We start from the raw sequence: 57,671 nt of genomic DNA on the forward strand, positions 1-57,671 counted from the left end.
GCAGCATCACCGTGAACACCGTCTCGGCCGACGTGACGCTGCGGCTCGACGCCGACCAGGGCGTCCGGGCCACCACCCGCACCGTCTCGGGCCGCGGCCGCATCGTCGGCCGGGCCGTGCCGAAGCGCGGCGGCACCGAGGTGGTCGAGGGCGCGAACGCCTTCCGCTTCGCCGCGAACACCGTCTCGGGCGCCGTCACGGTCGTGCGGAGGGACGCATGAGCCCCGTCTTCGGCCACGGCGCGCTGCGCCTCTACCTCCTGAGCCTGCTCGCCGAGGCGCCGCGCCACGGCTACGAGCTCATGCAGGCGCTGAGCGACCGCTTCGGCGGCACCTACTCGCCGAGCGCCGGCACCATCTACCCGCGGCTGTCGAAGCTCGAGGAGGAGGGGCTGCTGACGAAGTCGACCGACGGCCGCAAGACCACCTACGAGATCACCGACGCGGGACGCGCGGAGCTCGCGGCGCGCGAGGGCGAGCTGCGCGAGCTCGAGGGCGAGATCACCGACTCGGTGCGGCGGATGGCGTCCGACGTGCGCGCGGGCGTGAAGAGCGCGATGCAGGCGCTGCGGGCCGACCTCGCGGCCGCCGAGCGCGATGCGCGCGGCACGCCGCCCACCCCGAGCACGCCCACGCCTCCGGAGCGCGAGGAGCGCGGCTGGTTCGAGGCGCACACACGGCCCGCGTCTCCGCCCGACCCGTCCGTGCCTGAGCGACCGGTGCCCGCGTCGAGCCCCACGTCGAGCTCCGTGCCGAACCCCGTCTCCGCGCCCTGGCCGGAGCCGGAGCCGTCGTGGACCGAGCCGTCGTGGGCCGGGCCGTCGTGGACGGAAGCAGGGCCATCGGCGGATGCGCCCCACCCCGCCGAGCGCGCGGCCGCGCGCATGGCGATCCACGACATCGACCTCGCCCTCACGGAGTTCCGCCAGCAGGTGCGCGACGCGGCGCGCGCCGATCGCGGCGAGCGCGTGAGCACCGCGAAGGCCGCGTCGGTGCGGGTCGAGCTCGAGGCGGCGCTGCTGCGCATCAAGAGCGTGCTCGGGTCCTGAGCGTCCCTCGCTCCCTGCGGGATAGGCTGGGCGGGTGACGGAGATCGAGATCGGCCGCAGCAAGCGCGCCCGCACCGGGTACGGCTTCGACGACATCAGCATCGTGCCGTCACGGCGCACGCGCGACAGCGACCTCGTCTCGCTGCAGTGGCAGATCGACGCCTTCAAGTTCGAGATCCCGGTGATGAGCGCCCCGACCGACTCGGTCACGAGCCCGGCCACCGCGATCGCGCTCGGCAGGGCCGGCGGCGTCGGCGTGCTCAACCTCGAGGGCGTCTGGACCCGGTACGACGACCCCGAGCCGCTGCTCGCCGAGATCGCGCGCCTGCCCGCCGACCTCGCGACGAGCCGCATGCGCGAGATCTACGCCGAGCCGATCAAGCCGGAGCTCATCCGCGACCGCCTCGCGCAGATCCGCGACGCCGGCGTGCCCGTCTCCGGCAGCCTCAGCCCGCAGGCCGTGCAGCAGCACTACGAGACGGTGCTCGCGGCAGGCGTCGAGCTCATGGTCATCCGCGGCGCCACGGTGAGCGCCGAGCACGTCTCCGCCGAGCGCGGCGCGCCCCTCAACCTCAAGCAGTTCATCTACGAGCTCGACGTGCCCGTCGTGGTCGGCGGCGTCGTCACCTACACGGCCGCGCTGCACCTCATGCGCACGGGCGCGGCCGGCGTGCTCGTCGGCTTCGGCGGCGGCGCCGCCTCGACGAGCGAGAAGGTGCTCGGCGTCGCGGCCCCGATGGCGACGGCCGTGAGTGACGTCGCCGCCGCCCGGCGCGACTACCTCGACGAGTCCGGCGGCCGCTACGTGCACGTCATCGCCGACGGCTCGCTCGGCACCTCCGGGCAGGTCGTGAAGGCGCTCGCGTGCGGCGCCGACGGCGTCATGCTCGGCACCGCGCTCGCTCGTGCGACGGATGCCCCCGGCCGCGGCTGGCACTGGGGCCCCGAGGCGCACAACCAGAAGCTGCCTCGCGGCAATCGCGTGCAGGTCGACCAGGTCGGCCCGCTCGACGTCGTGCTGAACGGACCCTCACCGGTCGCGGACGGCACGGCGAACATCATGGGCGCTCTGCGCAAGGCCATGTCGACCACCGGCTACAAGGACCTCAAGGAGTTCCAGCGGATCGACGTGGTCGTGGAGAGCAGCCCGCCACGCTAGACCGCCCATCCGGGCGCGCATCCAAGGAGGATCCATGGCTGAGACCACCAACAGCGTGAGTCGGTCGAGGAAGCTCGGCCCCGAGGAGCGCGCTGCCGCGATCGCCTCGCTCCGCGAGCGCGAGGTCGATGTGCTCGTGATCGGCGGCGGCATCGTCGGCACCGGCGCGGCGCTCGACGCGGTGACGCGCGGCCTGCGCGTCGGGCTCATCGAGGGGCGCGACTTCGCCTCCGGCACGTCGAGCCGCTCGTCGAAGCTCATCCACGGCGGCATCCGCTACCTCGAGCAGGCCAACTTCGGCCTCGTGCGGGAGGCGCTCATCGAGCGCGGCCTGCTGCTCCAGCGCCTCGCCCCGCACCTCGTGAAGCCCGTCAAGTTCCTCTACCCGCTCACGACGCCGCTCATCGAGCGCGCGTACATCGGCGCGGGCATGGCGATGTACGACGCCTTCAGCTACACGGGCTTCATGAAGCCGGGGGTGCCGATGCACCGGCACCTGACCAAGAAGCAGATGCTGAAGCAGATCCCGTCGCTCGACCCGAACGCGCTCGTGGGCGGCCTCACCTACTACGACGGCCAGGTCGACGACGCCCGCTACGTCGCCGAGCTCGCGCGCACCGCGTCGTTCTACGGCGCCCACGTGGCGAGCCGCGTGCGCGCGGAGGGCTTCCTCAAGGTGGGCGAGCGGGTCGTCGGCGTGCAGGCGCACGACTACGAGACCGGCGAGCAGTTCGAGATCCGCGCGAAGCAGGTCGTCAACGCGACCGGCGTCTGGACGGGCGACACCCAGGCGATGGTCGGCTCGCGCGGCGAGTTCAAGGTGCGAGCGTCGAAGGGCGTGCACCTCGTGGTGCCGCGCGACCGCTTCCACTCGTCGATGGGCCTGCTGCTGCGCACGGAGAAGAGCGTGCTCTTCGTCATCCCCTGGGGCCGGCACTGGATCATCGGCACGACCGACACCGACTGGGAGCTCGACAAGGCGCACCCGGCGGCGACGGCGGCCGACATCGACTACATCCTCGACCACGTGAACTCGGTGCTCGCGACGAAGCTGACCCGCAGCGACGTCGAGGGCGTCTACGCGGGCCTGCGGCCGCTGCTCGCGGCGAGCGACGGCTCCTCGACCGCGAACCTCTCGCGCGAGCACTACGTCTCGCACACCGTGCCGGGCCTCGTGCTCATCGCCGGCGGCAAGTGGACCACCTACCGCGTGATGGCGAAGGACGCGATCGACGAGGCGGCGAGCGCGATGGACGGCAAGGTGCCCGACTCGTGCACCGAGCAGATCCCGCTGCTCGGCGCCGTCGGCTACCGGGCGGCGTGGAACAAGCGAGCGAGGATCGCGCGCGCCTTCGGGGTGCACAAGCACCGCATCGAGCACCTGCTCAACCGCTACGGCACGCTCACCGACGAGGTGCTCGACATCATCCGGCAGCAGCCGGAGCTCGCCGAGCCGCTGCCGGGCGCCGACGACTACATCGGCGCGGAGGTGCGCTACGCCTGCACGCACGAGGGCGCCCTGCACCTCGACGACGTGCTCGCCCGCCGCACCCGCATCTCGATCGAGTCGTGGGACCGCGGCGTCGCGGCCGCCCCGGTCGCCGCTCGGATCATGGCGGATGCGCTCGGCTGGGACGAGGCGCGCATCGAGAAGGAGATCAACACCTACAACAAGCGCGTCGCCGCCGAGCTCGCGAGCCAGGAGCTGCCGGACGACGAGTCGGCCGACCGGGCGCGCCTCGAGGCGCCGGAGATCGTGCCGCTCGGCGCGCTCCCGACCGCGAGCGCTGTCGGCACCAGGCAGGAGCCGGTGGCCTGAGCGGCTCGGCTGCCCGCTCGTCGAGCGGGCAGCCGGGTCGCCGCCGCGCCGTGCGGCGCCGGTAGACTCGGGGGTGCATGAGCACCCCCTTCCCCACCTTCCGGCAGGTCGCGACGCGGCCCCGCTGGATCGGCGTGCTCGTCGCGTGCCTGGCGGTCGCCGCCGTCTTCGCGCTGCTCGGCCAGTGGCAGATCGCGCGCGCGGTCGAGCAGGGTCAGGCGGATGAGCGCGACACCGAGACCGCCGTGCCGCTCACGAGCGTCGCCGTGCCGGGCTCGACGCTGACGAGCGAGGCCGGCGGCCGCATGGTCTCCTTCACGGGCGAGTGGGTGCCGGAGGACTTCGACACGCTCGCCGGCCGCTCGCAGGACGGCCGGATCGGCACCTGGGTGGTCGGCCGCATCCTCGTGCCGCAGGACGGTGCCGACCCCGTCTCGCTGCCCGTCGCGCTCGCGTGGTTCGCCGACCCTGCCGCGGCGCAGGCGCTCGTCGAGCAGCGCGGCGCCGCCGGTGCGGGCGAGCTCGTCGGCAGGCTCATGCCGTCCGAGGCGCCGACGCAGGGCGACATCCAGACCGACGAGGTCGAGGCGATGAGCGTCGCCGCGCTCATCAACGAGTGGGAGGCGTACGACGGCCGCGTCTACGGGTCGTACGCGATCCTCGACGCCGCCTCGGCCGACGCATCCGGCGCGCTCGTGGACGGCGGCGAGCCGATCGTGTCGGTCCGCCCCGTCACCGACACGCAGCTCAACGCCCTCAACATCTTCTACGCGATCGAGTGGGTCGCGTTCATGCTCTTCGCCTTCTACCTCTGGTACCGACTCGTGAAGGACGCGCTCGAGCGCGAGGTCGAGGCCATCGAGGATGCAGCGGAGGCCGCCGCAGCGGGCGGCGACACGGCCCGCGGATAGGCTGGAGACGTGCCGAGACCGATCGAACAGCTGCCCCAGATCCGCACGGCGATCACGTTCTACCGCGTGATGTCGTGGGTGACGGGCATCTTCCTGCTGCTGCTCGTGGCGGAGATGGTGCTGAAGTACTCGCCGACGCACGTCGAGGTCTTCGCCTTCGGCGCGAGCGGCCCGCTCGCGCTCGAGGCGGTCGTGCCGGGCGCGGGATGCCAGTGGTACTCGCTCTTCGTGCCCGGTGGCATGGGGTGCGAGATCACCTCGCTCGGCGAGGGCGTCAACGTCTCGCTCGGCATCCTGATCGTGCACGGCTGGATCTACGTCGTCTACCTGTTCGCGTCGTTCCGGCTCTGGAGCCTGCTCCGCTGGCCGTTCAAGCGCCTGTTCGCCATGGCGCTCGGCGGCGTCGTGCCGTTCCTCTCCTTCTTCGTCGAGCGCCCGATGCACCGCATCGCGCTCGCCGACCTCGCTCGCCTGGAGGCCGAGAAGGCCGCCAGGTCGGCGGCCGCCCCCGCTCCCGCATCCACCGCCCCGGAGGCATGATGTCCGACACCGCCCAGCGCCCCGTCCTCGTCGTCGACTTCGGCGCGCAGTACGCGCAGCTGATCGCGCGCCGCGTGCGCGAGGCCGACGTCTACAGTGAGATCGTGCCGTCGACGATCACCGCCGACGAGATCCGCGCGAAGGATCCTGCCGCGATCGTGCTCTCCGGCGGACCCTCGAGCGTCTACGCCGAGGGCGCGCCCCGGCTCGACGAGGGCATCCTCGAGCTCGGGGTGCCGACGTTCGGCATCTGCTACGGCTTCCAGGTGATGGCCGCGCAGCTCGGCGGCACGGTCGCGAAGACCGGCAACCGCGAGTACGGCTCGACCGCCATGCAGGTCGACGGCGGCGGCGCGCTGCTGAACGGCCAGCCCGACGCGCAGACGGTGTGGATGAGCCACGGCGACGCGGTCGCGGAGGCGCCGGCAGGCTTCACGGTGCTCGCATCGACCGCCGACACCCCGGTCGCCGCGTTCGAGGACCGCGAGCGCAGGCTCGCCGGCGTGCAGTGGCACCCGGAGGTGCGGCACTCCGAGCACGGTCAGCGCGTCCTCGAGTCGTTCCTGCACGACATCGCCGGGCTCCCGGGCGACTGGCGCACCGGCAACGTCATCGAGGAGCAGGTCGCGCGCATCCGCGAGCAGGTCGGCACCGACCGGGCGATCTGCGGCCTGTCGGGCGGCGTCGACTCCGCCGTCGCCGCCGCGCTCGTGCACGAGGCGATCGGCGACCAGCTCATCTGCGTCTTCGTCGACCACGGCCTGCTGCGCCAGGACGAGCGGCGGCAGGTCGAGGAGGACTACGTCGCCTCCACCGGCGTGCGCCTCGTGACCGTCGACGCGCGCGAGCGGTTCATGCAGGCGCTCGCAGGCGTGACCGACCCCGAGGAGAAGCGCAAGATCATCGGGCGCGAGTTCATCCGCGCGTTCGAGCAGGCGGAGCGCGACCTCGCCGCCGAGGCGGCCGCCGACGGCGAGCCCATCCGCTGGCTCGTGCAGGGCACGCTCTACCCCGACGTCGTCGAGTCGGGCGGCGGCTCCGGCACCGCGAACATCAAGAGCCACCACAACGTCGGCGGGCTGCCCGACGACCTGCAGTTCAAGCTCGTCGAGCCGCTGCGGGCGCTCTTCAAGGACGAGGTGCGCGCCATCGGCCGCGAGCTGGGCCTGCCGGAGGTCATCGTCTCGCGCCAGCCGTTCCCCGGACCGGGCCTCGGCATCCGCATCATCGGCGAGGTCACCGAGGAGCGGCTCGACACCCTGCGCCGCGCGGATGCGATCGCGCGCGCGGAGCTGACGGCCGCGGGCCTCGACGGCGAGATCTGGCAGTGCCCGGTCGTGCTCCTCGCCGACGTGCGCTCGGTCGGCGTCCAGGGCGACGGCCGCACCTACGGCCACCCGATCGTGCTGCGCCCCGTCTCGAGCGAGGACGCCATGACCGCCGACTGGACGCGCCTGCCGTACGACGTGCTCGCACGCATCTCGAACCGCATCACGAACGAGGTGCCGGAGGTCAACCGCGTCGTGCTCGACGTGACGTCGAAGCCGCCGGGGACGATCGAGTGGGAGTGAGGGCTCGTAGCGCCGCGCGTCGCGCGAGCGTCGCTCCTCAGCTCAGACAATGACGAAGGCCGGATGCCCCACGGGGCGTCCGGCCTTCTTCGGGTCCTCATGGTGGGGCATCCGGCCGTCGTCATAACTCGACACCCCGCGACGCAAGCGCGCCGCGCTCCGCGGGGGCGGGAGGCAGGCCGGTGCGGGCCCCGCTGGAACCGAGCGCTTGGCCACGGGCGGGGCGGGGGCGCGGGGGAGTAGCGTCGCTCACATGGGTCCTGGCCAGTCGCGCGAGCGCTCCGCCCGCGCGGCGGCGCTCTGGCTGCTCGTCATCGGGTTCATCGCGAGCGCGATGGTGAGCCTCGCCCCCGCGAGCTTCCTGCAGGCGCGGCTGCGGTTCGGCTGCCGGCTCTCGGGCGTCGACTGGGTCTGCGACGACCAGGCCGCGCTGCTGTGGCCGGCGATCGGCGGCACCGTGCTCGGCGCGCTCGCGCTCGGCGGCGTCGCGCTGCTGATCCGTGCCACCTGGGATCGCGCGCGGCTGCGCGCCGAGTGGCTCGGCTCCATCGCGCTCATCGGCGTGCTGCCGACGGTGGTGCTGAGCCTGCTGCTGCTCGTCGACGCGATCGCGCACGACGCATCCGGCGTCGCCCTCGACGCGAGCCGCGTCGCCATGTGGGCGGAGCGGGCGATGCTCTCGGCGCTCGCGAGCATCGTCGCCGGGCTGCTGGCCGCGAGCGGCCTGCGGATGCGCGCGCGCGGCAGACCACGCCGCGTCGCCTTCGTGGCGCTCATCACGGCGCTGCTGCTGCTGCTGCTCTCGGCGGCGATGTCATCGCTCGGCACCCTGCCCTCTGGCATCGTCGCGGCGAGCGCGATCGGCGCCGGCTGGTACATCGCGGCAGGCGCCTGGCCGGCGAGCGCGAAGAGATCTGCAGCGGATGTCGATCCGGACCGTTCCCGTTCGACGCCTTGAGTGAGAGGGTCGATCGACGACCCACACACGCAAGGAGTCACACCGTGCAGTACATGCTGATCATGCGCTCGAACGACGAGGCCGTCGAGGCGTACAAGCAGATCCCCTTCGAGCAGGTCATCGAGGCGATGGGGAAGTACAACGAGTCGATGGTCGAGGCGGGCGTGCTGCTCGCCGGTGAGGGCCTGTCCGATGCATCGGAGGGCTTCGTCGTCGACTTCTCGGCCGACCCGCCGCTCGTCACCGACGGCCCGTACGGCGAGACGAAGGAGCTGTTCAACGGCTTCTGGATCCTCGACGTCGCCTCCAAGGAGGAGGCCGCGGAGTGGGCGCAGCGCTGCCCGCTCGGTCCGGGCTCGAAGCTCGAGGTGCGCCGCGTCCAGGGCGTCGACGACTTCCCTGCCGACAACGAGTGGATCCAGAAGGAGGAGGGCTGGCGCGAGCAGGAGGCCGCGAAGCGCGCAGCGACCGCTCCCGGCGGTGCCGCCGGCTGATCCGGTGACGGCGGACGAGGCGGCTCGCCGGGCGGAGGACTCCGCCCGGCGCGCCGTCGTCGCCGTGTGGCGCATCGAGTCGGCCCGCATCGTCGCGACCCTCACGCGCCACACCGGCGACTTCGCGCTCGCCGAGGACCTCGCGCAGGAGGCGCTCGCCGACGCGCTCGCGCAATGGCCGGAGCGCGGCGTGCCCCGCAACGGCGCCGCCTGGCTCACCGCGGTCGCGAAGCGCAAGGCGATCGACCACTGGCGTCGCCGGGAGCGGCTCGACGACCGGGTGGCCGCGATCGCCCACGACCTCGAGCGCGAGCAGGACGAGGCGGCGGATGCGCTGCCGTGGGATCCGGACGAGATCGACGACGACGTGCTGCGGCTCGTCTTCATCGCCTGCCACCCGCTGCTCGCGCCGCAGGCTCGCATCGCGCTCACGCTCCGCGTGGTCGCGGGCCTCGAGACCACCGAGATCGCGCGCGCCTTCCTCGTGCCGGTCGCGACGGTGCAGCAGCGCATCGTGCGCGCCAAGCAGGCGCTCGCCGATGCGCACGTGCCCTTCGAGGCGCCACCGCGCGGCGAGCGCGCGCAGCGCCTCGCCGCGGTGCTCGGCGTGCTCTACGTCATCTTCACCGAGGGGCACGCGGCGACGGCCGGCGACGACTGGATGCGTCCCGACCTCGCGCGCGAGGCGATCCGGCTCGCCCGCACGCTCGCCGCCCTGCAGCCCGACGAGCCCGAGGTGCACGGGCTGCTCGCGCTGCTCGAGCTCACCGCCGCCCGCTTCCCGGCGCGCGTCGACGCGCAGGGTGAGCCGGTGCTGCTCGCCGACCAGGACCGGCGACGCTGGGATCGCGGCGCGATCCGGCGCGGCCGGGCGGCGCTCGCCCGCGCGGAGGGCTTCGGCCGCGGCCTCGGCCCCTACGCGCTGCAGGCGGCCATCGCCGAGTGCCACGCGGTCGCCGCCGACGTCGCCTCGACCGACTGGTCGCGGATCGTCGCGCTCTACGGCGGGCTCGAGCAGGTCGCGCCGTCGCCCATCGTGACGCTCAACAAGGCCGTCGCCGTCTCGATGGCGGACGGCACGGGGGCCGCGCTCGCGATCGTCGACCGGCTCGCGGGGGAGAAGGCGCTCGCGATCGGCCACCTGCTGCCGTCGGTGCGCGGGGAGCTGCTCTCGCGGCTCGGCCGCGACGAGGAGGCGCGCGCAGCCTTCGCCCAGGCAGCCGAGCGCACGCAGAACGAGCGGGAGCGCGCCATCCTCCTCGCCCGGGCCGCCACGCGCTGACCGCGGGTCGTCCGTGACCGCCCGTTGCGGCCGGGAGGCAGCGGCGGGGCGGGGGCGACTACCGTGGAAGGGTGACGAGCATCGCGACGACAGGGCTGACCGAGGACCGCGTGCTGGCGCTGCGCGCCGACTTCCCGATCCTCGCCGAGCAGCCGGCGGGCGTGCCGCTCGTCTACCTCGACTCCGGCGCCACGAGCCAGCAGCCGCGCCAGGTGCTCGATGCCGAGTGGGCCTTCCGCACGCGGCGCAACGCCGCCGTGCACCGCGGTGCGCACACGCTCGCCGCGCTCGCGACCGACGACTACGAGGTCGCCCGCGACCGCATCGCGCGCTTCGTCGGCGCGCGGCCCACCGAGATCTCCTGGGCGATGAACGCGACGGATGCCCTCAACACCGTCGCGCTGTCGCTCGCCGAGGCCAACCGAGCGGGTGCGGTCGACCCCGCCCTCCGCATCCGGGCGGGCGACGAGATCCTCGTCACCGAGGCGGAGCACCACGCCAACCTGCTGCCGTGGCAGCGCCTCGCCGACGAGACCGGCGCGACGCTGCGCTGGATCGAGGTGGACGACGACGGCGTCTGGACGGCGGAGGCGGCGCTCGCGGCGATCACCGAGCGCACGCGCGTCGTCGCGGTCGCCCACGTCTCGAACGTCACCGGGCTCATCGCGCCGGTCGACGAGATCGTGGCCGCGGCGCACGCGGTCGGCGCGCTCGTCGTGCTCGACGCCTGCCAGTCGGTGCCCCACCGGCCGGTCGACCTGCGCGCGCTCGGCGTCGACGCGGCCGCGTTCAGCGCCCACAAGATGCTCGGCCCCGGCGGCATCGGCGTGCTCTACCTCGCCGAGGCGCTCGGCGCCGCGCTGCCGCCCGCGCGCCTGGGTGGCTCGATGATCACGACGGTCACGATGACCGAGCGCGAGTTCCTGCCGGCGCCGCAGCGCTTCGAGGCCGGCACGCAGCCGGTGTCGGCGATCGTCGGCCTCGCGGCGGCGGTCGACTACCTCGAGGGCGTCGGCATGGCGGCGATCGAGGCGCACGAGCTCGCGCTCGGCGAGCGGCTCGCATCGGGCACCGCCTCGATCGAGGGCGTGCGGCTCGTCGGTCCGCGGCCCGGCGCCGAGCGCGCGGGGCTCGCGAGCGTCATCGTCGACGGCGTGCACGCGCATGACGTCGGCCAGGTGCTCGACGCCCAGGGGATCGCGGCGCGCGTCGGCCACCACTGCGCGCAGCCGCTGCACCGGCGCCTCGGCGTCGCCGCCACCACCCGCGCCTCCGCCTACCTCTACACGACCGAGGCGGAGGTCGACCTGTTCCTCGACGCGCTCTCGGGCGTGCGCGCCTACTTCGGGGCCGGGCGATGACGAGCCAGGCGCCGCGCGACCCGCTCGCCGGCCTCTACCAGGAGCTCATCCTCGAGCACGCGAAGCGGCGCGAGGGGGAGGGCGCGATCGAGCCGTTCGACGCCGAGCGCTTCCTGCGCAACCCCACGTGCGGCGACGAGATCCGGCTGCGCGTGCGGCTCGACGGCGACGCGGTCGCCGCGCTCGGCTGGGAGGGGCAGGGCTGCTCGATCTCGCAGGCGTCGGCTTCCGTGCTCGCCGAGCAGGCGCCCGGCGTGACCGTGGCCCAGGCGCGCGAGCGGATCGAGGCGATGCGCGAGCTGCTGCGCTCGCGCGGCGGCGTCGAGCCCGACGAGGCGCTGCTCGGCGACGCGGTGGCGTTCGCGGGCGTCGCGAGGTTCCCGATGCGGGTGAAGTGCGCGATGCTCGCGTGGGTCGCGCTCGAGGAGGCGCTCGACCAGGCCGCGCGCTGAGCTCGGCGCGCATGTCCGAGGCGTCGGCGGCATGCCTCCTGTGATGGGATGAGAGGTCCCCACAGGAGGTCTGACATGTCCAGCAGCACATCCGTCGGCGAGCGCATCGGCCGCGTCGCCGGCACCTGGTTCCCGCTCGTCGTCCTCGCGGCGGCCGCGATCGCCATCGTCGTCCCGCAGGCGTTCCTGCCGATCGGCCCGTGGATCAACACGCTGCTCGGCGTCATCATGCTCGGCATGGGCCTCACCCTGCAGCCGGTCGACTTCGCCGTCATCGCCAAGAAGCCGAAGGCGTTCGCGGTCGGTGTGGTGGCCCAGTACGTCATCATGCCGCTCGCGGCCATCGGCCTCGCACTCGCGTTCCAGCTGCCGCCCGAGCTGCTCGTCGGCGTCGTGCTCGTCGGCTCCGCGCCGGGCGGCACCGCGTCGAACGTCATGGTCTACCTCGCGAAGGGCGACACCGCGCTCTCGGTCGCGATGACCACCGCCTCGACGCTCCTCGCGCCGGTGCTCACGCCGCTGCTCGTGCTGTGGCTCGCCGGCTCCTACCTGCCGGTCGACGCCTGGGCCCTGTTCCAGTCGATCATCTTCATCGTGCTGATCCCCGTGGTCGTCGGCGTGCTCCTGCGGATGCTGCTGCCGAAGGTCGTGCGGGCGATCCTGCCGTGGCTGCCGCTCGTCTCGGTGCTCGGCATCACGCTCGTCGTCCTCGCCGTCGTCGCCGGCTCCGCATCGACGATCCTCTCGGTCGGCCTGCTCGTCGCCGTCGTCGTCATCCTGCACAACGGCGTCGGCTACGGGCTCGGCTTCCTCGCGGCGAAGGCGGTCGGGCTCGACGAGAGCGCCCGTCGCGCGGTCGCGATCGAGGTCGGGATGCAGAACTCGGGCCTCGCGGCAGGACTCGCGCGCACCCACTTCACGCCCGAGTCGGCGCTGCCCGCGGCGATCTTCTCCGTCTGGCACAACGTGTCCGGCTCGCTGCTGGCCTCCTACTGGTCGCGCCGCCCGCCGAAGGCCGTCGGCACCGCCGAGCCCGCGCTCGACGACCAGCCCGTCGCGAGCTGACGAGGGTCGAGCGCCCCGTCGCCCCACGGGGCGACGGGGCGTAGCCTTGCGCGCAACCGACAGGAGGAGCTGCGATGGCGCTGCGCTGGTATTCGAACGTGATCGAGTCGACCGACCCCGGGCGGCTCGCCCGCTGGTGGGGCGACGCGCTCGACTGGCAGATCATCTACGAGGCCGACGACGAGGTCGTCCTCATCCCGAAGTGGGCGCAGGAGCTGGCGCCGAAGCTCTCGTTCGAGCAGGTGCCGCCCGGGCTCACGTTCGTGCTCGTCGACCACGAGAAGGCGACGAAGAACCGCATCCACATGGACCTCGCGCCGCACACGGGTGACGACCGCGACGCCGAGATCGCCCGGCTCGAGGCGCTCGGCGCCAGGCGCATCGACGTCGGGCAGGGCCCGGACGTCTCGTGGACCGTGCTCGCCGACATCGACGGCAACGAGTTCTGCGTGCTGTCGAGCCGCGACCAGTAGGGCGGGGACGACGAAGGCCCCGGCGTCTGCCGGGGCCTTCGTCGTGCGTCAGCGGGGTGCGCTAGTTGTTGCCCCGCAGGATCGCGATGATCCGCAGGATCTCGACGTAGAGCCAGATGATCGTCATCGTGAGGCCGAAGGCGGCCGACCAGCCGTACTTCTTGTGCACGCCGCGCTTGACGCCCATCTCGATGCCCTCGAAGTCCATGACGAGCGAGTAGGCGCCGAGCAGCACGGCGAGGCCGCCGAGGAGCACGCCGAGCGGGATGCCGAAGACCTCGATCGAGCGGGCGCCCCACGGGTCCTGGTTCACGCCGGTGAGCATGAGGACCAGGTTGATCAGCGAGAAGGCGCCGTAGCCGATGATCGCGATGAAGAAGATCTTGTTCATGCGCGGCGACGTGCGGACGATGCGGAACGCGTAGAGCGCGAGCGTCGCGCCGATCACGCACGCGGTGGCGAGCAGCGCCTGGAAGATGATGCCGTCGTAGCCGGTGCCGAACTCGAGGATGCCCGAGAAGCCACCGAGGAAGAGGCCCTGCGCCGCCGCGTAGGCGAGGATGAGCGCCGGGCTCGGCTCCTTCTTGAAGATGTTGACGAGCGCGAGCACGAAGCCGACGAGCGCACCGCCGTAGGTGAGCACGAAGAAGGCCGGCGAGGTGCCCGACACGAACAGCATGCCGAGCGTGACGATGAAGCCGAGCGCGGTCACGCCGAGCGTGACGGCCGTCTTCATGATCACGCCGTCGTAGGTGAGGCGCTCGGTCTCGAGCGGTCCGGCAGCGGGGCGACCGAACTGCTGGTCGAGCTGCTCGGGCGTGGGGATGGCCGGCTGGCCGTACGGCTGCTGGCCGTAGGGTGCCTGGCCATACGGCGCCTGCCCGTACGGGGGCTGGCCGAACTGCTGCGGCTGCTGGCCGTACGGCTGCTGGCCGTAGGGTGCCTGCTGGCCGCCGGGGACAGCCTGCGAGGCGCGCTGCGCGTTCTCGGTGAACGCGGGCGAGTTGCGGAACGCCGGGTTGCCTGCCAAGGGAGATGCTCCTGTCGGGAAGAACGGGTGGCCGCCCCGGTGGGCGGACGCGATCAGCGTATCCGGCGACCCCCAGCATTTGCTGTGTCACGGGGACGATTCGCCCAGGGCGCATCTCGCTAGATTGGCGCGGTGTCACCCACTCGCGTCATCGGCCACCGCGGCGCCTCGGGATGGGCGCCCGAGCACACCGCGACGGCCGTCCGCATCGCCGCCGAGCTCGGCGCCGATGCCGTCGAGCCCGACCTCGTCGCGACCCGCGACGGCGTGCTCGTCGTGCGGCACGACAACGAGCTCGGTGGGACGACCGACATCGCCGATCGGCCGGACCTCGCCGACCGGCGTCGCACGCAGACGATCGACGGCGTCGAGCTCGAGGGCTGGTTCGTCGAGGACCTCACGTGGGCCGAGGTGGCGACGCTCCGCGCTCGCGAGCGGCTGCCCGCGCTGCGACCGCTCAGCGCGCGTCGCGACGGTCGGGACGCCGTCCTCCGGTTCACCGACCTGCTCGCGATCGCTGACGAGACTGGGCTCGACGTCGTCGCCGAGCTCAAGCACGCGACGCATCACGCATCGATCGGGCTCCCGCTCGACGCGCTGCTGGCGGATGCGGTGGCCGGCACGCACTGGTCGTCGAGCGGTCGGCTGACGGTCGAGAGCTTCGAGGAGTCGGTGCTGCACGCGGCGCGCGAGCGCGGCGTCGAGGCCCGGATCGTCTACCTCATGGAGCAGGACGGCACGGCGGCCGACCTGGTCGGCGACGACCGGGCGCCGTCCTACGCGCAGCAGCACACCGACACCGGGCTCGCCGCGCTCGGCCGTCGCGTCGACGCGATCAGCGTCGACAAGGCCTTGCTGTTCGACCGCAGCACGGGGCGGCTCGCGCCGAGCGACCTCGTCGAGCGCGCGAGTGCGGCGGGGCTCGGCACGCTCGCCTGGACCCTGCGGCCCGAGAACCGCTTCCTCGAGCCGGAGCACCGGCTCGGCGCGCACGACGCGGCGTGGGGCGACTGGACGACCGAGTGGGCGACGGTGGCGGCGCTCGGGCTCGAGGCGGTGTTCGTCGATCATCCCGACCTCTGGCGGCGGCTCCCGACCGGGTGACGACCGCGGCCGAGTCGCCATCGCTCGTTCACCTCGCGTTCCCCTGGCGGCACCTGCCGGATGCTTGCGAGGCGTTGGCTGGGAACCCCCACCGACGAAGGATCCCTCATGCGCCGACGCCGTTCCGCGCTGCTCGCCGCCGCCCTCCCGGCGACGCTCGCGGCCACCCTCCTCACCGCCCCGGCCGCGCACGCGGCGGACGCCGACATCGTCATCAACGAGGTGCAGTCGAACAGCGCGACGGGTGCGCCCGACTTCATCGAGCTGCTGAACGTCGGCACGACGCCGGTCGACATCTCGGGGTGGCTGCTCAAGGACAGCGACGACGCCCGCACGCTGCGCGTGCCCACCGGCACCGTGCTCGGCCCTGGCAGCTTCGCGGTGCTCGAGACGGACGTCGCGGGCGGCTTCGGCCTCGGCGCCGACGACGCGGCGCGCGTCTACGCTCCTGACGGCGTCACGCTCGTCGACCAGGTCTCGTGGACGGACCACGCATTCACCGAGGGCCGACTGCCCGACGGCTCCGGCGACGTGGTCGACACCGAGCCGACGCCCGGCGCGCCCAACGTCGCCCGCGAGCCGGTCGTCGTGGAGCACGTCGAGTCGCCCGTCGTGGTGAACGAGGTCCAGAGCGACGACGCGGCGGGTGGTCCGGACTGGGTGGAGCTGCTGAACACCGGCGCTGCGCTCGTCGACGTGAGCGGCTGGATCCTCCGCGACGACGACGACCTGAGCGCGCTGCCCATCGCGTCCGGCACGGTGCTGGCACCGGGCGCCTTCCTGGTCGTCGAGACACGGGACGCGGTCACCGGCGCCGGCTTCGGCCTCGGCAAGGCCGACGAGATCCGCCTCTTCACCGCGGACGGCACTGGCCTGGTCGACGGCTACGCGTGGACCGAGCACGCCACGACCGAGGGGCGCCTGCCCGACGGCAGCGGCGACTTCGTCGACACCGCGCCGACGCGCGGCGCCGCGAACGCCGTCCGCGCGGTCGCCTCGCCGGTCGTGCTCAACGAGGTCGAGTCGAACGGCGACGGCCGCGGCGACTGGATCGAGCTCGCGAACACCGACACGGTGCGCACCGTCGACGTCTCCGGCTGGACGGTCGTCGACGGCGACCCGACGCACGAGCCGATCGTGCTCCCCGAGGGCACGACGATCGAGTCGGGCGGGTACCTCGGCATCATCACCGACGGGGATGCCTACGACTCGAGCTTCGGCCTCGGTGGCGAGGATGCCGTCACGGTCCGCGACGCGAGCGGTGCCGTCGTCGACGCCTACGCCTGGACGGCGCACGCGACGACGACCTACGGCCGCTGCCCCGACATGACGGGCGACTTCTCGCTGACCGCTGCGGGCAGCTTCGAGCTCGTCAACGCCTGCGAGACCACCGAGGAGCCCGAGGTCGAGACGGAGCCGTGGCCCTTCGCGGACGACGTCGTGCCCGCCGTCGCGCCCGGGACGTGGGGCGACGACATGTCGGGCCTCGACTACGCGGCCGACGGCACGCTGTTCGCCGTGAACAACGACAACGCCGAGATCTTCGAGCTCGAGCAGACCGGTGCGACGCAGTTCGCGATCGCGCAGTCGTGGGTGCCGACGTATCCCGACGGCACGGGCACGCCCGACGCCGAAGGGCTCACCGTCGCCGGCGACGGCGCGATCTTCCTCTCGACCGAGCGCGACAACGCCGCCAAGGGCGTCAGCCGACCGTCGGTGCTCCGCGTCGAGCTCGGCGCCGACGGCGCCACCACCACGACCCACGAGTGGAACCTGACGACCGCAGGCGCGCTGCCCGAGCTGGGCGCGAACGTCGGCATCGAGGCGATCGAGTGGATCTCGGACGCCGACGCGACGCGACTGGGCGTGCTCGACCGGTCGACGGGCAGCGCCCACGCGTTCGACCCGGCGGCCTACGGCGACCACTTCGACGGCGTCTTCGCCATCTCGGTCGAGCAGACCGGCCTGCTGTACCTCGTGGTGCTCCAGGCGTCGGGCGAGGTCACGGTGCTGCAGACCGCGTCGCCCGGTCCGGCGGTCGAGGTGACGATGGCGCTCGACTGGCGCGCGGGCGGCAACGCGCTGTGGGCGCTCTGCGACGACCTGTGCAACAGCGCGAGCTCCGAGCTCGCGTTCGTCGACGGCCAGCTCACCGCCCAGCGCGACGTCGCCGCCCCGAGCACGATGCCCGCGGGCTACACGAACGAGGGGCTCGCGATCGACTGGTGCGAGGTCGACCCGACCGCCGTGCCGACGGTCGCGTGGATCTCCGACTCGGCGCACGAGGGCGTCTCGCTGCGCGTCGCCGCGGGCGGCGCCTGCGCGGTCGACGAGACGCCCGGGCCAGGCGACGGCGGCGGCGAGGTGCCGGGTGGCCCCGGTGACGGCTCGGGCGGCGGCGATCCGGTGACGCCGGGCGCCGGCAGCGGCAGCACGGACCCGGGCGCGAGCGGCGGCAGCCTGCCCCGCACCGGCGCCGAGGCCCCGATGGGTGCCCTGCTGGCGGCGGCGCTCCTGCTGCTCGCCGGCCTCGGCCTGCTCGTCGTGCGGCGCCGCGGGGCCTGACGCAGCTCCGCGGGCCCGACGCCGAGACGACGGCCCGGATGCGCGCCATCCGGGCCGTCGTCGCGTCCGCGACCGGCGGGCCGCGTCACCGGTGGCTCGTAGAATCGATCTGATGAGCGACTTGTGGGGGCTGAACGACGAGGGCTTCGGAGACGTGCAGCGGCCGTCGCCGATCGGACCGCGCGGCGACACCATCCCTGAGGAGCTGCTCGAGGGGCTGAATCCGCCGCAGCGCGAGGCGGTCGTGCACCGCGGACCTGCGCTGCTCATCGTGGCCGGCGCCGGCTCGGGCAAGACGCGCGTCCTCACGCACCGCATCGCCGGCCTGCTCGCGACGCGCGAGGCGTGGCCGAGCCAGATCCTCGCGATCACCTTCACGAACAAGGCTGCCGCCGAGATGCGCGAGCGCGTCGACCGCCTCGTCGGCGAGGAGTCGCGCGGCATGTGGATCCGCACGTTCCACTCCGCGTGCGTGCGCATCCTGCGCCGGGAAGCCGAGGAGTTCGGCTTCAAGCAGTCGTTCACGATCTACGACTCGGGCGACGTCCGTGCGCTCATCAAGCGCCTCATCAAGGAGCGCGGCGCCGACATCCAGGGCCTCACGCCCGGCGGCGTCTCCTCGCGGATCTCCATGGCGAAGAACGAGCTGCACGACGTCGACTCCTGGGCGCGCACGGCCAACCTCGATAACCCGCTCGACGCCGCGTTCCTCGAGCTGTGGCGCGACTACGACCGCGAGCTGCGGCGGGCGAACGCGTTCGACTTCGACGACCTCATCTCGCAGACCGTGTTCCTGTTCCGCGCCTTCCCGCACGTGGCGGCGCAGTACCGCAAGCGCTTCCGGCACATCCTCGTCGACGAGTACCAGGACACGAACGCGGCGCAGTACGCGCTCATCCGCGAGCTCACGCAGCCCGTGTCGCGCACCGATCTGCCCGACCTGCGCGCCGACCTGCCGGGCGCCTCGCTCACCGTCGTCGGCGACTCCGACCAGTCGATCTACGCCTTCCGGGGCGCCGACATCCGCAACATCACCGACTTCGAGCGCGACTTCGCCGGCGCGCGCACGATCCTGCTCGAGCAGAACTACCGCTCGACGCAGAACATCCTCTCGGCCGCGAACGCCGTCATCGGCAACAACTTCGACCGCCGCGCGAAGCGGCTCTGGACCGACTCCGGCGACGGCGAGAAGATCGTCGGCTACACGGGCTACTCGGGCTACGACGAGGCGCAGTTCGTCGCCGACGAGATCGTCGAGCTCACCTCCGGCGGCATGTCGTACAGCGACATCGCCGTGTTCTACCGCACGAACGCGCAGACGCGAGCGCTCGAGGAGGTGCTGATCCGCACCGCCATCCCCTACAAGGTGATCGGCGGCACGAAGTTCTACGACCGCGCCGAGATCAAGGACGCGATGGCGTACCTCATCACGGTGGCGAACCCGGCCGATCCGCTCAGCCTGCGCCGCATCATGAACGTGCCCAAGCGCGGCATCGGACCGGCGACCGAGGCTGCCCTCCAGGCGTTCGCCGACGAGCACGAGATCACGCTGCGGGATGCGATGCGGCGCGTCGACGAGATCGCCCTCGGCCCGAAGGTGGCCGCAGCCATCAAGGACCTCGCCGCGCTGCTCGACCACTGGTCGTCGCAGCCGGAGGCCGACCCCGGGGAGCTGCTGCGCGACCTGCTGAGCCGGTCGGGCTACACGGACCAGCTGCGGCGGTCACTCGACCCGCAGGACGCGGCGCGGCTCGAGAACGTCGAGGAGCTCGTCGCGGTGACGCGGGAGTTCCGGCGCCAGAACCCGGGCGGCACCCTCATCGACTTCCTCACCGAGACGGCCCTCGTCGCCGCGGCCGACGAGCTCGACGACTCGGGCGGCCAGGTGTCGCTCATGACGCTGCACACCGCGAAGGGCCTCGAGTTCGAGGCCGTCTTCATCACCGGCGTCGAGGAGGACCTGCTGCCGCACCGCATCTCGGCGCAGGAGCCCGGCGGTCCGGCGGAGGAGCGGCGGCTCTTCTACGTCGGCATCACGCGGGCCAGGCAGCGGCTGCACATCTCGCTCGCGATGACGCGCGCGCAGTTCGGCGAGGTGTCGCCTGCGGTGCCGAGCCGGTTCCTCGAGGAGATCCCCGCGGAGCTCGTCGACTGGCGGACGCCCCCGTCGACCGTGCGGCCGTCGCCGCAGCGCGCCCTCGCCGGCCGCTGGCGAGACGAGCCGCGCGAGTCGTTCGTGACCGGCTTCCGCGAGCCCAAGGCGCTGCCCAAGGCCCCGCCGAAGCAGTTCGCGAACACGATCACGGAGGTGCGCGACAACTCGGGGCTCGAGCTCGCGCCGGGGGACCGGATCCGCCACAAGGACTTCGGCGAGGGGCGCGTGCAGGCCGTCACGGGGGCGGGCGCGAAGCGCATCGCGGAGGTGCTCTTCGGCTCGGCGGGCCGGAAGCGGCTGCTCATCAAGATCGCGCCGATCGAGAAGCTGGGCTGACCGACCCCCGGGGCGGACCGAGCCGCGGCCGCACGTCCACGGGACCCGCGGCCGCGGCGATCAGAGCGCCTGCGTCACCAGCAGCACCATCGCGACGAGCGTCAGCGCGGCCGCGCCGACGATGAGCGGGCGGAACCGGCGCGCCATCGTGCGCGGCGGCCGATCGTCGTCGTATCGCTCGAACCACGGGTCGAGCTCCGGCGGGACCTGCTCCTCGTCGTGCCTCTGCATGCGCCCAGCCTCCCATCCGCGGTCGCCCGCGTCGAGCGCCGGTGCTCCGCGAGCGAGCGACACACAACGTCACGCGATGTGAGCCAGAGGTGCTCCTTCTGCCACCCTGGATGCACACCGGCCCGCGCGCGACACCGAAGGAGGGTGCGATGCCCACCACCCGACGGCTCCCCGCCGCTGCCGCACGCGGGCACGACGGATCCAGGGGCGGGTGCGCGACCACGCGCACCCCGGCACGCGCCGCCACGCCGGCGAGCGGCGCGCTGCGCTGATGCGGCCGCATCGCTGGGACGCGGTCGTCGTCGGCGGCGGGCCCCGCGCGGTCGCGCTCGTCGAGCGCGTCACCGCCCACCTGCGCCGCTCGGGCGGTCGCGCTGTCTCGATCGCCATCGTCGACCGGGTCGAGGTCGGCGCGGGCGCGACCTGGCGCACCGACCAGACGGAGCACTTCCTCAACAACACGACGTCGTCGCAGACGACCATCCATCCCGACGCGTCGACCGGGCTCGACGACGTGCCGGAGGACGGCGAGACGCTCGTCGCCTGGGCGCGGCGTGTCGCCGCGGAGGGCGAGCGCGACGAGCGCCCGGCCTGGGTGGTGCAGGAGGCGCGGCGCACGGACCCTGGCTCCTTCCCGTCCCGTCGACTGCAGGGCGCGTACTACGGCGAGCAGCTCGACCGCATCGAGGCGCGGGGCGGCGTCCTGCTCGGGCGGGTCGTCGGCACGGTCGTCGACGTGGTCGAGTGCCGGGACTCGGCCACCGTCGTGCTCGCCGACGGCGCGCGGCTCGTCAGCGCCTCCGTGGTGCTCGCGCAGGGCATGGTGCAGTCGCTGCCCGACACCGAGGTGCGCGCGCTCTCCGCGGACGCCGACCGGCTCGGGCTCGTCTACGTCGCACCGGGGATGCCGTCGGAGCGCGACTGGTCGGCGCTGCCAGCGGGGGAGGACGTCATCGTCCGCGGCCTCGGCGCGAACTTCTTCGACGTGGTCGCCCAGCTCACCGCGGGCCGCGGCGGCCGCTTCACGCCGGTCCCCGGCGACCCGCACGGGCGGCTGCGCTACCTGCCGAGCGGCCTCGAGCCCCGGCTCCGCGCCGGGTCGCGTCGCGGGATCCCGTATCGCAGCAAGGGCGACCTGAGCGCGCCGCAGCTGCCGGTGCAGCCGCGCTTCGCGACGCCCGCGTGGTTCGCCGAGGTCGGCGCGCGGCCGGCCGGGTCCGTGGACTTCGCCGCGGAGGTCTGGCCGGTGCTCGCTTGCGACCTGGCGCTCGCGGGCGCCGCCGCGACCGAGGCCCGCCACCCCGGCGCCGTCCACGGCGGCATCGCCGCGCTCGAGGCCGAGCTCGGGGCGCTCCCGCTGCCGGCGCGCGGTGCTGGCGCAGCGCGCGCCGCGACGCGCGCGGTCGACGCCGTGCTCGCCGCCCGCTTGGCGCCCGAGCACCTGCTGCAGCTCGAGCATCTGCGCCGGCCCACGCTCGGCGAGCCAGTCGACGCGCAGGCGTGGTCGAGCATGGTCGCCCGCCTCGTCGAGGACGAGCTCGACAGCATCGCGAACCCGGCGACGAGCCCTCGGCAGGCGGTCAACCGCGCGATGGCGGTGCTGCGCGGCCCCGCGGCGGAGCTCGCGGCCACCGGGGTGGTCGAGTGGGGCTCGCGCGTGCGCGATGTGCACGGCTGGTTCGACGCCGACGGGCTGTTCCTGGCGAGCGGCCCGCCGGCCGGGCGCACGCGCCAGGTGCTCGCGCTCATCGAGGCCGGGATCGTGCGGCTCACCGGACCCGAGACGAGCGTCGCGGTGGAGGACGGCGCGTTCGTCGCGCGCTCGGCGATCACCGGCGCGGTCGTCCGCGCCCGCGCGCTCGCCGAGACGCGGATGTCGAAGGGCAGTGTGCCCGACACCGACGACCCGCTGCTGCGGGCGCTGCTCGACTCCGGTCGGGCGCGCGTGCACGAGCTCGAGGCGCGCGACGGCACGCGCGTGCCGAGCGCGAGCCTCGAGGCCGTGCCGCCGTCCGCCGGGATGCGGCTCGGACTCGCGCTCGTGGACGGCGCGGGGGAGCCGTCGGCCCGCCTGCTCGTGCTCGGCATCCCGGCGCTCAGCACGCAGCCCGGCAGCGCGATCGGTGCGTCGCCGGGGGTGCCGTCGCCGCTGCTGCGCGGCGCCGACCTCGCGGCGCGGCGGGTGCTCGCGCTGGCCGCGGTCCACGAGCCGGCGCTGCACGCCTGACGCGACGGCGCCGGGCCTGCAGCGCCGGCCCATCAGCGCCGGCCCGTCAGCGCAGGCTCACCCTCGCGCTGGCAGCTGCTGCAGCGTCCAGCGGTTGCCGTCGGGGTCGGCGAAGGTCACGAACCGGCCCCAGTCCTGCTCGTCGACCTCGCTCGCGTCGACGCCGGCCTCGAGCAGGGCCGCGCGCGTCGCATCCGCGTCGTCGATCACCACCTGCACGTTGCGCATCGTGCCCGGCTCGTCCTCGGCGATGCCCTCGCCGAAGGCGATCGAGCACGCCGACCCCGGCGGCGTAATCTGCACGAAGCGCAGGCCGGGCTGCACCACCTGGTCGAAGTCGGCGTGCCAGCCCAGCTGCTCGGTGTAGAAGGCCTTCGCGCGGTCGGTGTCGCTCACCGGCACGAAGATCAGCTCGATGCGGTACTCCATCGCGGCCATGGTCGCTCCCATCCCGGCGGTCTCCGTCGACCGCTCGATGTGCGGACGCTACGCCCGGCCGCCGACATGCAGAAGGGGGAGGCCGCAGCCTCCCCCTCCGTCGCAACTGCCGTCCGCGTCGGCTAGCCGTCGCCGCCGACGTCCGGCCCCTCCGGGTGGTTCGACGTCGAGCGCTGCCGCGGCAGCGCCTGCGTCGAGAGCCGTCCGCGGTCGAGCTCGGGGTGCGGCTGCTGCGACTCGATCTCCTCGTCGAGGGTCGCGATCGCCACCGTGTCGGCGGGCGGCAGCGACGCCTCGAAGCGCGCGCGGCGGCGCTTGAGCCACAGCGCGAGGGCGATGATGAGCGCCATCGCGATGTACGCGACGATCGCGAACGGGCTGTGCACGAGGTAGGACGGGTCGCCCTGGCCGATCTGCATCGCCTTGCGCAGCTGCTCCTCCGCCATCGGGCCGAGGATCGCCCCGACCACGAGGGGTGCGATCGGGAAGCCGAGCCGGCGCATGAAGAAGCCGAGCACGCCCAGCACGAGCAGCACGCCGATGTCGAAGACGGTGAAGTTGGCCGCGTACGCGCCGAGGCCGGCGAACACCAGGATGCCGGCGTAGAGGTAGGGCCGCGGGATCTGCAACAGCTTGACCCACATGCCCACGAGCGGCAGGTTCAGCACGAGCAGCAGCGTGTTGCCGATGAAGAGGCTCGCGATGAGCGCCCACACGAGCGCCGACTGCGTCTCGAACAGCCGCGGACCGGGCTGGATGCCGTACGTCTGGAAGGCGCTCAGCATGATCGCCGCGGTGGCGGTCGTCGGGATGCCGAGGGTCAGCAGCGGCACGAGCACACCGGCGGCGGCCGCGTTGTTCGCCGCCTCCGGGCCTGCGACGCCCTCGATCGCGCCCTTGCCGAACTGCTTGCGGTACTCCGGCTTCGCGACGCTGCGCTCGGTCGCGTACGACAGGAAGGTCGCGACGTCGGCGCCGCCGGCGGGGATCGAGCCGATCGGGAAGCCGATCGCGGCGCCGCGCAGCCACGACTTCCACGAGCGCGCCCAGTCGGAGCGGCGCATCCAGGTGCGCCAGCCGCGGGTGATCGGGATGATCGGGATGGTGCCGTGACGCAGCCGCGAGCCGACGTACAGGGCCTCGCCGAGCGCGAAGAGGCCGACGGCCACGAGCACGACGTCGATGCCGTCGCCGAGCTGCGGGACGCCGAACGTGAAGCGCGACTGCCCCGTGAGCGTGTCGACGCCGATGAGCCCGATGAAGAGGCCCACGGCGAGCGACACCATGCCGCGCCAGGCGCTGTCGCCCAGCAGCGCGCCGACCGTGAGGAACGCGATCACCATGAGCGCGAAGTAGTCGGCCGGGCCGAGGCTCACGGCGAATCGCGCGACGGTGGGCGCGAGGAGGGTCAGCAGCACGGTCGCGATGGTGCCGGCCACGAACGAGCCGATCGCCGCGGTCGCGAGCGCTGCAGCACCGCGTCCCGCCCGCGCCATCTTGTTGCCCTCGAGGGCGGTGACGATCGACGCCGACTCGCCGGGCGTGTTCAGCAGGATCGACGTCGTCGATCCGCCGTACATGCCGCCGTAGTAGATGCCGGCGAACACGATGAAGGCCGCGGTGGGCTCGAGCGAGTAGGTGATCGGCAGCAGCAGCGCGACCGTCATGGCCGGGCCGATGCCGGGCAGCACGCCCACGGCGGTGCCGAGCAGCACGCCGAGCAGCGCGTACACCAGGTAGATCGGCTGCAGCGCGGTGGCGAATCCCTCCAGCAGCAGGGTCCAGGTGTCCATCAGATGCCGATCCAGGAGGTGAGGGTGCCGGTGGGCGGCAGCGAGAGGCCGAGCAGCGTGCCGAACACGAGCTGGGTGACGACGCCCATGGCGAGGCCGATGAGCACCGCGACCCACCAGCGCTTGGCGCCGAGCGCGAGCGACGCGCCGGCGAACAGGATGGTGACGCCGAGCGGCCACCCGAGGAACGGGATGGTCACCATGAGGGAGAGGAAGCTGAGCGCGAGGATGCCGGTCGGGATCCAGGCGGTGCCGTGCTCGAGGTCGATGTCCTCGCCCGCCTCGGGGTGGCCGAAGCGGCCGCGGAGCTGGCCGACGAGGACGGCGAGCGACGAGACGAGCAGCAGGACGCCGACCGCGTAGGGCACGACGCGAGCGCCGAGCGTGTTCGTCGACCCCGGAGGCTCGCGGATCGTCGTGGTCGAGATGAGCACGCCGACCGCGAGCACGACGAGCAGCCCGACGAAGATCATCGCCTCGATGCGGGCCGACCGCTCGGCGCGCGCCGCGGCCGACGCGCCCTGCTCGGGCGCGCCGGCCGGGGCGGTGCTCATTCGATCAGGCCGATCGTGCGCAGCGTCTCCTGGGTGCGGGTGATGTCCTCGGTGAGGAAGGCGTCGAACTCGTCGCCCGGCATGAACGCATCCGTCCAGCCGTTCGTCTCGAGCACCTCGGCCCAGGCGTCCTGCCCGTGCAGCTCGGTGACGAGGTCGATGAGCGCCGTGCGCTCCGCGTCGGAGATGCCGCCGGGCGCGATCACGCCGCGCCAGTTGGTCACGGTGACGTCGATGCCCTCGTCCTGGATGGTCGGGACGTCGGGCAGCGCCTCGGCAGGCTCCTCGCTCGACACGGCGAGCGCGCGGAGGTCGCCCGAGAGGACGGACTCCGAGAACTCACCGACGCCGGAGATGCCGGCCTGGACGGTGCCGCCGAGCAGCATCGTGAGCGCCTCGCCGCCGCCGGAGTTGGCGACGTAGTTGAGCGTCGCGGGCACCTCGGCCGCGTCGACGCCCGCCTCGGTGAGGAGCAGGCCGGCGAGGATGTGGTCGATGCCGCCGGCCGAGCCGCCGGTGACGGCGACGCCCTGGCCCTCGGCGACGATCGCGTCGATGAGGTCCTCCAGCGACTGGTACTCCGAGTCGGCGGGGACGACGATCACGAGGGGCTCCTCGGTGAGCTTCGCGATGGGCGTCATGTCCTCGATGCGCGTCTCGGACGCGTTCGTCTCGACGCCGCCGACCATGACGGAGCCCATGACCATGAGCGTGTTCGGGTCGGTCTCGGTCGCGAGGCTCGCGAGGCCGACCGTGCCGGCCGCGCCGCCGATGTTCTCGACCGGGGCGGAGCCGACGAGGCCCGTGTCGGTGAGCGTCTGCCCGAGGGCGCGGGCCGTCTGGTCCCAGCCGCCACCGGGGTCGGCGGGGGCGATGACGCTGACGTCCGTGATGGCCGCGGCCTCACCGTCGGCGCCCTGGGAGCCCGAGGGCGCGCCGCCGGTCGAGCAGCCTGCGAGGGCGACGACCGCAGCGCCGGCGATGCCGACGCGGACGAGGGTGGTGATGCGCGTGCTGCGCTGGGTGCTGTGGTGCATGGATCGCACGTCTCCTCCTTGAGCGCCCGGCACCGATGCCGAGTCGCGATCTGCTGTGACCGTAACGGGGGCGGAGGCGTGCGCCGGGGTTGTGGTCGAAAGGTGCGTTTCGGTCGTTCTGGTCAGAGGCTACGCCGCTGGGACGCGGCCTACCATGGGCGACGTGAGACGGGCGATGAGGCTGCGCACCCAGCTGGTGCTGCTGCAGAGCGCCATCATGCTCGTCGTCATCCTCGGGTCCGGCATCGCGGCCGCGTGGCTGCAGGAGCGCTCGCTCCGGGACGCCTACCTCGACCGCATGATCGCGGTGGCCGAGTCGACCGCCGGGCTGCCGACCGTGGTCGACGCCTTCGATTCGCCCGACCCGTCGGCCATCATCCAGCCGATCGCCGAGACGATCCGCGAGGCCTCCGACGTCACCTACGTCGTCGTCACCGATGCCGACGGCATCCGCTTCTCCCATCCCAACCCCGACCTCATCGGCGAGCGCGTCTCGACCGACCCGACGGCGGCCGAGTCGGGCGAGGTCTACGTCGGCACGCAGACCGGCACGCTCGGCACGTCGTGGCGCGCGAAGGTGCCGGTGTTCGACGAGTCGGGTGCCGTGGTGGGCCAGGTCTCCGTCGGCATCCTCGAGTCGGAGCTGCAGCGCGACTGGCTCAGCACCGTCTGGATCCTCGCCCTGTGCCTGGGCATCGCTGCGATCGTCGGCGTCGTGCTCGCCTCCTGGGCCGCGTCGCTCGTGCGGCGTCGCATCTACGGCGTCGAGCCCGACGAGATCAAGTCGATGCTCGAGACGCGCAACGCGACCCTGCACGGCATCGGTGATGGCCTCGTGGTGCTCGACGAGCGCGGCGGCATCGTGCTCTGCAACGACGCGGCGCTGCGGCTGCTGGGACGCGAGGGGGCCGACCTCGCGGGCACGCCCATCGCCGAGGTGCTCGACGCGCCCATCGATCCGCTGCTCGCCGACGCAGGCGAGCAGCAGCTCGTGCTCGCGGGGGAGCGGATGCTGGTAGCCCGCGTCGACCGCGTGGTGGTCGACGACCGCGCGGTCGGCACCGTGCTGATCCTGCGCGACCGCACCGAGCTCGACGCGGCGCTGCGCGACCTCGCCGGCGCGCAGGGGATGACCGAGACGCTGCGCGCGCAGCAGCACGAGTTCGCCAACACTTTGCACACGCTCGGCGGGCTGCTCGAGCTCGGCGAGGCCGAGGCAGCGATGGGCGTCATCGAGCGTGCGGGCGCCGGCGGCGCGCTCGCATCGCTCGAGCCCTCCTCCGGCATCCTCGAGCTCGAGGTGGCGGCGCTGCTGCTCGCGAAGCGGGCGCAGGCCAAGGAGCGCGGCGTCGAGCTGGCCGTGCTGCCGGGATCGACGCTCCGCCCCGCCGACTCCGTCGGCGTCGCGGGCGACTGGGTGACCGTGCTCGGCAACCTCGTCGACAACGCCATGGATGCGTCGGACGGCGGCCGCATCGAGGTCGCGATCGACGACGAGGGCGACGGCGGCGCCCGCGTCGTGACGATCACGGTCGATGACGACGGGCCGGGGGTGCCCGAGGCGCAGCGCGACGCGATCTTCGACATCGAGGTGTCGACGAAGTCGCACGTCGCGGGTCTCGCGCGCGGCTACGGCCTCACCCTCGTGCGCCGGGTCGCCGAGCGGCTCGGCGGCAGCGCGCACGTCGAGCCCTCGCCGCTCGGCGGCGCCCGCTTCGTCGCGCGCCTGCCGGTCGTGCCGAGCGGCGTGCGCGCATGAGGCCGCTGCGCGCGCTCATCGTCGAGGACGACAAGGCGGTCGCGCTCGTCACGCGCAGGTTCGTCGAGCGGCACGGCGCGTTCGTCGTCGCGGGGGAGGCGGCGACGGGTCGCGCGGCGCTCGAGGCGATCGAGGCGCTCCGCCCGGATCTCGTGCTGCTCGACGTGCACCTCCCGGACGCCTCGGGCATCGAGGTGCTGCGGGTCGCGCGCACGCGCGGCTTCGCCGGCGAGGTCGTGGCCGTGACCGCGGCGCGCGACCTCGAGACGGTGCGGGCGGCACGCGCGTTCGGGGTGCGCCACTACCTCGTCAAGCCGTTCGGGCTCGAGGCGATGCGCGAGCGGCTCGAGGCGATCCGGGCAGAGCTCGAGCAGGCGGAGGCGCTCGGCGTGCAGGTGCTCGACCAGCGCGCGGTCGACGCCATGCTGCAGCCGGCCGACCGGCAGCGGCCGGCGCCGGCGGGGTCGCAGCTCACGCTCGACCGCGTGGCTGCCGTGCTCGAGACGCTGGATGAGTCGGCGAGCGCGGCCGAGATCGGCGAGCGGCTGGGGATGTCGCGGGTCAGCGCGCGGCGCTACCTCGAGCGGCTGGTGATCGAGGGCCGCGCCGAGGTGGCGCCGCGGTACGGCGGCACGGGCAGGCCGGAGCTGCGCTACAGCGCGCGGCGCTGACCGCCGACCCGCTGGTAGCCTTCGCCCACCACGAACCGGGGATCGAGGCCATGGAGCGCACGCGCAGCCGACGGATCTGGTGGCTCGGCGCCGCGATCGCGGTCCTGCTCGTCGCGGCTGTCGCCGGAGCCATCTTCCAGCCCTGGCGGCTGCTGTACGACGAGACGGTGGTCGAGGCGGTGCCGACGGCTGGACCGGTGGCGGAGGCCGATCCGGCAGCGCCCTCGTCGTCGCCGACCCCTGCGGCGCCGACGGGGCCGGTGGAGCTCGCCGCCGGCGCCCTGATCTCGCACGAGCACCCGACCACGGGCACGGCTCGCGTGCTGCAGCTCGAGGACGGCGCACGCGTGCTCGTGCTCGACGGCCTCGACACCGTGAACGGGCCCGACCTGCACATGTGGCTCACCGACCAGCCCGTCATCGAGGGCACGGACGGGTGGTTCGTCTTCGATGACGGGGCATGGACCTCGCTCGGGCCGCTGCGCGGGAACGTGGGCACCCAGCAGTACGCGATCCCCGATGGGGTCGACCTCGCGCAGGTGACGAGCGTCTCGATCTGGTGCGAGCGCTTCGCCGTCTCGTTCGGCGCGGCACCGCTCGACCTCGCGTGAGCTGAGGCCGGTGCCTCAGTGCACGGGCGAGCCCAGCAGGGTGCCGATCGACCAGGTCGCGGCGAGCGCGATGATGCCGCCGAGCAGCACGCGCACCGTCCCGAGCCGCTTGCCGGAGCCGCCGATGCGCGCCGAGACGACGCCGGTGATGAGGAGCGCCACGATCGTCGCGACCACGATCGACCACGGCATCCACGTGGCAGGGGAGAGCAGCGCCGCGAGCAGCGGCACGAGCGAACCCAGCGTGAAGGCGACGGCCGAGGAGGCGGCGGCAGCCCACGGGTTGTTGAGGTCCTCGGGGTCGAGCTTGTACTCGACGTCGAGGTGCGCGCGCAGCGGGTCGGACGCCGTCAGCTCGGCGGCGACGAGGTGCGCCGTCTCGGGCGAGAGGCCGCGGAGCTCGTACATGTGCGCGAGCTGGTCGATCTGCCCCTCGGGGTTCTCGTCGAGGTGGCGCAGCTCGCGGCGGATCGCCGCGCGCTCGCTGTCGCGCTGCGACGAGACCGAGACGTACTCGCCGACGGCCATCGAGAAGGCACCGGCGACCAGCGCGGCGATGCCGGCGGTGAGGATGCCGGCGAGCGTCGTGCCTGCACCCGCGACGCCGACCATGAGGGCCGAGGTCGAGACGATGCCGTCGTTCGCGCCGAGCACGCCGGCGCGCAGCCAGTTGAGCCTCGAGGCCATCGACTCGACCGGCGGCGGCAGGTCGGGGCGGCGCTGGAGCGCTGGATCCATGGGTGTCCTCCTGGCATCCATCGTCCGGGCTCCGCGGCGCCGCCGCAACGAAGGCCAGGCTCGTTCGAAAGCCGTACGAATGCCGAATCTTGACGCTTCGGGAAGCCGAAAGCGAGCGGGGGCGCATGCGCGTCGGCGCTAGGCTTGCCCAGGCGAATCCCCCAACATCAACGGATTGGATGACGCGTGGATCTCTATGAGTACCAGGCAAGGGACCTGTTCGAGCAGCACGGGGTACCCGTGCTGCGAGGCATCACCGCCGACACCCCCGAGCAGGCCGAGGCAGCAGCCACGGAGCTCGGCGGCGGTGTCGTGGTCGTGAAGGCACAGGTCAAGACGGGCGGCCGCGGCAAGGCCGGCGGCGTGAAGCTGGCGAAGAGCCCGGCGGAGGCGAAGACGGCCGCGGAGGCCATCCTCGGCCTCGACATCAAGGGGCACACCGTGCACCGCGTGATGATCGCCGAGGGTGCAGCGATCAAGGAGGAGTACTACTTCTCCATCCTGCTCGACCGCTCGAACCGCTCCTACCTCGCCATGTGCTCGTACGAGGGCGGCATGGACATCGAGCAGCTCGCCGAGGAGCGCCCCGAGGCGCTCGCCAAGGTCGAGGTCGACCCGGCGGTCGGCATCGACGCGGCGAAGGCCGAGGAGATCGTCCGCGCCGCGAGCTTCCCCGAGGAGCTCGTCGCGAAGGTCGCACCCGTGCTCGTGACGCTCTACGGCGTCTTCGACAAGGAGGACGCCACCCTCGTCGAGGTCAACCCGCTCGTGCTCACCGAGAGCGGCGACGTCATCGCGCTCGACGGCAAGATCACGCTCGACGAGAACGCTGACTTCCGCCAGACCGGCCACGCCGAGCTCGAGGACAAGGCCGCCGCGAACCCGCTCGAGGCCAAGGCCAAGGAATCGGACCTCAACTACGTGAAGCTCGACGGCCAGGTGGGCATCATCGGCAACGGCGCGGGGCTCGTCATGTCGACGCTCGACGTCGTCGCCTACGCCGGCGAGGCGTTCGGCGGCGTGAAGCCCGCCAACTTCCTCGACATCGGTGGCGGCGCATCCGCCGAGGTCATGGCCGCCGGCCTCGACGTCATCCTGGGCGACGCCGACGTGAAGAGCGTCTTCGTCAACGTCTTCGGCGGCATCACCGCCTGCGACGAGGTCGCGAACGGCATCGTCAAGGCGCTCGAGATCCTCGGCGACGAGGCCTCGAAGCCGCTCGTCGTGCGACTCGACGGCAACAACGTCGAGGAGGGCCGACGCATCCTCGCCGACGCCGACCACCCGCTGGTGACCGTCGTCGACACCATGGACGAGGCAGCGGCCAAGGCCGCCGAGCTGGCTGCGGCCTAGGAGAGCAGAAGATGTCGATCTATCTCAACAAGGACAGCAAGGTCATCGTCCAGGGCATCACCGGCGGCGAGGGCTCCAAGCACACCGCGCGCATGCTCGCCGCGGGCACGCAGGTCGTGGGCGGCGTGAACGCCCGCAAGGCCGGCACGACCGTCTCGCACACCGCCGCCGACGGCTCCGCCGTCGAGCTGCCCGTGTTCGGCACCGTCGCCGAGGCGATCGCCGAGACCGGCGCCGACGTCTCGATCGTCTTCGTGCCGCCGGCGTTCGCCAAGGACGCGGTCATCGAGGCCATCGACGCCGGCATCGGCCTGCTCGTGGTCATCACCGAGGGCATCCCCGTGCAGGACTCGGCCGAGTTCTGGGCGCACGCGAAGTCCGCGGGCACGACGCGCATCATCGGCCCGAACTGCCCCGGCATCATCACGCCGGGCGAGTCACTCGTGGGCATCACGCCCGCGAACATCACCGGCAAGGGCCCGATCGGCCTGGTCTCGAAGTCGGGCACGCTCACGTACCAGATGATGTTCGAGCTGCGCGACCTCGGCTTCTCGACCGCCATCGGCATCGGCGGCGACCCGATCATCGGCACGACGCACATCGACGCCCTCGAGGCGTTCGAGGCCGACCCCGAGACGAAGGCGATCGTCATGATCGGCGAGATCGGCGGCGACGCCGAGGAGCGCGCTGCCGACTACATCAAGGCGCACGTGACGAAGCCGGTCGTCGGCTACGTCGCCGGCTTCACGGCGCCCGAGGGCAAGACGATGGGCCACGCCGGCGCCATCGTCTCGGGCTCGTCGGGCACGGCGCAGGCGAAGCAGGAGGCCCTCGAGGCCGCCGGCGTCAAGGTCGGCAAGACGCCGTCCGAGGCTGCCCGCCTCATGCGCGAGATCATCGAGTCGCTCTGAGCTGACTCGCCAATGCAGGGCCCCGGCTTCGGCCGGGGCCCTGTTCGCGTTCCCGGCCGGTGCGCGCTCCCTGTCTGCGCCCAAGCCCGCGCACTAGGGTTGCCGCACCGATCGACACGACGGAGGGGACGGCGATGAGCCACGACGAGGGACACGACAGCGAGGGCACGAAGAAGCCAGGAGGCCTCGGCGAGGACGGCACGATCCCGGCCGACCCGGACGGGCTGGGCGCGACGACGACCGATGAGTCGTCGACCTTCGAGCCCGAGGAGGACGAGGCCGCGCACCCCGAGGCCGACTAGCGCGGAGCTTCGTCGGGCGCCGCTCCGCCGATGCGCTCGATGACGAAGACCGGATGCCGGGCGGCGATCGCGGCGAACGCCGCGAGGTCGTCGTCCGGCCCGGCCTCGACGTGCGCGCGCACGATCGGGGTGCGGCGCACGTACGCGCGCAGCACCGACGCCGCCTCGTCGGGCGGGAGCTCGGTCGCGCGCACCTCGTGCGTCGCGCCGCGCTCGATCGTCGCGACGCCCGCGGCGCGCAGGTTCCGCACCCAGTCGACGACGCCGTAGGGCGCGACGAGGTGCACGCGGCCGTCGAGCGCGAGCGGCGTGACCGGCGTGGTGCGCGGCTCGCCGCTCGAGCGGCCGACGACCGTCAGCGCGACCGCGCCGCCAGGGCCGAACCCCGCTCGGGCGAGCGCCACGATCGCGCGATCGGCGAGCCTGCGGACGATCGAGCGGCGGAAGCGGGCCATGGCGTCAGCGTACGGCCGGGTCGGGCGCACACGGGCGCATCCGGGCGTCGCGCTCGCGCTCGGCGCCGCAGGGCGGCAGAGTGGGCGCATGACGATCCTGTGCGCGACGTGCGGCGTCGAGGCCGCCGAGCCGCTGCCCGAGACCTGCCCGATCTGCGCCGACGAGCGCCAGTGGGTGCCGATGCATGGCCAGATCTGGACGAGCACCGGCGAGCACGCCGACGACGGCATGCACATCGACGTCGTCGAGCTCGAGCCGGGCGCCTGGGCGCTCACCTCCGACCCGGCCGTCGGCATCGGGCAGCGCTCGATCCTCGTGCAGACCACCGAGGGCAACCTGCTGTGGGACCCGCTCGGCGCCATCACCGACGCGGCCGTCGAGCAGGTGCGGGAGCTCGGCGGGCTCGCGGTCGTGGCGGCGTCGCATCCGCACATGTTCGGCGTGCAGTGCGCGTGGGCGGATGCGCTCGATGCGCGCGTGCTCGTGAACCGGCACGACGCGTCGTGGGTGCAGCGCCAGCACGAGCGCATCGAGCTCTGGGACGACGAGGTCGACCTGCTGCCCGGCGTGCGGCTGCTGCGCCTCGGCGGGCACTTCCCGGGCGCGGCCGTCGTCGTGTGGGAGGCCGGGAGCGAGGGGGAGGGGTCCCTGCTCGCGGGCGACACGATGCAGCCGAAGCCCGACCGCGCGAGCGTCGGCTTCATGCGCTCGTACCCGAACAACATCCCGCTCTCGGCGAGCGTCGTGCGCCGGCTCGCGGACCGTGCGGCCGAGCTGCGGTTCCGCCGCGTCTACGGCAACATCCCCGGCCAGGTCGTCGAGGACGGCCCGACGGCGATCGCCCGCAGCGCCGAGCGCCACATCGGCTGGGTGACGGGCGCGTTCGACCACCTGACGTAGTCCACAGGGCCGCGAACCGAGCCGCGGGGGTCGCGCATCGCGTGGCAGGGTTCGCGGCATGGTGGATCCGCTCCTGGTCCAGCTCGGCGTGCTGAGCGCTGCGCAGCTGCTGCAGCTCGGATGGTCGCGGGGGGAGATCGAGCGAGCCGTGCAGCTCGGCACGCTGCTCCGGCTGCGCTCGGGATGGTTCGCCCAGCCAGGAGCGAGCGCGAGCGTCGTGTCGGCGGTGCGGCAGGGCGGGTGCCTCGCGTGCGCGAGCGCCTTGCGCGCCCGCGGCGTCTGGGTGCCGGAGGGGCTCGGCCGGGGGCATGTGCGGTTCCCGCGGCGGGCCGGGAAGTCCGGTTGCTCGCCGTTCGGTGGGAGCCATGCGGTGGCGAGCGCCGTCGACGACGTGGAGACCGCGTTCCGCTGCCTGCTGCGGTGCGGATCGGCGGAGGACGTCGTGGTCGTGGCTGACTCGCTGCTGCACCTGCGGAGGGCGACGCGGGCGGAGCTGACCCGCTGGGCGGAGGGCGCTCCGGCACGCGTGCGCCGCCTGCTCGACAAGGTCGATGTCGCGGAGTCCGGGACCGAGACGATGGTGCGGCTCCGGCTGCGTGCGCTCGGGATCGCGGTGCGCACGCAGGTGTCGATCTGGGAGGGTATGCGGGTCGACCTGCTCATCGGCGATCGGCTCGTCATCGAGTGCGACAGCAGGGAGCACCACGCCGGCTGGGATCGGCAGCAGCAGGACCGCGCGCGGGATCGCGAGCTGGCGGCGCTCGGCTACCTGCCGCTGCGCCTCACGTACCGCCAGATCCACGACGACTGGCCGCGGATCGAGGCGGACGTGCTCGCCATCGTGCGCCGTGGCGATCACCGCCGGCCGCGCGTCCGGAAGATGAGCGGCTGAGCGGACCGCCGGATGGACTATCCACTCGGCAGCCCGCTCAGCTGCACATGTTTGGGGGAACGGCGAAGGGCCCGGCCGGAGCCGGGCCCTTCGTCGGTGCGGATCAGCGCAGCGGCGCGAGGATCGCGTTCAGCGACGTGCTCGGACGCATCGCGGCGTCGGCCAGCTCGGTGTCGACGCGGTAGTAGCCGCCCAGGTCGACCGGGCTGCCCTGCACCGCGACGAGCTCGCGCTCGATCGCCTCGGTCTGCGAGACCATCGCCTCGGCGACCGGCGCGAACGTCTGCGCGAGGTCGGCGTCGTCGGTCTGCGCCGCGAGCTCCTCCGCCCAGTAGCGCGCGAGCCAGAAGTGGCTGCCGCGGTTGTCGAGCTCGCCGGTCTTCCGCGACGGCGACTTGTTCTCGTTGAGGAACGAGCCGGTCGCGGCGTCGAGCGTCTCGGCCAGCACGCCCGCGCGGGCGTTGCCGGTCGACTCCGACAGGTGCCGGAACGACTCGGCGAGCGCCATGAACTCGCCGAGCGAGTCCCAGCGCAGGTGGTTCTCCTCGACGAGCTGCTGCACGTGCTTCGGGGCGGAGCCGCCGGCGCCGGTCTCGAAGAGCCCGCCGCCGTTCAGCAGCGGCACGACCGACAGCATCTTCGCGCTCGTGCCGAGCTCGAGGATCGGGAACAGGTCGGTGTTGTAGTCGCGCAGCACGTTGCCGGTCACCGAGATGGTGTCCAAGCCAGAGCGGATGCGCTCGATCGCGTGCTTCGTCGCGTCGACGGGGCTCATGATCGCGATCTCGAGGCCCTCGGTGTCGTGCTTCGCGAGCTCTTCCTCGACCTTCGCGATCAGCTGCGCGTCGTGCGCGCGGCCCTTGTCGAGCCAGAACACCGCGGGGGTGGCGGATGCGCGGGCGCGCGTGACCGCGAGCTTCACCCAGTCGCGCACCGCGACATCCTTCGTCTGGCACGCGCGCCAGATGTCGCCGGCCTCAACGTCATGCCCGAGCAGCACCTCGCCCGCGGCGTTCACGACCTCGATGCGGCCGGCCTGCTCGACGCGGAACGTCTTGTCGTGCGAGCCGTACTCCTCGGCCTTCTGCGCCATGAGGCCGACGTTGGGCACGGAGCCCATCGTGGTCGGGTCGAAGGCGCCGTTGGCGCGGCAGTCGTCGATGACGACCTGGTAGATGCCGGCGTACGACGAGTCGGGGATCACGGCGAGCGTGTCGGCCTCCTCGCCGTCCGGGCCCCACATGTGGCCGGACTGGCGGATCATCGCGGGCATCGACGCGTCGACGATCACGTCGGAAGGCACGTGCAGGTTGGTGATGCCGCGGTCGGAGTTGACCATCGCAAGGCGCGGGCCGTCGGCGAGGCCGTCCTCGATCGCCTGGCGGACACCGGCTGCGGTCGACTCGTCGAGCTCGCCGAGCCCGGAGAGGATCGCGGCGAGGCCGTTCTCGGGCGAGAGGCCTGCCTCGTCGAGGGCGGCGCCGTAGCGCTCGAACACCGTCGGCAGGAATGCGCGCACGACGTGACCGAAGATGATCGGGTCGGAGACCTTCATCATGGTCGCCTTGAGGTGGGCGGAGAACAGCACGTGCTCGTCGCGAGCGCGCTGCACCTGCTCGACGAGGAACGCGTCGAGCGCCTTCGCGCTCATGAAGGTCGCGTCGACGATCTCGCCCTCGAGCACGCGGAGGCCGTCCTTGAGCACGATCGTGCCGCCCTCGGTGACGAGGCGGATCTGCAGCGTGTCGTCGGCCGGCATCGTCACCGACTGCTCGTTGGCGCGGAAGTCGCCGGCGCCCATCGTCGCGACAGCCGTCTTCGAGTCGGGCAGCCAGGCGCCCATGGAGTGCGGGTGCTTGCGCGCGTACTCCTTCACCGAGCGCGGGGCTCGCCGGTCGGAGTTGCCCTCGCGGAGCACCGGGTTGACCGCCGAGCCCTTGATCGCGTCGTAGCGGGCGCGGATGTCGCGGTCCTCGTCGGTCGAGACCTCGTCGGGGTAGTCGGGCAGGGCGATGCCCTTGCCCTGCAGCTCGGCGATGGCGGCCTTCAGCTGCGGCACCGATGCCGAGATGTTGGGCAGCTTGATGATGTTCGCCTCGGGCGACTTCGCCAGCTCGCCGAGCTCGGCGAGCGCGTCCGACTCCTGCTGGTCGGCCGGCAGGCGGTCGGCGAACGCCGCGACGATGCGGCCGGCGAGCGAGATGTCGCGGCTCTCGACCTCGACGTCGGCCGCGGCGGCGAACGCGCGCACGATCGGGAGCAGCGAGTGCGTCGCGAGCATGGGCGCCTCGTCGGTGTACGTGTAGATGATCTTGGCCATGCGGCTCGAACCCCTCGCGGTCGTGTAGAACGGCGGCCGCGAGCGCTTCGCGCCGGCCGCGCCATGCGCCTCCAACCTACCGCGACCGGGCTCTGGCGGCGCGCGGCGGGGGAGACGGCCGGCGAGCGGATCGTCGGTAGGGTTGCCAGCCGTGCGTCGCGTGTGGGCCGGGATCGGCCAGGCTGTCGAGTCCGCCGCCATCGCGGCGGTGGGCCTCGTCCTGTGCGCGCTCGTGCTGCTCGCCGTCTGGGGCATCGACCAGGGCTTCGGCGGCGACCCGCTGCTGCAGTGGCGCATCGCGGTCGACGCGTGGATGCTCGGCCACGGCGTCGACGTCGGCATCACGCTCGCGCCCGATGCGGTGCTCGCGATCGGCCTCGAGGAGGCGGGGCGCTCGTTCGTCCTCTCGCTGGGCGCCTGGGGCATCGGCCTCGTGACCCTCTGGCTGCACTGGCGCAGCGGCCGCCGGCTCGCCGGGCTGCCGCTCGTCGAGACCGGCATCGCGGTCGTCGCGGGCGCGCTCGCGACCGGTGCCGTCGGCCTGCTCGCGGGCGTGAGCGCGCAGCATCCGAGCGCCGCGCCCAACCTCGGCCAGGCGTTCGCGCTCCCGGCGCTCGTCGCGCTCGTCGGCATGGTCGGCGCCGTGCTCGCGGCGCGCGGCCACGACTGGCTGCACGCGCTGGCGCGCGCGCTCACCATCGAGGACGGCTGGCTGCGACCGGTGCGCGCGGCGCTGCGCGCGGGGATCGGCGGCGCGATCGGCGTGCTCGGCGTCGGCGCGCTGCTCGTGGGGGTGGGCCTGCTGCTGCGCTTCACCGACGGCCTGCTGCTCATGGAGTCGCTCGAGGTGACGCACCTCGGCGCCGGCGTGCTCCTCCTCCTGCAGCTCGCGCTCGCACCGGTCGCGATCGTGTGGGGCGCCGCGTGGGCGATCGGCCCGGGCTTCATGCTGGGGCGAGGCTCGAGTGTCTCACCGCTCGGCACCGACCTCGGCCCGGTGCCGTCGCTGCCGATGCTGACGGCGATCGACCCGGACACGCAGTCGTGGATGCTCGTCGTCGTCGCGCTCCCGGTGCTCGCTGCCGTCGTGGTCGGCGCGTTCGCGCGCCAGACCACGCTCGCCGGCAGCGCCGACCGGCCGGTGCACTGGTGGGAGCTCGCGGCGGCCGCAGTGGGCGGCGGCGTGCTCGCCGGCGCGCTGCTCGGCGTCGCCGCGATGCTCGCGACGGGCGCGGCGGGTCCCGGCCGGCTGTCGCTCACCGGACCGGATGCCGTGCAGGTGGCCGCATGGGGCGCGCTCGAGGTGGGCGCCGGGCTGCTCATCGGCATGCTCGCCGGCGGCCGCGGTGCGAGCGCCCTCGCGAAGGAGAGCGCGGGCACCTCGATGCGCGACGTGCTCGGCTTCGGCCGCAGCCGCGACGAGCCGGTGGATGATGCGGATGGCGCGGATGACGTGGATGGCACGGATGACGTGGCCGACCGCGATGCGGATGCGCCGGCGACCGACAGCTCCGCCGTCGACCCCGACGAGCAGGAGACGGCCGCGGTCGAGCCCGTGCCGACGCCGACGCGGATGCCGACGCGCGACGCCCCGTCCGACGCGGCAGAGCGGGATCGGGCGGCCGACGACGCGAGCGAGCCGACGCATCCGACGCACGAGCGCACGCACGACCACGAGCGCGACCCGGAGGGCGACCGCCCGATCGGGTGAAGCAGCGGGGCCGTAGGATGGAGCACGTGCTGCGCCTCGTCGTCCTCGTCTCCGGCAGCGGCACCAACTTCGCGGACCTGCTCGAGCGCACCCGCGCCGGCCGCGTCCCGGCCGAGATCATCGCCGTCGGCGCCGACCGCGAGTGCGGCGGCCTCGACATCGCCCGCGCCGCCCGGATCCCGACGTTCGTCGAGCCGTTCTCGGCGCCGCGCGAGGCGTGGTCCGATCGCATCGCCGACCGCATCGCGGCGTTCGAGCCCGACGTCGTCGTGCTCTCCGGCTTCATGCGGCTGCTGTCGGCGCGCGCGGTCGCGCGCTTCGAGCCGGCGATCCTCAACACGCATCCGGCCTACCTGCCCGAGTTCCCGGGTGCGCACGGGGTGCGCGACGCGATCGCGGCCGGCGTGGCGCAGACCGGGGCATCCGTGATCATCGTCGACAGCGGCGTCGACACCGGTCCCGTCCTGGCGCAGCAGCGCGTGCCCGTGCTGCCCGACGACACGCAGGACACCCTGCACGACCGCATCAAGCTCGTGGAGCGCGACCTGCTCGCGAGCGTGATCATCGACATCGCCGACGGCACGTGCGACCTGGCCGACCACGGCCTCGAGCGACGCCGAGCGGCGAGCGACACGGAGGAGAGACAGTGAGCGGACCCCAGCACGACCCGAGCCTCTACCGTGAGCGCGACCTGGTGCCCTTCCGGCGCGCGCTGCTCTCGGTGAGCGACAAGAGCGGCGTCGTCGAGCTCGGCCGCGCGCTCGCCGAGGCGGGCGTGGAGCTCGTCTCGACCGGCTCGACCGCGAAGATGCTGGCGGATGCCGGCCTCCCGGTCACCGAGGTGGCGCAGGTCACGGGGTTCCAGGAGGCGCTCGACGGCCGCGTGAAGACGCTGCACCCCGCGATCCACGCTGGCCTGCTCGCCGACCTGCGGCTCGAGCACCACGAGGCGCAGCTCGCCGAGCTCGGCATCGCGCCGTTCGAGCTCGTGGTCGTCAACCTCTACCCGTTCGTCGAGACGGTCCGCTCCGGCGCCGCCGACGCCGACGTGGTCGAGCAGATCGACATCGGCGGCCCGGCGATGGTCCGCGCGTCGGCGAAGAACCACGCCAACGTCGCGATCGTCACCGACCCGCGCATCTACCCGCTCATCGCGAAGGCCGCGAGCACGGGCCTCACGCTGCTGCAGCGCCGCGCCCTCGCGCGCGACGCGTTCGCGCACACCGCCGCCTACGACGGCGCCGTGGCGCGCTGGTTCGCGGGCGAGCCGGTCGAGGCGCCCGCAGCGCCGGCGGCGCCGAAGCCCGAGCCGGTCGAGCCGGTCGCCGCGGAGGCTGCCGCGGCACCCGCAGCGCAGGCCGCGCCGGCACCGGCGGGGGCCGAGGCATCCGTGGCGCCCGACACGTCGAGCGCCACGGGCCTCCTCAAGGCGGTCGGCGCCGCGACGCTCGTCTCGGGCCTCCGCTACGGCGAGAACAGCCACCAGCAGGCGGGCATCTTCGCGCTGCCCGGCGGCGCGGGCATCACGCAGGCCGAGCTGCTGCACGGCAAGCCGATGTCGTTCAACAACTACGTCGACGCGGACGCGGCGCTGCGCGCCGCCTTCGACTTCTCGGAGCCCGCGGTCGCGATCATCAAGCACGCGAACCCGTGCGGCATCGCGGTCGCCGCGGCAGGCGCCGCCGACCCGATCGCGTCGGCGCACGAGCGCGCGCACGCGTGCGACCCGGTCTCGGCGTTCGGCGGCGTGATCGCGGCGAACCGCACCGTCACCCGCGCGATGGCCGAGACGGTGAAGGACATCTTCACCGAGGTGGTCGTCGCCCCCGACTTCGAGCCCGAGGCGCTCGAGCTGCTGACGGCCAAGAAGAACATCCGCCTGCTGCGCCTGCCCGAGGGCTACGCGCGCGAGGGCTCCGAGCTGCGGCAGGTCTCGGGCGGCGTGCTCGTGCAGCAGCCCGACACGTTCGAGGGCTTCTCGTCGCACACGTGGCGCCGCGTCAGCGGGTCGCACGTGTCGGACGCGGTGCTCGCCGACCTCGAGTTCGCCTGGCGCGCCTGCCGGTCGGTGAAGTCGAACGCGATCCTGCTCGCGTCGGGCCTCGCATCCGTCGGCGTCGGCATGGGACAGGTGAACCGGGTCGACTCGTGCAAGCTCGCCGTCGAGCGCGCGGGCGACCGCGCGGCCGGATCGGTCGCGGCGTCGGATGCGTTCTTCCCGTTCGCCGACGGCCTGCAGATCCTGCTCGACGCGGGCGTCACCGCGGTCGTCCAGCCGGGCGGCTCGGTGCGCGACGAGGAGGTCATCGCCGCGGCGAACGCGGCCGGCATCACGATGTACTTCACGGGCGAGCGCCACTTCGCGCACTGACCGCCGCTGGCTCGCCGACGGGTGGGCGCGCCCGCGACAGGTGGGCCCGCCCGCGGCCGGTGGCCGAGCAGGCCCACCCGTCCCGGGCAGCCCCACCCGTCGCCGGCGGCGCCACCCGTCGCGGGACGCCGCCACCGCGCGACGGCCCGCGTCGCTAGCCTGGCTGCCGTGAGCGCAGGCACCGTCGACGACGTCCGCCGCGCGCGCCGCATCCTCTGCTTCGGCGTGACCGGCTCGGGCAAGTCGACGATGGCGGTCGCGCTCGGGGAGCGGCTCGGGCTGCCCGTCACGCTCGTCGACGACCTGTGCTGGTCGCCCGGCTGGGTGCAGCGCTCGCGCGACGAGATCGACGCGAGCGTGCTGCCGATCCTCGCAGGGGACGCGTTCGTGCTCGACACCGTCTACGGCTTCCACAACGAGCACGCGCTCGCGAGCGTCGACGTCATCGTCGGCCTCGACTACGCGCGCCTGGTCTCGCTCGTGCGACTCGTCCGCCGCACCGCCCGCCGCATCCGCACCCGCGAGCGCGTCTGCAACGGCAACGTCGAGACGCTCCGGCTCGCGCTCGCGCGCGACTCGATCATCGGCTGGCACTTCCGCTCGTGGCGGTCGAAGCGCGAGCGGATGCGCCGGTGGCAGTCGGACGCGTCCGCGCCGCCAGTGCTGCTGCTGGCCCGCCCGCGCGACGCCGACCGCCTGCTCGCGTCGCTGTGACGGGCGACTCGCGGCTGAGGGGCTAGACGCGTCGCGCAGGGACTGCTTAGGATGGAAGGCTGTCCGCGCCATCCCGTCGCGGCCGACCGAGGAGGATGCCATGAGCACGACGACGAACGCTCCGATCGCTGCCGCCCGCGCCCTCCTCGCCCGCACCGACGTCGGCGGACGCCGGTAGCAGGAGGGCCTCGCAGCCCGTCGCGAGCCTCGCTCGCACGCGTCGACCGCCCGAGGTCGGACGCAGCACCACCATCGCGACCCACCGGTCGCATCAGCACCGCGGGCCCACGACGCCCGCGACCGCGAAGGATCGCCCTCATGTCCTCGACGCCCCCGCCCGAGCAGTCTCCGCCCGCGCAGCCTCCGACCGAGCAGCCAGCTGCCCAGCCCGAGACCGCGAGCCACCTCTCCGCGCTCGCCCGGCTGCTGCCGTTCCTGCGCCCGGTGCTGCCCCGCCTCGTGCTCGGCACGGTCGCCGCGCTCGTCTCGGCGCTCCTGAGCCTCGCGACGCCGATCGCCATGCGCGCGCTCGTCGACGGGCCGCTCGCGCAGTCCGACGCATCCGCCGTGTGGCCGGTCGCGCTCGCGATCCTGCTGCTCGCGCTCGGTGAGGCGTTCTTCGTCTACATGCGCCGCATCCTCGTGACGCTGCCCTCGACGCAGATCGAGGCGGCCATGCGCCGCTCGCTCTACGGCCAGCTGCAGGCGCTCCCGGTCGCCTTCCACGACCGCTGGCAGTCGGGCCAGCTGCTGAGCCGAGCCGTGCAGGACCTCGGCATGATCCGCCGCTTCATCGCGTTCGGCATGCCGCTGCTCGTCGTGAACGCGATCACGCTCGTCGTCGGCATCGTCATCCTCTTCTTCTGGAGCCCGGTGCTCGCGGGCGCCTTCGTCGTGCTCTCCGCGCCGATCGTCTTCGTCGCGCTGCGCTTCGAGCGCCGCTACTTCACGATCTCGCGCTCGGCGCAGGACCAGGCGGGCGACCTCGCGACCACCGTCGAGCAGTCGATCCACGGCATCCGCGTGCTCAAGGCGTTCGGCCGCGGCCGCCACGCGCTCGAGGGCTTCACCGACCAGGCGTCGAACCTGCGCGAGACCGAGATCGACAAGGCCCGCATGGACGGGCACCTGTGGATGTGGCTGACGATCGTGCCGTACGTCTCGTACGCCGTCTGCCTCTTCCTGGGCGTCTGGCTCGCCGCGACCGGTCAGCTCTCGGTGGGCACGCTCTTCGCGTTCTTCGCCGTGGCGATGGTGCTCAACTGGCCCATCGAGTCGATCGGCTTCCTCTTCGCATTCCTCATCGACGCGTCGAACGCCTCGCGCCGCTTCCACGAGATCGTCGACAGCGAGAACACGATCGTCGACCCGGAGGAGCCGACGACCATCGCGCAGCCGCGCGGCCGGCTCGTGTTCGACGACGTGCACTTCCGCTACCAGGACGCGCAGCCGCACGAGCGCGACCTCGTCGACGGCGCGACGCTCACGCTCGAGCCGGGCGAGACGATGGCGCTCATCGGCATCACCGGCTCCGGCAAGACGACGCTCACCGCGCTGCCCGCGCGGCTCTACGACGTCACCGGCGGCCGCGTGCTGCTCGACGGCGTCGACGTGCGCGACCTGTCGCTCTCGGAGCTGCGCACGCACGTGGCGATGGCGTTCGAGGACGCGACGCTCTTCTCGGCGACCGTGCGCGAGAACGTGCTGATGGGCGTGCCGGATGCGTCGGACGACGTGCTCGACCGCGCGCTCGACATCGCGCAGGCCGGGTTCGTCCGCGACCTGCCCGACGGCCTCGACACGCAGATCGGCGAGGAGGGCCTGTCGCTCTCGGGCGGCCAGCGCCAGCGCCTCGCGCTCGCGCGCGCCGTCGCCGCCGACCCGGCGGTGCTCGTGCTCGACGACCCGCTCTCGGCGCTCGACGTCGAGACCGAGGCGCAGGTCGAGGAGGCGCTGCGCAGCGTGCTCGACCGCACCACGGCGCTCATCGTCGCCCACCGCCCGAGCACCGTGCAGCTCGCCGACCGCGTCGCGCTCATGCGCGACGGCCGCATCGACGACGTCGGCACGCACTCGGAGCTGCTCGCGCGCAACGAGCACTACCGCTACGTGATCTCGAGCCTCGAGGAGGCCGAGCTCGACCGCAGGAGCATCGACGCCGTCACCGGCTCGATGCAGGTGATCGACGTGGATGCGCTCGAGCGCGAGCTCGAGCAGGAGCAGGACGAGGAGGTGTCGCGATGAGCGTCTACGGCGTGCAGGGCGAGGACCGCACCGACTACACGAAGGCGGAGTCGAAGGCCATCCGCGCGCGCTCGCGGAAGCTGCTCGGCACGCTGCTGCGCCCGCACCTGTGGCGCGTCGTCGTCACGATGGTGCTCGTGATCGTCGCGGTCGCGGCGAACATCGCCGGCCCGATGCTCATCGCCTACGGCATCGACACCGGCCTGCCGTCGATCATGGAGCGCGCGGACTGGATGCCGCTGTGGGTGGCCACGGTCGCCTACATCGTCGCCGCGGTGCTCGCCGGCGTGCTCATGTACTTCTACACCGTGGGCATCGCGCGCATCAGCCAGACGGTGCTGTTCGACCTGCGCCGACGGCTCTTCGCGCACGCGCAGCGGCTGAGCCTCGAGTTCCACGAGTCCTACACGTCGGGCCGCATCATCGCGCGTCAGACGAGCGACCTGGAGGCGATCCGCGACCTGCTCGACGAGGGGCTCAACGAGCTCGTGCGCGGTGTGCTCTTCATGGCGTTCACGGGCGTCGCGATGACGGTGCTCGACCCGCTGTCGGGCCTCATCATCGGCATCGCGCTCATCCCGGCGATCATCCTCACCCGCTGGTTCCAGGTGCGCTCGACGCTGCTGTTCCGCGAGACGCGCACGACGAGCGCGCGCATGATCGTGCACTTCGTCGAGACCATGACGGGCATCCGCGCCGTCAAGGCCTTCCGCAAGGAGCCCGCGAACCAGCGCGAGTTCGACGAGCGGGTCGACGACTACCGCGACGCCAACTACCGCACGATCAACATCTTCGGCATCTACGAGCCCGGCATCATGGCGATCGGCGCGGTCACGATCGCGACGCTCGTGCTCGTCGGCGGCCTGCGGGTCGCGGAGGGGTCGCTGCAGGTCGGCGTGCTGCTCGCGATCGCGCTGTACGCGCGCAACTTCTTCCAGCCCATCCAGGGCATCGGCATGTTCTTCAACGGCTACCAGTCGGCATCGGCGGCGCTCGAGAAGATCTCCGGCATGCTCGAGGAGGAGCCGACCGTGCGGGAGCCCGGTGCGCCCAAGGCGCTGCCGGAGTCGCGCGGCCAGATCGACTTCGACGCGGTCGAGTTCTCGTACAGCAGCGGCAAGGTCGTGCTCCCCGACTTCGACCTGCACATCCCCTCGGGGCAGACGATCGCGCTCGTCGGCACCACGGGCGCCGGCAAGTCGACGCTCGCGAAGCTCGTCTCGCGCTTCTACGACCCGACCGAGGGCTCGGTGAAGCTCGACGGCGTCGACCTGCGCGAGCTCTCGAACGACGACCTGCGGCGCGCGGTCGTGATGGTGACGCAGGAGGCGTACCTGTTCTCGGGCACTGTCGCCGACAACATCGCGCTCGGCAAGCCGGGCGCGAGCGACGAGGAGATCGAGGCGGCCGCGCGCGCGGTCGGCGCGCACGAGTTCATCATGGCGCTGCCCGACGGCTACGGCACCGACGTGAACAAGCGCGGCGGACGCGTGAGCGCCGGCCAGCGGCAGCTGCTGTCGTTCGCCCGCGCCTTCCTCGCCGACCCGCGCGTGCTGATCCTCGACGAGGCGACGGCGTCGCTCGACATCCCGTCGGAGCGGCTCGTGCAGGAGGGCCTCACGACCCTGCTCGACGACCGGACGGCGATCATCATCGCCCACCGGCTCTCGACCGTCGCGATCGCCGACCGGGTGCTCGTGATGGAGCACGGGCGCATCATCGAGGACGGCAGCCCCGCGGAGCTCATCGCCGCGGGCGGCAAGTTCGCGTCGCTGCACCGCGCCTGGCGCGAGTCGCTGGTCTGATCCGGCCAACGAGCCGCGCGTCGTCGGCGGATGCGTCGGCTACGGCCGCGTGAAGCGGTCGATCGCGACCGCCTGCCAGGGCTCGAGCGCGATGCCGGCCTCGCCGTCCTCGACGCCGATGCGCACGCATCCGGGCCGGGCGGCATCGCAGTACATGCCGTCGGGCAGCGCGGTCGGCACGGCGAGCGCCAGGCGATGCTCGGAGACGTTCACCACGGCGAGACCGGTGCTGCCGCGCGCGTAGGAGACCGCGGCGCCGAGCATGCCGTCGCGCGTGTGCGCCTCGACCGCGGTCAGCGGCGCGTCCACGACGCGCGAGCGCCACGCGACGAGCCCGAGCGTGCCGGGCCAGCGATGCTGGCACACCCATGTCCCGTCGGCCCAGCCGTCGCCGGCGACGACGTCGGGGTGCTCCTCACCCGTGCACGACGCAACCGACACCGACCCGTCGGGCTCGAGCTGCGGCCCCTGGTCGCGGTCGCTGAAGGCGTAGCCGGAGTAGAGCGTCGGCATCCCGTCGTCCGAGGCGAGCATGACGGCGGTCGCCGCCGAGAGCTCTGCGCCGTCGCGGTACGAGAGCGTCGCGTCGTTGCGCTCGGTGTCGTGGTTGACGACGAAGGTGCGCGCCTGCTCCTCGAGCAGTCCGTACGACGCGGGGGAGAGGTCGGCGAGCGCCCGCGCTGACCCGTCGTGCACGAAGGCGCCGACGCGCTCCGCCCAGCCGAACTCCCACACGGTCGAGAAGGCCGTGTACTGCTCGGGCTGCACCGGCTCGCCGGCGCCGCGGATGACCTCGCTGATGACCGGCGTGCCCTCGGGGAGCGCGGCCACGATCGCCGCGACGTCGTCCGGGTCGATGTGCTTCGCCGCGTCGATGCGGAAGCCGTCGACGCCGAGCGAGAGCAGGTCGTCGAGGTAGGCGCCGATCGTCGCCCGCACGTGCTCCGACTCGGTCGCGAGGTCGGCGAGGTCCTCGAGCTCGCAGTGCTGGATGACGAAGGGCTCGCGGTAGGCGTCGATGTCGTCGTCCGGGGTGCGGTCGCAGTCGTGGAAGTCGGCGCGGTCGTAGACGGCCGCGCCGCCCGCCGATGGGTACCGGTAGTGCTCGAACGGGGTGCCGGCCCAGCCGGTGCCCGACTCGACGCCCGCCATGTGGTTGATGACCGCATCCGCGTAGACGTCGACGCCCGCCTCGTCGCACGCCGCGGTCATCGCCGCGAGCTCGTCGCGCGTGCCGAGCCGAGACTCCACCCGGTACGACACCGGCTGGTACGACCACCACCACTCCGAGCCGTCGGATCCGGTGCCGGCGGTCGCGCCGTCGACGTGCTCCTGCGGCGGGGAGGTCAGCACCCAGGCGACGCCCGCCTCGCCGAGTGTCGGGCACTCGGCCGCGATCGCGTCCCAGGTCCACTGGAACATGGCGATCCCGGTGTCGCGGCGCTCGGGCGCGGCGGATGCGCATCCCGTCAGCGCGAGCACTGCGGCGAGGCCGATCGCGGCGATCGTGCGACGCAGCACGCCAGCGCGCATCGCCGGGCCTCGCGTCAGAGCGTCTTGCGCCCGATGACCTCGCCGTACTCGTTCTCGCCGATCGGCTCGAAGCCGACCGCCTGGAAGAACTTGCCGGGACCCTGGTCGCCTTCCTCCCAGACGGCGTAGAGGCTGTCGAAGCCCTGGCGACGGGCCTCGTCGGCGACCTGCTCGACGGTGTAGCTGCCCACGCCCTTGCGCTGCGAGGTACCGGCCACGTACATCCGCAGCACGCTCGAGCGGTACTCCTCGCGGTCGACCTCGGGGTCGAAGTTCGCCATCACGAAGGCGACCGGCTCGTCGCCGTCGAAGACGACCCGCTGCCACGCGCTCTGGGTGTTCACGAACTCCTCGAGCCGCGCGTTCGGCGCCAGGAACGCCTCTTGGCCCCGCTTGAGGGTCATGCCGTTGGCCGCGACGATGTTGGCCGCTGACAGCTCTTCGAGGCGCAGAGTCTCCATGGCGACACCGTACCAGCGGCATGCCGACGCCGATGTGGCGGTTGGATGAACGGCGGTCAGCCGATCGGGGTGATGCGGATGCGCCCGCCGAGGTCGTCGGGGTCGGCGATCGATCCCGCCTGCGCGGCGAGCACCGCGGCCGCCGACCAGGCGGTCGCCCGCGCGAGCTGCTCCTCGAGCGTCGCGCCCTCGGTGATCGCCTGCGCGATCGCGGCGACGGCGGCGTCGCCGGCGCCGGTGGGGTTGCCCTCGAGCACGAGGTCGAGCGCGGCGTGCCAGGCGCGGCCGTCGGGCAGCACCGCGAGCATCCCCTCGACGTCGAGCGACGCGAAGACGGTGCCGGTGCCGAGGGCCGCGAGGCGGCGGGCGGCGTCGAGCGGGTCGGTGCCGCCCATCGCGTCGAAGAGCTCGTGGCGGTTGGGCTTGACCGCCGTCGCACCGGCCGCGACGGCGACCGGCAGCTGCTCGCCGCCGACGTCGACGAGCACGGGTGTGCCGGCGGCCCTCGCGATCTCGACGACGCTCGCGCAGAAGCCCTGCGGCGTCTCGGGCGGCAGCGACCCGGAGGAGACCACGACGCGCGCGCCGGCCACCTCGTCGCGCACGATGTCGAGCAGCCGCTCCCAGTCGGCGGCATCGATCGCTGCGCCGTGCTCGTTGAGGTTGGTCGTGCCCGCGGGCGTGACGATCGCCGTGGTGCGACGGGTGTGCGCGTCGACCTCGATGAGGCGGTGGGGGATGCCCGCGCGGTCGAGGTCATGCACGAACAGCGCGTGCACGGGGCCGCCGATGGGGGCGATGACGATGGCCGGCTCGTGCCGCTGGTGCAGCACGCGGGCGACGTTCACGCCCTTGCCACCGGCGCGGGCGAGGCCCGTCGGCACGCGGTGGCTCGTGCCGATCCGCAGCTCGTCGATCGTGTAGGTGATGTCGATCGCGGGGTTCGTGGTGACGCAGAGGAAGGGGGATGCGTCGGGTGCGTCAGCGGTGCGTGCGACGCTTCGGGCATCGGCGCTGGTCACGATGGTGCCTCCTCGTCGCGGTCGATCCCGATCGGATCGGGGCGGCTCGATCATCCCACGCGGGACGTCCGTCGACACGCCGAGCAGGCTTGCCCTGTTCGAACACATGTTCGAAGATAGGAGGATGGGGATGGCGTCGACGAGGCTCGAGCGCCGGGCGGGCGACGACCGCACGGCCGCCGTCGACGCGCTCCGCGAGCGGCTGCGCAGCATGCAGCAGGCAGCGCCCCAGCACACCGCGCCTGACCTCGTCGAGCCCATCCCCGCGGGGCTCGACGAGGTCGTGCGCCGGCTCCGCTCCGGCGCCGCGCACAGCATCGAGTCGCGGAGCCTCGCGCTCGCGTGCCTCGGCGCGGCGATGCCGCGCGGCGCGTGGGGCGCCATCGTCGGGATGCCCGACCTGGGGCTCGAGGCCGCCCGCGACCTCGGCGTACCCATGGATCGCGTGGCGCTCGTGCCGCATCCGGGGCGCTCGTGGCTCGACGTGGTCGCGAGCCTCGCAGAGGCGATGCCGGTCGTGCTCGCCGTCTCGCCAGGACGGGTCGCGCCGACCGAGGCGGCCAGGCTCGCGGCCCGGCTGCGGCAGGCGTCGTCGACGCTGCTGATCGAGGGGCCGTGGCCGAACGCGGCGACCGTCGTGCGGCAGGTCCGCGCCGAGTGGCAGGGGCTCGCCGACGGCGACGGCAGGATCGCGGCGGGCAGCCTCGTCGTCGAAGCCGCATCGGGAGGGGCGCCGAGGCTCGCGCGGATCCCGATCGCCGGCGAGGGGATGCCCGAGCGCGAGCCGGAGCTCGAGGAGCAGCCGGCCGCCTGACCTCGTCTCCGGCCGCTCGCTGGGAAGGTCCTGAGAAATCTTGCCGAAACCGCACGCCAGGCCTACCGTCATCGCAAGAAGGTCACGACTTCGGAGGCGCCGATGCAGGCGAGCAGCGCGAGGACACCGTCCCGCTGGCTGCGCCTGGGCCTGTCCGCGAGCGCTGCATCGATCGGCGCCGTCGCCATCTCCCTCCTCGTCGGCGGATCGGCCGCGACCGCATCGGAGCAGGACGCGGGGCTCCTGGGCGGGCTCGGCGGCGCGGTCGGCGGCGTCGTCGAGACCGCGAGCGACCCGGTCGACGCCCTCGTCGGCGAGGTCGAGGCCGTGCTCCGCCCCGTCGAGGCCGCGATCCAGCCCATCACGGCGCAGATCGTCGAGCCCGTGGCGCCGATCGTGCGGCCGGTCGTGCAGGCGCCGGGTGGCGCGGCCGAGGCCGTCCGCGATGCCGTCGCCCCCGTCACCGGTGCGCTCGACCCGGTGCTGCAGCCGCTGCAGCCCGTGCTCGCGCCCGTTGACCGGGCGATCGGCGTCGTCCTCGACGACGTCGTGGCGCCCGTCGCTGAGCCGGTCGTCGACACCGTCGACGGCGCGCTCGGTGCCCTGCCGGTCGTCGGCGAGCTGCTCGGCGAGGCGCCGGTCACCGGCGTCGTCGACGAGGTCGTCGAGCCGATCGTCGACACCGTCCGCGACCTGCTCGCGCCCGGCGCAGGACCGGGTGCCGATCCCGGCGTCGGACCTGAGCCAGGCGTCGATCCGGGCTTCGCGCCGGTCGTCGAGCTTCCCGCTGGCCCCGCACTCGACGCCGATGGTGCCGAGGTCGACGCGTCCGAGGCCGCCGGTCGAGCATCCGCATCCGATCGCCTCGCCGTCGCCCTGCGATCGGTGAGCCCGAGCGATGGCGCCGCGGTCGCAGCGGTGCTCGAGGGCACCGCCGCGTCGTCCTCGACCGCCGGACGGGACGGCGACGCGCCCAGGCGCACGCCCGCCGGCGACGGCGTCGCGCCGTCGGGCTCGAGCGGCAGCCCGGGCGGTTCCGCGTCGCCCTCGGCGATCACCCACGACGTCCTGCTGCCGGGCCTCACGGCCGGCCAGGTCGGTGCGATCGAGCTCGACCGCGCCCCCGCATCCCCGGTCGAGGAGCACACCGCCAGCCCTGATTGAGCGATCGAGGCCGTGCATCGCGCACGGCACGCCGTCGTCCCGGAGCGGGACGGCTGATCACTCGAACAGGGAAGGCATGACCATGCACGACTTCACGAAGCGCGCGCTGCTGACCGCAGCGCTCGCAGGCGGCCTCTGGGCCGCGGGCGCTGGCGTCGCCAGTGCGACAGGGACCGACGGCTCGGACGGCGTCGGATCCGGCACCGAGGCCGCGATCTCGCTCTCGGCGCCCATCACCATCGGCGGCAACGCGATCGGCCTGCTCGGCGACGCGGAGACGAGCGACGCATCCACGTCGTCGAGCACCGCGGCGCCGTCCGCCGGCGTCAGCACCGCCGGCCTCGAGGGCGTGCTCTCGGGCACGGCTGCCGTCGTCTCGGTCGACGTGCCGGTGACGGTCGCCGGCAACGCCGTCGGCGTCCTCGGCGACGCGTCGAGCGACAGCTCGTCGGCGGCGAGCACCACCGCGGGATCGAGTGGCTCCGATGCGACGACCTCGGGCGAGGATGGGCTGCTCTCGGGCACCCAGGCGCTCGCCGACGTCACCGCACCCGTGACGATCGGCGGCAACGCCATCGGAGTCCTCGGCGACGCGTCGTCGGAGCAGTCGACGGTCGAGTCGTCGGCCACGACGGCGGGTGGCTCGGATGGCGCGACGACCTCGGGTGACGACGGCGTGCTGTCCGGCTCGCAGGTCGTCGCCGACGTGGTCGCGCCGATCACGGCGGGCGGCAACGCGGTCGCCGTGCTCGGTGACGCGTCGAGCGAGGGCTCGAGCACCGAGTCGGGCACGGCTGCCGGCTCGGACGGGGCTGCGACCTCCGGTGAGGACGGCGTGCTGTCCGGCTCGCAGGTCGTCGCCGACGTGCTCGCGCCGATCACGGCGGGCGGCAACGCCGTGGCCGTGCTCGGTGACGCGTCGAGCGAGGGCTCGACGACCGAGTCGGGCACGGCTGCCGGCTCGGACGGGGCTGCGACCTCGGGTGACGACGGCGTGCTGTCCGGCTCGCAGGTCGTCGCCGACGTGCTCGCGCCGATCACGGCGGGCGGCAACGCGGTGGCCGTGCTCGGTGACGCGTCGAGCGAGGGCTCGACGACCGAGTCGGGCACCGCTGCCGGCTCGGACGGCGCGGCGACGTCGGGCGAGGACGGCCTGCTCTCGGGCTCGATCATCGACCTCGACGCGGTCGCTCCCGTGACCATCGGCGGCAACGCGATCGGCGTGGTGGGCGACGCCGTCAGTGAGGGCTCGACGACCACGTCGGAGACCGGCGGCTCGGCGGATGCGCCCCGCAGCTCGGGCGACGACGGGCTGCTCTCCGGCTCGATCATCGACCTCGACGTGCTCGCGCCCGTGACGATCGGCGGCAACGCGATCGGCATCGTGGGCGACGCGACGAGCACCGGCTCGACGACGACCTCGCCGACGGTCCCCACGGTCCCGACGGAGCCGACGGTCCCGACGGAGCCGACGGAGCCGACGGTGCCGACGGTTCCGACGGTCCCGACCGAGCCGACCGAGCCGACGGTTCCGGGCGAGCCGACGGATCCGGCCCCCGTCGACACGGGTGGATCGGGTGACGGCACCGAGGTCGAGAAGGACCCGGTGCTGCCGGGCGATGACGCCGTGCGCGATGGCGGCGACAGCCGCGCCGATCTGCAGAGCTCGGGCGCCTCGGCGGCTCAGCTGCCGCGGACCGGTCTCGACCAGCCCGGCATCCTGCCGCTGGCGCTCGCGATGCTGGCGCTCGGCCTGCTGCTGGTGGTGGGCGCGCGCCGCGTCCGAGCGACGCGCTGACAGGCGACGGGCGCGGGACGCGTGCAGCGCGTCCCGCGCTCCGTCGCGCCACCTGCCGAGCGGCACGCGCCGCACGGACCCGATCCCGGATGCTGGACCCGAGATCTGGGGTCCACCATCCGGGATCAGGTCCACGAGCGGCGGCTGCCGGACACTGCCGCAGGAGCGATCACGCGCAGGTCGCCCGACGCGCCACGCCGCACCGGCTTGACGCTGATCGAACGTATGTTCGATCATGAGGTGTGGGGATCGAGACGACGAGCAGCGCTGCAGCGCCGCACCCGGTGCGCCTGCGCGGCAGCCGCATCGGCGTGCTGCGGGTGCCCGACTGGCCGATCGTCGTCGCGCGCCAGACCGGTGCGCTGCCCGGTGGCGGCGAGCAGGGCTCGCCGGGCGCCGTCGTGCACGCCATGCGGATCGTCGCGTGCGACGAGGGCGCCCGCGCCGACGGCGTGCGCACCGGCATGCGGGTGCGCGACGCGCAGGCCGCCTCGCCGCTGCTCGCGCTCGCGCCCTCCGACCCGGTGGGCGAGGCGCTCGCCTTCGAGCGCGTCGTGCGCGCCGTGCTCGCCGTCGTGCCGGCGGCGCAGCCGATCGGCGACGGGGCGCTCGCGTTCCGGATGCGCGGCGCCAGCAGGTTCTACGGCTCCGAGCCGCGGGCGATCGAGGCCGTGCGTGCCGCGCTCGCGCCGCTCGGCCTGACGGCGAGCTTCGGCGTCGCCGACGACCGCTTCGCCGCGGAGCTCGCCGCGGGCGGCAGGGGCGAGACGATCGTGCCGCCCGGCCGCAGCCGCCTGTTCCTCGAGGGGCTGCCGGTGGGGGTGCTCGGCGACGACGAGCTGCCGGGCATGCTGCACCGGCTCGGCGTGCACACCCTCGGCGGCTTCGCGAAGCTGCCCGACGACAGCATCCGCGACCGCTTCGGCGAGGCGGGGCTCGTCGCGCTCGCCCGCGCGCGCGGCGAGGACGACCGACGCGTCGACGCCGACGGGCTGGGGGAGGAGCGCGTGCTGCGGCTCGCGTTCGAGCCGGGCATCGAGGGGGTGCACGAGCTCGCGCTCGCCGTGCGGGAGCCGGTCGAGCGCTTCGTGCGCCAGCTCGCCGAGCAGCGGCTCGTGTGCAGCGAGATCCGCATCGTGCTGCGCGGCGAGGAGGGGCACGTCAGCGAGCGGCTCTGGCGCCAGCCGGGCTTCCTGCGCGCGGGCGACATCGTCGACCGGATGCGCTGGCAGCTGACCGAGAGCGAGCTCGGCTCGCCGCTCGTCGAGGTCCAGGCGCTCCCCGAGCGGCTCGACGCGGACGCCGCGCACATGCCTGGCCTGTGGGGCGGCGGCGACATCGACGACCGCACGAAGCACGCGCTCGAGCGCCTGCAGGGGATGCTCGGCCGCGAGGCGGTGCTGACGGCTGCGCCGGGCGGCGGCAGGCTGCTCGCCGAGCGCGGCGTGCTGACGCCCTGGGGCGATGCTGCGCCCGCTCCCGCCGCGGGGCCGTGGCCGGGCGCGCTGCCGCCGCCGCGCCCGACGGTCGTGTTCCGGCCGCCGCTGCCCGTGCGGCTGCTGGACGCCGCGGGCGCCCAGGTGGAGGCCGCGGCGCTCGACGTGCGGGAAGGGGCCCCGGTGTCGTTCTCGCCGCCCGCATCCGCCCGCCGCCGCGTCGTCGCCTGGGCCGGGCCGTGGCCCATCCGCCGCCGCGACCTCGGCGACGTCGTGCACCGGGTGCAGATCCTCGACGGCGAGGGCGAGGCGTGGGTGCTGCTGCAGGCCGACGGCCTCTGGCTCGCCGAGGGCCGCTATGCCTGACCTCCTCGACGTCGCGGGTGGTCGCACGAGCCGCTCAGGCGCTTGAGCGACCACTGGCGACGTTGAGGAGCAAGGAAGGGGAGGAGGGGAGCGATGGCCGGCTGGAACAACCCGTCGATGCCCTGGCGCGAGCTCGAGGGCATCCTCTCCGACCGCGACGTCGGCAGCGGCCGGCCGCATCCCGCCGAGCTCGACGAGGCGCGCCGCCCGCGGATCGGCGTGCCCGCGCCCGGCGCCACCACCCCCTACGCCGAGCTGCACGCCCACTCGCACTATTCGTTCCTCGACGGCGCCTCAAGCCCGGCCGAGCTCGTCAACGAGGCGCGCGCGCTCGGCCTCGAGGCGCTCGCCCTCGTCGACCACGACGGGCTCTACGGGGCGGTGCGGTTCGCCGAGGCTGCCGCAGAGGCGGGGCTGCCGACGGTCTTCGGCACCGAGTTCACGCTCGGCCTCGACGCGCCGCAGAACGGCATCCCCGACCCTGACGGCAGCCACCTGGTGGCGCTCGCGACCGGCCCTGCCGGCTACACGGCGCTCGCGACAGCGCTCACCGACGGGTACCTGACCACCGACGCGCGCGGCGCCCCCGGCGAGAAGGGCAGGCCGGTCTTCGAGCTCGAGCGGCTCGCCGAGACGGCGGACGGCGAGTGGATGGTGCTCTCCGGCTGCCGCAAGGGCGGCGTGCGGCAGGCGCTCGAGCGGCACGGCGGATCGGCCGAGGGGGCGGATGCTGCCGGCCTCGAGCTCGACCGCCTCATGTCGCTCTTCGGCCGCGACCGCGTCGTGGTCGAGCTCAGCGACATCGGGGACCCGCGCGACTTCGAGCGCAACCGGGTGCTCGCCGACCTCGCCGAGCGGCGCGGGCTGCCGCTCATCGCCACGACGAACGCGCACGTCGCGAGCCCCGCGAAGCAGCACCTCGGCGACGCGGTCGCCGCGGTGCGCGCGCGCCGGTCGATCGACGAGCTCGACGCCTGGCTGCCGGCCGGCGGGGTGCCGTCGCTGCGCAGCGGCGCCGTGATGGCGCGGCGCTTCCGCGCGTTCCCCGGTGCGGTCGACACGGCCGCCGCGCTCGGCCGCGCCCTCGCGTTCGACCTGCGCGCCGCATCCCCTCGGCTCCCCGACTTCCCGGTGCCGGATGGGCACACGCCGATCAGCTGGCTGCGGGCGCTCGTCGACGAGCGGCTGCCGCGCGTCTACGACACGACGGCCGATGGCCGCCCGACCCCGGAGGTCGCCGCCCGCCTCGACCACGAGATGGGGCTCATCGAGCAGAAGGGCTTCGCCGGCTACTTCCTCATCGTGTTCGAGATCGCCGACTTCGCGCACTCGCAGGGCATCCTCTGCCAGGGCCGCGGCAGCGCGGTGGCGAGCGCCGTCTGCTTCATCCTCGGCATCACCGCCGTCGACCCCATCCGCTACCGGCTGCCGTTCGAGCGCTTCATCTCGATGATGCGCGAGGAGGAGCCCGACATCGACATCGACTTCGACGCGGGCCGCCGCGAGGAGGTCATCCAGCACGTCTACGAGCGCTACGGCCGCCGCAACGCCGCCCAGGTCGCGAACGTCATCACCTACCGGCCCAAGTCGGCGGTGCGCGACGCCGCGAAGGCGCTCGGCTACGCGGTCGGCCAGCAGAACGCCTGGTCGAAGTCGGTCGAGTCGTACTCGAGCCCTGACGCGCCGGGCATCCCAGCCGCCGTCACCGAGCTCGCGGGCGAGTTCCTGCACGCGCCGCGGCACCTCGGCATCCACTCCGGCGGCATGGTGCTCACCCAGGAGCCGGTCGGCTCCGTCTGCCCGATCGAGCCGGCCCGCATGCCGGGCCGCACGGTGCTGCAGTGGGACAAGGACGACTGCGAGTGGATGGGCCTCGTGAAGTTCGACCTGCTGGGCCTCGGCATGCTCGGCGCGCTCTCGCACACGATGGAGCTCGCGGCCCAGCTCGTGGGGGAGCGGTGGACGCTCGCGTCGATCCCGGCGGAGGAGGCCGGCGTCTACGACATGCTCTGCGAGGGGGATGCGGTCGGCGTGTTCCAGGTGGAGTCGCGCGCGCAGATGGCGACGCTGCCGCGGCTCAAGCCGCGCTGCTTCTACGACCTCGTGGTCGAGATCGCGCTCATCCGCCCCGGGCCCATCCAGGGCGGGGCCGTGCACCCCTACATCCGTCGCCGCACGGGCGCCGAGGCGATCAGCTACCCGCACCCGCTGCTCATCCCGGTGCTCGAGCGCACGCTCGGGGTGCCGCTGTTCCAGGAGCAGCTCATGCAGATGTCGGTCGCGGTGGGCGGCTTCGACGCGGGCGAGGCCGACCAGCTGCGGCGCGCGATCGGCTCGAAGCGCTCGCTCGAGCGCATCGAGGCGCTCAAGGCGAAGCTCTTCGCCGGGATGGCGGCGAACGGCGTCGAGCCCGACGTCGCCGAGTCGATCTACCGCAAGATCGAGGCGTTCGCGGGCTTCGGCTTCGCCGAGTCGCACTCGCTCGCCTTCGCGAAGCTCGTCTACGCCTCGTCGTGGATGCGGCTGCACTACCCGGCGGCGTTCCTCGCAGGCCTGCTGCGCAGCCAGCCGATGGGCTTCTGGTCGCCGCAGACGCTCGTGGCGGATGCGCTGCGGCACGGCGTCGAGACGCTGCGGCCCGACGTCGTGCACTCGGCCGTCGACGCGGGCCTCGAGCTGCACGGGCGGCCGGCGCCGCGCGGCGACGACGCGTGCC

General features: G+C 73.4%; 48 protein-coding genes and 1 pseudogene (2 of these 49 only partly in view). 37 read left to right on the top strand and 12 right to left on the bottom strand.

The window, feature by feature from the left end; genetic code table 11:
• From ACVWW9_RS07700 to ACVWW9_RS07765, 14 genes and pseudogenes are all read left to right on the top strand, one after another.
• On the top strand, window positions 1-221 hold the end of the coding sequence (locus ACVWW9_RS07700) for a DUF4097 family beta strand repeat-containing protein (RefSeq protein ID WP_456515009.1). The gene continues 655 nt to the left of window position 1, outside the view; only the last 221 of its 876 coding nucleotides appear in the window; its start codon lies beyond the left edge, outside the window; it ends in the stop codon at window positions 219-221.
• A pseudogene (locus ACVWW9_RS07705) lies at window positions 218-604 on the top strand (PadR family transcriptional regulator); the annotation flags it as partial. The gene ACVWW9_RS07700 and the pseudogene ACVWW9_RS07705, both read left to right, overlap by 4 nt.
• Window positions 605-1,082: 478 nt before the next feature.
• Complete coding sequence (locus ACVWW9_RS07710) at window positions 1,083-2,207, top strand: GuaB3 family IMP dehydrogenase-related protein (RefSeq protein ID WP_123697109.1); 1,125 nt, start codon at window positions 1,083-1,085, stop codon at window positions 2,205-2,207.
• A 34-nt stretch (window positions 2,208-2,241) separates the two neighbouring features.
• Window positions 2,242-4,026, top strand: a complete 1,785-nt coding sequence (locus ACVWW9_RS07715) for a glycerol-3-phosphate dehydrogenase/oxidase (RefSeq protein WP_354256349.1) — start codon at window positions 2,242-2,244, stop codon at window positions 4,024-4,026.
• Window positions 4,027-4,103: 77 nt separating this feature from the next.
• A complete protein-coding gene (locus ACVWW9_RS07720; RefSeq protein ID WP_456515010.1) occupies window positions 4,104-4,937 on the top strand; it encodes an SURF1 family protein in 834 nt (277 codons plus the stop codon).
• A 9-nt stretch (window positions 4,938-4,946) separates the two neighbouring features.
• Window positions 4,947-5,477: a DUF3817 domain-containing protein gene (locus tag ACVWW9_RS07725; protein WP_456515011.1), complete on the top strand. Its 531-nt coding sequence runs from the start codon at window positions 4,947-4,949 to the stop codon at window positions 5,475-5,477.
• Complete coding sequence (gene guaA / locus ACVWW9_RS07730) at window positions 5,477-7,048, top strand: glutamine-hydrolyzing GMP synthase (RefSeq protein WP_123697112.1); 1,572 nt, start codon at window positions 5,477-5,479, stop codon at window positions 7,046-7,048. Before ACVWW9_RS07725 ends, guaA begins: the two co-directional genes overlap by 1 nt.
• Window positions 7,049-7,301: 253 nt before the next feature.
• On the top strand, window positions 7,302-8,006 hold the full coding sequence (locus tag ACVWW9_RS07735) for a hypothetical protein (RefSeq protein ID WP_456515012.1): 705 nt from the start codon (window positions 7,302-7,304) through the stop codon (window positions 8,004-8,006).
• A 44-nt stretch (window positions 8,007-8,050) separates the two neighbouring features.
• Window positions 8,051-8,500 carry a YciI family protein gene (locus ACVWW9_RS07740; protein ID WP_354256336.1) on the top strand — a complete coding sequence of 150 codons (450 nt, stop codon included), beginning with the start codon at window positions 8,051-8,053 and terminating at the stop codon, window positions 8,498-8,500.
• Between the two features lie 4 nt (window positions 8,501-8,504).
• Window positions 8,505-9,782, top strand: coding sequence for an RNA polymerase sigma factor (locus ACVWW9_RS07745; protein ID WP_456515013.1), 1,278 nt, complete (start codon window positions 8,505-8,507; stop codon window positions 9,780-9,782).
• 80 nt (window positions 9,783-9,862) lie between these two features.
• Window positions 9,863-11,143, top strand: coding sequence for a SufS family cysteine desulfurase (locus ACVWW9_RS07750; RefSeq protein ID WP_456515414.1), 1,281 nt, complete (start codon window positions 9,863-9,865; stop codon window positions 11,141-11,143).
• Window positions 11,140-11,595, top strand: coding sequence for a Fe-S cluster assembly sulfur transfer protein SufU (sufU, locus tag ACVWW9_RS07755; RefSeq protein ID WP_456515014.1), 456 nt, complete (start codon window positions 11,140-11,142; stop codon window positions 11,593-11,595). The genes ACVWW9_RS07750 and sufU overlap by 4 nt, the downstream gene beginning before the upstream one ends.
• A gap of 75 nt (window positions 11,596-11,670) precedes the next feature.
• Window positions 11,671-12,660, top strand: coding sequence for a bile acid:sodium symporter family protein (locus tag ACVWW9_RS07760; RefSeq protein WP_456515015.1), 990 nt, complete (start codon window positions 11,671-11,673; stop codon window positions 12,658-12,660).
• Between the two features lie 74 nt (window positions 12,661-12,734).
• Complete coding sequence (locus tag ACVWW9_RS07765; protein WP_123697118.1) at window positions 12,735-13,133, top strand: VOC family protein; 399 nt, start codon at window positions 12,735-12,737, stop codon at window positions 13,131-13,133.
• A 61-nt stretch (window positions 13,134-13,194) separates the two neighbouring features.
• Here ACVWW9_RS07765 and ACVWW9_RS07770 read toward each other — a convergent pair whose 3' ends face one another.
• Entirely contained in the window at window positions 13,195-14,163 is a 969-nt protein-coding gene (locus ACVWW9_RS07770) for a Bax inhibitor-1/YccA family protein (RefSeq protein WP_456515016.1), read from the bottom strand.
• 132 nt (window positions 14,164-14,295) lie between these two features.
• Here ACVWW9_RS07770 and ACVWW9_RS07775 point away from each other — a divergent pair, with 132 nt between their 5' ends.
• From ACVWW9_RS07775 to ACVWW9_RS07785, 3 genes are all read left to right on the top strand, one after another.
• The gene (locus ACVWW9_RS07775) at window positions 14,296-15,267 is read left to right on the top strand and encodes a glycerophosphodiester phosphodiesterase family protein (protein ID WP_456515017.1); all 972 of its coding nucleotides are present in this window, start codon (window positions 14,296-14,298) and stop codon (window positions 15,265-15,267) included.
• 108 nt (window positions 15,268-15,375) lie between these two features.
• Window positions 15,376-17,832: a lamin tail domain-containing protein gene (locus tag ACVWW9_RS07780; protein WP_456515018.1), complete on the top strand. Its 2,457-nt coding sequence runs from the start codon at window positions 15,376-15,378 to the stop codon at window positions 17,830-17,832.
• Between the two features lie 112 nt (window positions 17,833-17,944).
• Complete coding sequence (locus ACVWW9_RS07785; protein WP_123697122.1) at window positions 17,945-20,323, top strand: ATP-dependent helicase; 2,379 nt, start codon at window positions 17,945-17,947, stop codon at window positions 20,321-20,323.
• A gap of 60 nt (window positions 20,324-20,383) precedes the next feature.
• On the opposite strand, the gene ACVWW9_RS07790 is transcribed toward ACVWW9_RS07785, so the two are convergent.
• Window positions 20,384-20,554: a hypothetical protein gene (locus tag ACVWW9_RS07790; protein ID WP_354256314.1), complete on the bottom strand. Its 171-nt coding sequence runs from the start codon at window positions 20,552-20,554 to the stop codon at window positions 20,384-20,386.
• Between the two features lie 211 nt (window positions 20,555-20,765).
• On the opposite strand from ACVWW9_RS07790, the gene ACVWW9_RS07795 reads away from it, so the two are divergent.
• Window positions 20,766-22,781, top strand: coding sequence for an FAD/NAD(P)-binding protein (locus ACVWW9_RS07795; protein WP_456515019.1), 2,016 nt, complete (start codon window positions 20,766-20,768; stop codon window positions 22,779-22,781).
• 57 nt (window positions 22,782-22,838) lie between these two features.
• Here the strand turns inward: ACVWW9_RS07795 and ACVWW9_RS07800 are convergent, their stop codons facing one another.
• The 4 genes from ACVWW9_RS07800 to ACVWW9_RS07815 form a co-directional block, all read right to left on the bottom strand.
• Complete coding sequence (locus tag ACVWW9_RS07800) at window positions 22,839-23,210, bottom strand: VOC family protein (protein ID WP_456515415.1); 372 nt, start codon at window positions 23,208-23,210, stop codon at window positions 22,839-22,841.
• A 131-nt stretch (window positions 23,211-23,341) separates the two neighbouring features.
• Window positions 23,342-25,012, bottom strand: a complete 1,671-nt coding sequence (locus ACVWW9_RS07805) for a tripartite tricarboxylate transporter permease (RefSeq protein WP_456515020.1) — start codon at window positions 25,010-25,012, stop codon at window positions 23,342-23,344.
• Window positions 25,012-25,566 (bottom strand): tripartite tricarboxylate transporter TctB family protein, encoded by a 555-nt coding sequence (locus ACVWW9_RS07810; protein ID WP_456515021.1) that lies wholly within the window; start codon window positions 25,564-25,566, stop codon window positions 25,012-25,014. Before ACVWW9_RS07810 ends, ACVWW9_RS07805 begins: the two co-directional genes overlap by 1 nt.
• On the bottom strand, window positions 25,563-26,603 hold the full coding sequence (locus ACVWW9_RS07815; RefSeq protein ID WP_354256300.1) for a Bug family tripartite tricarboxylate transporter substrate binding protein: 1,041 nt from the start codon (window positions 26,601-26,603) through the stop codon (window positions 25,563-25,565). The genes ACVWW9_RS07810 and ACVWW9_RS07815 overlap by 4 nt, the downstream gene beginning before the upstream one ends.
• Before the next feature lie 163 nt (window positions 26,604-26,766).
• On the opposite strand from ACVWW9_RS07815, the gene ACVWW9_RS07820 reads away from it, so the two are divergent.
• The 3 genes from ACVWW9_RS07820 to ACVWW9_RS07830 are packed head-to-tail and all read left to right on the top strand — an operon-like array spanning window position 26,767 to window position 29,644.
• Complete coding sequence (locus ACVWW9_RS07820) at window positions 26,767-28,362, top strand: ATP-binding protein (protein ID WP_456515022.1); 1,596 nt, start codon at window positions 26,767-26,769, stop codon at window positions 28,360-28,362.
• Window positions 28,359-29,033, top strand: coding sequence for a response regulator transcription factor (locus ACVWW9_RS07825; RefSeq protein ID WP_456515023.1), 675 nt, complete (start codon window positions 28,359-28,361; stop codon window positions 29,031-29,033). Before ACVWW9_RS07820 ends, ACVWW9_RS07825 begins: the two co-directional genes overlap by 4 nt.
• 50 nt (window positions 29,034-29,083) lie before the next feature.
• Window positions 29,084-29,644, top strand: coding sequence for a DM13 domain-containing protein (locus ACVWW9_RS07830; protein WP_456515024.1), 561 nt, complete (start codon window positions 29,084-29,086; stop codon window positions 29,642-29,644).
• A 15-nt stretch (window positions 29,645-29,659) separates the two neighbouring features.
• On the opposite strand, the gene ACVWW9_RS07835 is transcribed toward ACVWW9_RS07830, so the two are convergent.
• Window positions 29,660-30,382 carry a VIT1/CCC1 transporter family protein gene (locus ACVWW9_RS07835; protein WP_456515025.1) on the bottom strand — a complete coding sequence of 241 codons (723 nt, stop codon included), beginning with the start codon at window positions 30,380-30,382 and terminating at the stop codon, window positions 29,660-29,662.
• Window positions 30,383-30,568: 186 nt separating this feature from the next.
• Here ACVWW9_RS07835 and sucC point away from each other — a divergent pair, with 186 nt between their 5' ends.
• From sucC to ACVWW9_RS07850, 3 genes are all read left to right on the top strand, one after another.
• Window positions 30,569-31,735, top strand: coding sequence for an ADP-forming succinate--CoA ligase subunit beta (sucC, locus tag ACVWW9_RS07840; protein ID WP_456515026.1), 1,167 nt, complete (start codon window positions 30,569-30,571; stop codon window positions 31,733-31,735).
• Window positions 31,736-31,746: 11 nt separating this feature from the next.
• Entirely contained in the window at window positions 31,747-32,646 is a 900-nt protein-coding gene (gene sucD, locus ACVWW9_RS07845; protein WP_354256285.1) for a succinate--CoA ligase subunit alpha, read from the top strand.
• Window positions 32,647-32,780: 134 nt separating this feature from the next.
• A complete protein-coding gene (locus tag ACVWW9_RS07850; protein WP_456515027.1) occupies window positions 32,781-32,948 on the top strand; it encodes a hypothetical protein in 168 nt (55 codons plus the stop codon).
• On the opposite strand, the gene ACVWW9_RS07855 is transcribed toward ACVWW9_RS07850, so the two are convergent.
• Window positions 32,945-33,403: a nitroreductase family deazaflavin-dependent oxidoreductase gene (locus tag ACVWW9_RS07855; protein WP_456515028.1), complete on the bottom strand. Its 459-nt coding sequence runs from the start codon at window positions 33,401-33,403 to the stop codon at window positions 32,945-32,947. The genes ACVWW9_RS07850 and ACVWW9_RS07855 overlap by 4 nt on opposite strands.
• Before the next feature lie 88 nt (window positions 33,404-33,491).
• On the opposite strand from ACVWW9_RS07855, the gene ACVWW9_RS07860 reads away from it, so the two are divergent.
• Both ACVWW9_RS07860 and ACVWW9_RS07865 read left to right on the top strand, forming a co-directional pair.
• Window positions 33,492-34,304 carry a hydrolase gene (locus ACVWW9_RS07860; RefSeq protein ID WP_456515029.1) on the top strand — a complete coding sequence of 271 codons (813 nt, stop codon included), beginning with the start codon at window positions 33,492-33,494 and terminating at the stop codon, window positions 34,302-34,304.
• A gap of 58 nt (window positions 34,305-34,362) precedes the next feature.
• Window positions 34,363-35,196: an endonuclease domain-containing protein gene (locus ACVWW9_RS07865; protein ID WP_456515030.1), complete on the top strand. Its 834-nt coding sequence runs from the start codon at window positions 34,363-34,365 to the stop codon at window positions 35,194-35,196.
• Window positions 35,197-35,299: 103 nt separating this feature from the next.
• Here ACVWW9_RS07865 and ACVWW9_RS07870 read toward each other — a convergent pair whose 3' ends face one another.
• The gene (locus tag ACVWW9_RS07870; RefSeq protein ID WP_456515031.1) at window positions 35,300-37,516 is read right to left on the bottom strand and encodes an NADP-dependent isocitrate dehydrogenase; all 2,217 of its coding nucleotides are present in this window, start codon (window positions 37,514-37,516) and stop codon (window positions 35,300-35,302) included.
• A gap of 151 nt (window positions 37,517-37,667) precedes the next feature.
• Here ACVWW9_RS07870 and ACVWW9_RS07875 point away from each other — a divergent pair, with 151 nt between their 5' ends.
• The 6 genes from ACVWW9_RS07875 (at window position 37,668) to ACVWW9_RS07900 (ending at window position 46,361) form a co-directional block, all read left to right on the top strand.
• Entirely contained in the window at window positions 37,668-39,227 is a 1,560-nt protein-coding gene (locus tag ACVWW9_RS07875) for a cell division protein PerM (protein WP_456515032.1), read from the top strand.
• 26 nt (window positions 39,228-39,253) lie between these two features.
• On the top strand, window positions 39,254-39,877 hold the full coding sequence (purN, locus tag ACVWW9_RS07880) for a phosphoribosylglycinamide formyltransferase (RefSeq protein WP_456515033.1): 624 nt from the start codon (window positions 39,254-39,256) through the stop codon (window positions 39,875-39,877).
• On the top strand, window positions 39,874-41,598 hold the full coding sequence (gene purH, locus ACVWW9_RS07885) for a bifunctional phosphoribosylaminoimidazolecarboxamide formyltransferase/IMP cyclohydrolase (protein WP_456515034.1): 1,725 nt from the start codon (window positions 39,874-39,876) through the stop codon (window positions 41,596-41,598). The genes purN and purH overlap by 4 nt, the downstream gene beginning before the upstream one ends.
• 168 nt (window positions 41,599-41,766) lie before the next feature.
• The gene (locus ACVWW9_RS07890) at window positions 41,767-42,312 is read left to right on the top strand and encodes an adenylate kinase (RefSeq protein ID WP_456515035.1); all 546 of its coding nucleotides are present in this window, start codon (window positions 41,767-41,769) and stop codon (window positions 42,310-42,312) included.
• Window positions 42,313-42,630: 318 nt separating this feature from the next.
• Complete coding sequence (locus tag ACVWW9_RS07895) at window positions 42,631-44,556, top strand: ABC transporter ATP-binding protein (RefSeq protein WP_456515036.1); 1,926 nt, start codon at window positions 42,631-42,633, stop codon at window positions 44,554-44,556.
• Window positions 44,553-46,361, top strand: coding sequence for an ABC transporter ATP-binding protein (locus tag ACVWW9_RS07900; protein WP_456515037.1), 1,809 nt, complete (start codon window positions 44,553-44,555; stop codon window positions 46,359-46,361). Before ACVWW9_RS07895 ends, ACVWW9_RS07900 begins: the two co-directional genes overlap by 4 nt.
• Window positions 46,362-46,400: 39 nt before the next feature.
• Here the strand turns inward: ACVWW9_RS07900 and ACVWW9_RS07905 are convergent, their stop codons facing one another.
• From ACVWW9_RS07905 to ACVWW9_RS07915, 3 genes are read right to left on the bottom strand one after another with little or no spacing between them, the layout of a single operon-like run.
• Window positions 46,401-47,882, bottom strand: coding sequence for an alpha-amylase family glycosyl hydrolase (locus tag ACVWW9_RS07905; RefSeq protein WP_456515038.1), 1,482 nt, complete (start codon window positions 47,880-47,882; stop codon window positions 46,401-46,403).
• A 26-nt stretch (window positions 47,883-47,908) separates the two neighbouring features.
• On the bottom strand, window positions 47,909-48,355 hold the full coding sequence (locus ACVWW9_RS07910; protein ID WP_123697143.1) for a GNAT family N-acetyltransferase: 447 nt from the start codon (window positions 48,353-48,355) through the stop codon (window positions 47,909-47,911).
• Window positions 48,356-48,411: 56 nt separating this feature from the next.
• Complete coding sequence (locus tag ACVWW9_RS07915) at window positions 48,412-49,377, bottom strand: 1-phosphofructokinase family hexose kinase (protein ID WP_245989803.1); 966 nt, start codon at window positions 49,375-49,377, stop codon at window positions 48,412-48,414.
• Window positions 49,378-49,507: 130 nt separating this feature from the next.
• Between ACVWW9_RS07915 and ACVWW9_RS07920 the strand changes: the two genes are divergently transcribed.
• From ACVWW9_RS07920 to ACVWW9_RS07940, 5 genes are all read left to right on the top strand, one after another.
• A complete protein-coding gene (locus ACVWW9_RS07920; RefSeq protein ID WP_456515039.1) occupies window positions 49,508-50,191 on the top strand; it encodes a hypothetical protein in 684 nt (227 codons plus the stop codon).
• A 102-nt stretch (window positions 50,192-50,293) separates the two neighbouring features.
• Window positions 50,294-51,355: a hypothetical protein gene (locus tag ACVWW9_RS07925; protein WP_456515040.1), complete on the top strand. Its 1,062-nt coding sequence runs from the start codon at window positions 50,294-50,296 to the stop codon at window positions 51,353-51,355.
• A gap of 76 nt (window positions 51,356-51,431) precedes the next feature.
• Window positions 51,432-53,153 carry a beta strand repeat-containing protein gene (locus ACVWW9_RS07930; RefSeq protein ID WP_456515041.1) on the top strand — a complete coding sequence of 574 codons (1,722 nt, stop codon included), beginning with the start codon at window positions 51,432-51,434 and terminating at the stop codon, window positions 53,151-53,153.
• A 242-nt stretch (window positions 53,154-53,395) separates the two neighbouring features.
• Window positions 53,396-54,955, top strand: a complete 1,560-nt coding sequence (locus tag ACVWW9_RS07935; RefSeq protein WP_456515042.1) for a DNA polymerase Y family protein — start codon at window positions 53,396-53,398, stop codon at window positions 54,953-54,955.
• A gap of 93 nt (window positions 54,956-55,048) precedes the next feature.
• Window positions 55,049-57,671 carry the 5' portion of an error-prone DNA polymerase gene (locus tag ACVWW9_RS07940; RefSeq protein ID WP_456515043.1) on the top strand. 779 nt of this gene lie beyond the right edge of the window, so only the first 2,623 of its 3,402 coding nucleotides appear in the window; the start codon lies at window positions 55,049-55,051; its stop codon lies off the right edge, out of view.

This window comes from Agrococcus sp. UYP33 (genome assembly GCF_054060915.1).

Bases quoted from the DNA above. Each gene is read 5' to 3' on its own strand.
- ACVWW9_RS07715 (WP_354256349.1), top strand. From the start codon at position 2,242: ATGGCTGAGACCACCAACAGCGTGAGTCGGTCGAGGAAGCTCGGCCCC.
- ACVWW9_RS07720 (WP_456515010.1), top strand. From the start codon at position 4,104: ATGAGCACCCCCTTCCCCACCTTCCGGCAGGTCGCGACGCGGCCCCGC.
- guaA (WP_123697112.1), top strand. From the start codon at position 5,477: ATGTCCGACACCGCCCAGCGCCCCGTCCTCGTCGTCGACTTCGGCGCG.
- ACVWW9_RS07735 (WP_456515012.1), top strand. From the start codon at position 7,302: ATGGGTCCTGGCCAGTCGCGCGAGCGCTCCGCCCGCGCGGCGGCGCTC.
- sufU (WP_456515014.1), top strand. From the start codon at position 11,140: ATGACGAGCCAGGCGCCGCGCGACCCGCTCGCCGGCCTCTACCAGGAG.
- ACVWW9_RS07760 (WP_456515015.1), top strand. From the start codon at position 11,671: ATGTCCAGCAGCACATCCGTCGGCGAGCGCATCGGCCGCGTCGCCGGC.
- ACVWW9_RS07765 (WP_123697118.1), top strand. From the start codon at position 12,735: ATGGCGCTGCGCTGGTATTCGAACGTGATCGAGTCGACCGACCCCGGG.
- ACVWW9_RS07780 (WP_456515018.1), top strand. From the start codon at position 15,376: ATGCGCCGACGCCGTTCCGCGCTGCTCGCCGCCGCCCTCCCGGCGACG.
- ACVWW9_RS07785 (WP_123697122.1), top strand. From the start codon at position 17,945: ATGAGCGACTTGTGGGGGCTGAACGACGAGGGCTTCGGAGACGTGCAG.
- ACVWW9_RS07790 (WP_354256314.1), bottom strand. From the start codon at position 20,554: ATGCAGAGGCACGACGAGGAGCAGGTCCCGCCGGAGCTCGACCCGTGG.
- ACVWW9_RS07800 (WP_456515415.1), bottom strand. From the start codon at position 23,210: ATGGAGTACCGCATCGAGCTGATCTTCGTGCCGGTGAGCGACACCGAC.
- ACVWW9_RS07805 (WP_456515020.1), bottom strand. From the start codon at position 25,012: ATGGACACCTGGACCCTGCTGCTGGAGGGATTCGCCACCGCGCTGCAG.
- ACVWW9_RS07810 (WP_456515021.1), bottom strand. From the start codon at position 25,566: ATGAGCACCGCCCCGGCCGGCGCGCCCGAGCAGGGCGCGTCGGCCGCG.
- ACVWW9_RS07815 (WP_354256300.1), bottom strand. From the start codon at position 26,603: ATGCACCACAGCACCCAGCGCAGCACGCGCATCACCACCCTCGTCCGC.
- ACVWW9_RS07825 (WP_456515023.1), top strand. From the start codon at position 28,359: ATGAGGCCGCTGCGCGCGCTCATCGTCGAGGACGACAAGGCGGTCGCG.
- ACVWW9_RS07830 (WP_456515024.1), top strand. From the start codon at position 29,084: ATGGAGCGCACGCGCAGCCGACGGATCTGGTGGCTCGGCGCCGCGATC.
- ACVWW9_RS07835 (WP_456515025.1), bottom strand. From the start codon at position 30,382: ATGGATCCAGCGCTCCAGCGCCGCCCCGACCTGCCGCCGCCGGTCGAG.
- sucD (WP_354256285.1), top strand. From the start codon at position 31,747: ATGTCGATCTATCTCAACAAGGACAGCAAGGTCATCGTCCAGGGCATC.
- ACVWW9_RS07850 (WP_456515027.1), top strand. From the start codon at position 32,781: ATGAGCCACGACGAGGGACACGACAGCGAGGGCACGAAGAAGCCAGGA.
- ACVWW9_RS07855 (WP_456515028.1), bottom strand. From the start codon at position 33,403: ATGGCCCGCTTCCGCCGCTCGATCGTCCGCAGGCTCGCCGATCGCGCG.
- ACVWW9_RS07860 (WP_456515029.1), top strand. From the start codon at position 33,492: ATGACGATCCTGTGCGCGACGTGCGGCGTCGAGGCCGCCGAGCCGCTG.
- ACVWW9_RS07865 (WP_456515030.1), top strand. From the start codon at position 34,363: ATGGTGGATCCGCTCCTGGTCCAGCTCGGCGTGCTGAGCGCTGCGCAG.
- ACVWW9_RS07870 (WP_456515031.1), bottom strand. From the start codon at position 37,516: ATGGCCAAGATCATCTACACGTACACCGACGAGGCGCCCATGCTCGCG.
- ACVWW9_RS07895 (WP_456515036.1), top strand. From the start codon at position 42,631: ATGTCCTCGACGCCCCCGCCCGAGCAGTCTCCGCCCGCGCAGCCTCCG.
- ACVWW9_RS07900 (WP_456515037.1), top strand. From the start codon at position 44,553: ATGAGCGTCTACGGCGTGCAGGGCGAGGACCGCACCGACTACACGAAG.
- ACVWW9_RS07910 (WP_123697143.1), bottom strand. From the start codon at position 48,355: ATGGAGACTCTGCGCCTCGAAGAGCTGTCAGCGGCCAACATCGTCGCG.
- ACVWW9_RS07920 (WP_456515039.1), top strand. From the start codon at position 49,508: ATGGCGTCGACGAGGCTCGAGCGCCGGGCGGGCGACGACCGCACGGCC.
- ACVWW9_RS07925 (WP_456515040.1), top strand. From the start codon at position 50,294: ATGCAGGCGAGCAGCGCGAGGACACCGTCCCGCTGGCTGCGCCTGGGC.
- ACVWW9_RS07930 (WP_456515041.1), top strand. From the start codon at position 51,432: ATGACCATGCACGACTTCACGAAGCGCGCGCTGCTGACCGCAGCGCTC.